Raw genomic sequence first — 57,671 nt, 5'->3', positions numbered from 1 at the left:
TTCTCAATTACATAGATCACCAGGTGTCTTCTTTGGACAATCTTTCCATGCAAATGGTACAAAATTATATTCAGCAAGGGTAATTCCTTTTAAAGGTTCTTGGATAGAGTTTGCTACCGATATCAATCAAGTTATGTATGCTTATATTGATAGAAAGAAAAAATTACCAGTAACAACATTATTCAGAGCCATTGGTTTTGAAAGAGATAAAGATATTTTAGAAATTTTTGATCTTGCAGAAGAGGTAAAAGTTTCTAAAGCTGGATTAAAAAAAGTATTAGGTCGCAAATTAGCTGCTAGAGTTTTAAAAACTTGGCATGAAGATTTTGTAGATGAAGATACAGGAGAAGTTGTATCGATCGAAAGAAATGAAATCATTTTCGATCGTGATACAATCTTAGATAAAGAACATATTGATGAAATAATAGAAGCTGGTGCTAAAACCGTTTTACTTCATAAAGAAGATAACGATATGGCAGATTATGCTATTATTCATAATACATTACAGAAAGATCCTACCAATTCTGAAAAAGAAGCAGTAGAGCATATCTATAGACAATTACGTAATGCAGAACCGCCAGATGAGGAGACTGCAAGAGGTATTATAGATAAGTTATTCTTTTCTGAACAAAGATATAATTTAGGTGAAGTTGGTCGTTTTAGAATGAATACTAAACTTCAGTTAAATGAACCTATTGATCAAAAGGTATTAACAAAATTAGATATTATAACGATTATAAAATATTTAATTGAGTTAATCAACTCTAAAGCAGAGGTTGATGATATTGATCACTTATCTAACAGACGTGTAAGAACTGTTGGTGAGCAATTAGCAGGTCAATTTGGTGTTGGTTTAGCTCGTATGGCTAGAACAATTCGTGAACGTATGAATGTGCGTGATAACGAGGTGTTTACGCCAATCGATTTGATTAATGCTAAAACATTATCATCTGTAATTAACTCATTTTTTGGTACCAACCAATTATCTCAGTTTATGGATCAAACAAATCCATTAGCAGAGATTACTCATAAGCGTAGATTATCTGCACTTGGACCTGGAGGTTTATCAAGAGAAAGAGCTGGTTTTGAGGTACGTGATGTTCACTATACTCATTATGGTCGTTTATGTCCAATTGAAACTCCTGAGGGACCAAATATTGGTTTAATTTCTTCACTTTCTGTTTTTGCAAAAGTGAATAATTTAGGATTCATTGAAACTCCTTATAGAAAGGTTGATAATGGTGTTGTTGCAACAAATGAGCCAATCTATTTAAGTGCTGAAGAAGAAGAAGGTATGAAAATTGCCCAATCTAATTTAGAGTTAAAAGAAGATGGAAGTATTGTTTTAGATAGAGTTATTGCAAGAGAAGAAGGAGATTTCCCTGTAGTTAGTCCAGATGCGATTAATTATATGGATGTTGCTCCAAATCAAATTGCTTCGATATCTGCATCTTTAATTCCTTTCTTAGAACATGATGATGCAAATAGAGCATTGATGGGATCTAACATGATGCGTCAAGCAGTTCCGTTATTAAGACCAGAATCTCCAATTGTAGGGACTGGTTTAGAACGTAGAGTTGCAAAAGATTCTCGTATTTTAATTAATGCAGAAGGAGCTGGTGAAGTTACTTATGTAGATGCAAATAAAATTACAATTAAGTACGATAGAAATGATGAAGAAAAACTTGTAAGTTTCGATTCTGATGAAGTTTCTTATAACTTAATTAAATTTAGAAAAACAAATCAAGGAACTAATATCAACCTTAAGCCAATTGTAGAAAGAGGTGATAGAGTTGAAGAAGGACAAGTTCTTTGTGAAGGTTATGCAACACAAAAAGGAGAATTAGCTTTAGGTAGAAATATGAAAGTAGCCTTTATGCCTTGGAAAGGGTATAACTTTGAGGATGCAATTGTAATTTCGGAAAAAGTTGTTCGTGAAGATATATTTACATCTATTCATATTGATGAGTATTCTTTAGATGTTAGAGATACAAAATTAGGAACTGAAGAGTTAACTAATGATATTCCTAACGTTTCTGAAGAAGCTACAAAAGACTTAGATGAAAATGGAATGATTAGAATTGGTGCAGAAGTGAACCCTGGTGATATCTTAATAGGTAAAATCACACCAAAAGGAGAATCTGATCCAACTCCAGAAGAAAAATTATTACGTGCCATTTTTGGTGATAAAGCAGGTGATGTAAAAGATGCATCTTTAAAAGCTTCTCCTTCATTAAGAGGTGTAGTAATTGATAAAAAATTATTTAGAAGAGCTGTAAAAGATAAGAACAAGAGATTAAGAGATAAAGAAGCGGTAGCTACTTTAGAAGCATCTTTTGTTGGTAAATTTGAAGGATTAAAAGATATTTTAATTGAGAAATTATTTACACTTATCAGTGGAAAAACATCACAAGGTGTATTTAATGATTTAGGTGAAGAAGTTTTACCAAAAGGTAAAAAGTATACACTAAAAATGTTAAACTCTGTAGATGATTATGTACATTTAACAGGTTCTTGGACAACTGATAAAGAATTAAATAATTTAGTAGGTGAGTTAGTTCACAACTACAAAATTAAAGTAAATGATTTACAAGGTTCTTTACGTCGTCAAAAATTTACAATCTCTGTAGGTGATGAATTACCAGCTGGAATTTTAAAATTAGCTAAGGTTTACATCGCTAAGAAACGTAAATTAAAAGTTGGTGATAAAATGGCAGGTCGTCATGGTAATAAAGGTATTGTTGCTCGTATTGTTAGAGCAGAAGATATGCCTTTCTTAGAAGACGGAACTCCAGTTGATATCGTGTTAAATCCATTAGGTGTACCTTCTCGTATGAATATTGGTCAGATTTATGAAACTGTTCTTGGTTGGGCAGGTCAAAAATTAGGAACTAAATATGCAACACCAATTTTTGATGGAGCATCTTTAGATCAGATTAATGGAATTACAGATGAAGCTGGTGTACCAAGATTTGGACATACTTATTTATATGATGGAGGAACAGGAAAACGTTTCGATCAACCAGCAACAGTTGGTATCATTTATATGATTAAGTTAGGACACATGATTGAAGATAAAATGCATGCGCGTTCTATTGGTCCTTATTCATTAATTACACAACAACCTTTAGGTGGTAAAGCACAATTTGGAGGACAACGTTTTGGAGAGATGGAAGTTTGGGCATTAGAAGCATATGGTGCATCAAGTATCTTAAGAGAAATCTTAACTGTAAAATCTGATGATGTAATGGGTAGAGCTAAAACATACGAAAGTATTGTGAAAGGTGAAGCTATGCCAGAACCAGGTTTACCAGAATCATTTAATGTATTAATGCATGAACTTAAAGGTTTAGGTTTAGACGTTAGATTAGAAGAATAACAAAATTGATACAAGAAGTAGGTTTTTAACTTACTTCTTGTAATCATTTATTTATAAGTCTCATTGAGGCCATTTTTACAATTTTAATTCGAATCCATCAACATGGCAAGAAAACAAGAAAAGTACACTGTAAAAAAGTTTAATAAAATCTCAATTGGTTTATCATCACCAGAAGCTATTTTAGAAATCTCTAAAGGTGAAGTTTTAAAACCAGAAACAATAAATTACCGTACGCATAAACCAGAAAGAGATGGTTTATTTTGTGAGCGTATTTTTGGTCCTGTAAAGGATTATGAATGTGCTTGTGGAAAGTACAAAAGAATTCGCTACAAAGGTATCGTTTGTGATAGATGTGGTGTAGAAGTAACAGAAAAGAAAGTACGTAGAGATAGAGTTGGTCACATTAATTTAGTGGTACCAGTTGCTCATATTTGGTATTTTAGATCATTACCTAACAAAATGGGATACCTTTTAGGTTTACCATCTAAGAAGTTAGATATGATTATTTACTACGAACGTTATGTAGTAATTCAACCAGGTATTGCAAAGAATGTTGAAGGAGAACCATTACAAAAAATGGATTTCTTAACTGAAGAAGAATATTTAGATATTGCTGACGAGTTACCACAAGACAATCAATACTTAGATGATTCTGACCCAAACAAGTTTATCGCTAAAATGGGAGCAGAGTGTTTAATTGATTTATTAGCTCGTATCGATTTAGATGCGTTATCTTTTGAATTAAGACATAAAGCAAACACAGAAACGTCTAAACAACGTAAAACTGAAGCATTAAAACGTTTAAATGTTGTTGAAGCATTTAGAGATTCTCAAAAGAATAGAGAGAATAATCCAGAATGGATGATCATGAAAGCAGTTCCGGTAATTCCACCAGAATTGAGACCATTAGTACCATTAGATGGAGGTCGTTTTGCAACTTCAGATTTAAATGATTTATATAGAAGAGTTATTATTAGAAATAACCGTTTAAAAAGGTTAGTTGAAATTAAAGCTCCAGAAGTTATTTTACGTAATGAAAAACGTATGTTACAAGAATCAGTAGATTCATTATTTGATAACACTCGTAAATCATCAGCAGTTAAAACTGAATCTAATAGACCTTTAAAATCTTTATCAGATTCATTAAAAGGTAAACAAGGACGTTTCCGTCAAAATTTATTAGGAAAACGTGTTGATTATTCAGCTCGTTCTGTAATTGTTGTTGGACCAGAATTAAAACTTTCAGAATGTGGTATCCCTAAGGATATGGCAGCTGAACTATACAAGCCTTTTGTAATTAGAAAATTAATTGAAAGAGGAATTGTAAAAACAGTTAAATCTGCAAAGAAAATAATAGATAGAAAAGAACCAGTTGTTTGGGATATTTTAGAAAATGTAATTAAAGGGCATCCAGTTTTATTAAACAGGGCTCCTACTTTACACAGACTAGGTATACAAGCTTTTCAACCAAAGTTAATTGAAGGAAAAGCGATTCAATTACATCCACTAGCATGTTCTGCATTTAATGCGGATTTTGATGGGGATCAAATGGCAGTTCACTTACCATTAGGACCAGAAGCTATTTTAGAAGCACAATTATTAATGTTGGCTTCTCATAATATCTTAAACCCTGCAAATGGTGCTCCAGTAACAGTTCCTTCTCAGGATATGGTACTTGGTTTATACTATATGACAAAAGAAAGAATCTCTACTCCAGAAGTACCAATTAAAGGAGAAGGATTAACTTTCTATTCACCAGAAGAAGTAACTATTGCTTTTAACGAAGAAATGGTAGACTTAAATGCTGGTATTAAAGTAAGAACTCAAGATATTGATGAGAATGGAGAGCAAGTAACTAAAATTATTAAAACTACTGTTGGTAGAGTTTTATTTAATGAAAAAGTTCCTGCTGCTGCTGGTTATATTAATGAAGTTTTAACTAAGAAAAATTTACGTGGAATTATTGGTGGTATTTTAAAAGCTACAGATATTCCTACTACAGGAGAATTCTTAGATCAGATTAAAAATATGGGATATAAATTTGCCTTCCAAGGTGGTTTATCATTCTCATTAGGTGATATCATTATTCCAAAAGAAAAACAAGGTATGATTGATGAAGCCAATAAAGAGGTGGATGTAATTGTATCTAATTATAACATGGGTATGTTAACGCAAAAAGAGCGTTACAATCAGGTAATTGATATTTGGGGTAGAACCAATAACGATTTAACTGAGTTATCTATGAAACGTTTACGTGAAGATCAACAAGGTTTCAACTCTGTATATATGATGCTTGATTCTGGTGCAAGGGGTTCTAAAGAACAAATTCGTCAGTTAACAGGTATGCGTGGATTAATGGCAAAACCTAAAAAATCTACAGCAGGTGGTGGAGAAATTATTGAGAATCCAATTCTTTCTAACTTTAAGGAAGGATTATCAATTCTTGAATACTTTATTTCTACTCACGGTGCGCGTAAAGGACTTGCAGATACCGCTTTAAAAACGGCAGATGCTGGTTACTTAACTCGTAGATTGGTAGATGTATCTCAAGATGTTATCATTAACGAAGAAGATTGTGGTACATTAAGAGGTTTAGAAGTTACTCCATTAAAGAAGAATGATGAGATTGTAGAATCTTTATCAGATAGAATTGAAGGACGAATTTCTTTACAGGATGTTTATCACCCATTAACTGATGAACTTATTATAGAAGCTAATCAACCAATTACTTCTCAATTAGCATTAGCTATAGAGAAATCTGGAATTGATGGTTTAGAAGTAAGATCTGCATTAACTTGTGAGTCTTCAAAAGGTATTTGTGCAAAATGTTACGGACAAAGTTTGTCTACACTTAATAAAGTACAAATAGGTGAAGCAGTTGGTGTAATTGCAGCACAATCTATTGGAGAGCCAGGTACACAGTTAACATTACGTACATTCCACGTTGGTGGGGTTGCAGGTAATATTTCTGAAGAAAATAAATTAATTGCTAAGTTTGATGGTAAAGTTACTATTGATGATTTACGTACAGTTGTTGGAAAAGACGCTGATGGTAATGAAGTTGATATTGTAATTTCTAGAACAGCAGAAATTAAGATTATAGATAAGAAAACAGGAATTACTCAGAGTACAAACATTATTCCTTACGGTTCTATCATTTTTGATAAAGAACGCAAATCAATTAAAAAAGGAGATGTAATTGTACAGTGGGATCCATTTAACGGTGTGATCGTTTCTGAATTTGCTGGAAAAGTGAAGTTTGATAATTTACAACAAGGTATTAATTACTCTGTCGAGATTGATGAGCAAACAGGTTTCCAAGAAAAAGTAATGATAGATTCTAAAAATAAGAAAATCATTGCTTCTCTAATCATAGAAGATGAAGACGGTAATGCTTTACGTTCTTATAGTTTACCAGTAGGTGCACACCTAATGATAAATGATGGAGATAAAGTTGAATCTGGTCATACTTTAGTTAAAATACCAAGAAAATCTGGTAAAGCAGGAGATATTACAGGAGGTTTACCACGTGTAACAGAGTTATTTGAAGCACGTAACCCTTCTAATCCATCTGTAGTATCAGAGATTGATGGTGTTGTTTCTTTCGGAAAAATTAAGCGTGGTAATAGAGAAATTATTGTTGAATCTAAAACAGGAGATATTAGAAAGTATTTAGTTAAACTTTCTAACCAAATCTTAGTTCAAGAAAATGACTTTATTAAAGCAGGTATGCCTTTATCAGATGGAGCAACAACTCCTTCAGATATTTTAAGAATTAAAGGACCTTCTGCAGTTCAAATGTACTTGGTGAATGAAATACAAGAAGTATATCGTTTACAAGGTGTAAAAATTAACGACAAACATTTCGAAGTTGTTGTTCGTCAAATGATGCGTAAAGTTAAAATTATTGATTCTGGAGATACTTTATTCTTAGAGAATCAATTAATTCATAAAATTGACTTTATCAAAGATAACGACGCTATCTACGGAATGAAAGTTGTTGAAAATGCTGGAGATTCAGAAAATTTAGTAGCAGGACAAATTATTTCTGCACGTCAATTAAGAGATGAAAATTCTTTATTAAGAAGAAATGATCAAAACTTAGTTGAAGCAAGAGATGCTAAACCAGCAACGGCAGAACAAGTATTACAAGGTATTACAAGAGCATCACTACAAACAAAATCGTTTATTTCTGCAGCTTCTTTCCAGGAAACTACAAAAGTATTAAACGAAGCTGCTGTAAGTGGTAAAGTAGATACATTAGAAGGCTTGAAAGAGAATGTAATTGTTGGTAAGAGAATTCCAGCAGGAACAGGTATGAGAGCTTATGACAAGATTCTAGTTGGTCCTAAAGACGAAATAGAACAAAGTTTCTAAATAAACGTTTAATCGTTAAAATTTTTAAAAGTTGAATTGTTTACTGTAACATAATTACATTATTCAATTCAACTTTTTTATTTTTTGTACATTTCAACAATTACCCAATTTAACAAGATAAATTATGGAAGAAAATCAAAAAAAAGACGGACAAATAAATATTGAATTAGATCAAGAAATTGCAGAAGGAACATATTCTAATTTGGCAATTATCAATCATTCTGTATCAGAGTTTATTGTAGATTTTATAAATATTATGCCAGGTGTTCCAAAGGCTAAAGTAAAGTCTAGAATTATTTTAACTCCCCAACATGCAAAAAGGTTAACACAAGCTTTAGCAGAAAATGTTAGAAAGTTTGAACAGCAACATGGAGAAATAAAAGATTATGAACAACCTCCAATTCCAATGAATTTTGGACCTACAGGTCAAGCATAAAAAAAAGCGAAACTTTTAAAGTTTCGCTTTTTTTGTTTTTATATAGTTCTTGTTTTGTTTAATAGCCAATAATCTGCTAATACTAAAGCAGTCATCGCTTCTACAATAGGTACAGCTCTTGGTACAACACAAGGATCATGCCTTCCTTTACCTGTAATCTCTGTAAGTTCATTTTCAGAGTTAATTGTTTGTTGAGAGCTCATAATCGTTGCAACGGGCTTAAAAGCGACTCTAAAGTAGATATCCATTCCATTACTAATTCCTCCTTGAATTCCTCCTGATAAATTAGATTGTGTTGAACCATCCGCATTAAATATGTCATTGTGTTCAGAACCTTTCATCTTTGCACCACAAAACCCACTTCCAAACTCAAAACCTTTTACAGCATTTATAGATAACATTGCGCTACCTAATTGAGCATGAAGCTTATGAAAAATTGGTTCACCCAAGCCTACAGGTACATTTTGTGCAACACAAGTAATTGTACCTCCAATTGTATCTCCAGCTTTTCTGATTTCTTGTATTTTAGTTATCATTTTTTCTGCGGAAGCTTCATCTGGACAACGTACAATATTGCTTTCAGTTTTAGAAAAATCTAAATCTTGATAAGGTTTGTCTAGAAAAATATCTCCTACAGAAGAGGTAAAAGCATTAATATTCATGCTAGAAATCAATTGTTTTGCTAAAGCACCAGCAACTACCCAATTGGCAGTTTCACGAGCAGAACTTCTTCCTCCGCCTCTATAATCTCTAGTTCCAAATTTCTTGTCATAGGTATAGTCTGCATGAGAAGGTCTGTATATATTTGTATTATGGTTATAATCCTTAGATTTTTGATTGGTATTTCTAATTATAAAACCAATAGAAGTTCCTGTAGTTTTACCTTCAAAAATACCTGAAAGAAATTCTACAGTATCTGGTTCTTTTCGTTGTGTAACAATTTTAGATTGTCCAGGTTTACGTCTATTTAACTCATTTTGTATCGCATCAAAGTCTAGCTCTAATCCTGCAGGAAAACCGTCAATAACGCCTCCAATAGCAGTTCCATGAGATTCTCCATACGTAGTTACTTTTAATAAATTTCCGAAAGTATTAAACGACATAATTATAAAATTAGAATAATGAAAGCAAATATAGTAAAGAAGTATACATGAAGTCTATATTTATAAGAGTTTGTAATGATTTCTAAAAACTAAATTATATCTATAATGTCTGATTATTAAGGAGATATGAATTGTTATGAATTATATTCAAAAAAAATGAAAAATAATGTCTTTTTTGTTTCAGAAAATGAAAAAGCTTTCTATATTTGCATCCGCATTCAGGGAATACCTGATAAGACACTTGGAGAAATGGCAGAGTGGTCGAATGCGGCAGTCTTGAAAACTGTTGACTGTAACAGGTCCGGGGGTTCGAATCCCTCTTTCTCCGCAATGTCAGCTGATAATCAGTTAATTATGAGTTTGACACCCAGTATTACACCCAATTCTATTAGAATTGGGTGTTTTTTTATTGATGATATCTATGATTTTTAAAAAATTAATTTATTTTAGCTTCTCTGGACTTATTGTAAACTGTGCAATGTAAGTTTCTATCAAATGTAGTATATGGAAGATATGATTTACTTTGTGTTTTGAGTGTAAATTTCTTTTTCTGCTAAAAGTAGTATTAAAAAATCTTTATTAGAAATAGTTTATTTAACATTAAAAAAATCACCTTTGGTAATTTCGAATCTTCATATACTCCATAATGTCGCTTGAATTTTTTTATTAACGAACCTCTCTGAGACATAATTAGAGTGATAATTTATGTCTAAATTTATTCCAACTATCTTCTATCATCTTTATTAATTCAAATGGTTATTTTCCTTTATCTATAGAGTTTACTTTAAAGTCTTTCAGTAATTTATAAAAATCTAGTTTTTTTTTTTTCATTCTCAACTATATACAAGTAATTAAAAAGAAAATTCCATAAATCAAAATCAGATAATAAAATTCGAACTCCCTTTGTTCTTTTTTGTAAAAATCCAAAAGTTTTTAAATCGGGTCTGTTAATTTTATATTAATACCAGGCCTAAATTGAATAAATATTTTTATTAGGTCTTTTTCCCAACCCTAATCTCCATTTGTTCAATAATTCATTTATATACTTACTTAAAATCAAGATTTGCATATTCTTCTGAAGAATAAATATTTCTTTCAGTAATTAACCTATTGTGAAATTCTAAGGATTGAATTGTACTGGGTTTCTTTATTTTATTGATAGGGTTGACCTTTTTTCATAAATTATTGAAAATTGAATAAAAAAAACCTAATTATTTCTAATTAGGTTCTACTATTTATTCAAAGGTATTCATTACCAAGTTGTCTTATTAAACCAATAACGATCTCCATAATTTGTTATATAATATAAGATATTGTAATTTTTAACTTCCTTAATGGTTTTTGATAAAACATATGGTACAACAGGATAATTATAATTAGGAATAGTAATTTTTGGTTTCAAAAAAGATATTTGGTTATCGAAAAAAAATGAATTAACCATTATTCCTCTGTATTTCGATTCTTTCTTGTTATAGTTTGAAAATATTCTTAAACCATCTTCTAAATATAAAGAGCTAAAAGAACCTTTTTCTTTCTCATTATTTTTATACTTTTTAGATTCAAATAAGTTTTTAAAGCTTTTTAATGTACCTTTTGTATCAATATTTACAAGTACACTAGATCCATAAGTATAGAAATAGTCAATTTCTGTAGTCATTGAATTCCCTCCTTTTTTGAACTCACTAGTTTCTAGTTGTTTTTCACCTAATAGGTATATATCATCATTAATAACGTTGACACTAATAACTTGAAGACTTTTAAGGTCTTTTGAATTTATAGTATTATTCCATTTATGAGCACCTAATAATTTTTTAGTATTTAAATCAAAAAGGAAAGCACCATCATTATCTACTCCTTCTGTTTGATTTGTTTTTATAATAACTGTTTTTCCGTCCCAGAAGAAACCTGTTAACATTGGGTTACCATTAACCTCTATTAATTTAGTTTGCATAGGCATAAAATCAGTAGAAGAAAAATCAACAATATCTACTGAGTTACTATTAAAAATTAATAGTTCAGATTTACGAGTTTTTTTATGTGAATTCGTTTTTTTGCTCATTATTACTTCTCCAGAGTTTTGAACAAACAGCTTTTCTTCATAAACTTTTTCGCTATTATATGTGAGTGTTTCTTTTTGCTCCCAAAGAAGATTTAATTGATTATCATAGACCCAAACTTTGACTGTTTCTTTCTTTTTCTTTTCGTATGGCATATTAGCTACTATAGCAATTTTACTTTTATCGGGAGAAATAGATATTTGATAAAAACCTGATCTTGAATATTTTTCTATTTCAAAAGATGCTAAAATTTTATTATCACTTACACTACTTTCTTTACTTAAGTATACTTGAGCATTTACTTGGTGTTTACCAAGTTTTTTATCCATAACTGTAGATAGAAAAATTAGCTGACTATCTAACTCTATTACCTCCTGTAAATCAGAAGCTCGTAGACCTAGTTTTGGCAAATTAAAAGATTTTGTATCAGTAGACTTCATCTCTTGATCATATTTAGTCAGTATCATCGATTTAGTATTGTCCATAAAAACATTTTCTAAATAATGAAGCTTAGTAAAACCATAAGGTGATGGTAGTACAATTTTGTAAATATCATTTTTATTTTCTTTATTAAAAGAAGAACTCATCCTGTTTTTAAACTGTTGTGAATAGCTTAAATTAAAAAAAGAGCAAAGAATAAATACAATAAGTATTTTTTTCATAATAAGTTATAGTTTATAAACTTGTTCTTCAAGTCTAGTAAATGTTGCTTTTTCTGTGTAGTTTAAATCTAAATCAATTCGCTTCTCTTGCATTAAAGCTAAAGTCTCTTCTGCTTGTTTTTTATCTTTTATGCTAATATCAACTCTCATTAAATTAAATAAAATAATTTTTGCTATTTCTTTATTCATCAATGCTTTTTTATTTTTGTAATCTACTTTAGAAAGTTCTGTTTTCCAAATCAATCTAACTGCTTCTAGTTCTTCTTTAACTCTTTCTCTCGTTTCTAATGAAGCATCTTTTTTTAATTTTCTGTAAGCAGAAATAACCTTAATTTTAGCATTTTCTAAAACATCATACTCTCGCTTTTTATTTTTAGGATACTGAATATATATAGAAGAAGAAACTGGGGTAAAACCAAATTCTTCATTCATATAATTTTCAATATTCCTAATATTTTTTTTAACGTTATTTTTCTCATGACGATCTAAATTAATTGAGTTAGAAGAAGTTGATGTTAAAAATTTAAATTTATCATCAAACTTTTTCTCATCTATTATATCTGCACCATAGATAACTTTTAAACTAGTTGGCTGATTATAATATGTTTGTCCTCCGTTATCTTGAAAAACCATTTTAGATATATTTATTATAAAAAGTATGTCTTCCCCTTTTTCATAGCCAAATAAATTTATTCCGTCTGCTAAAACATTATTATCAAATATAAGGTTATCATCTAAGTTTGGTTTTCTATATATCGGCTCTCTAGGTTCTACATACCTAGGCTTAGAAGGTACTTTTAATTTAGGCTCTTTACCTTGTTGGGTTAAGGCTAAACGTTCTATAAGTGATAATGCTTTAAAATCTTTCATCAATTTATCATAGCGTTCTTCTTGTTTTTTTACATCATCGTCATAACTAGCTAAACGCTTTTCAAATTCAGCTTTACTTGTTTCAAGTAGATTATCGTAATTTTCTTTTTCAACTTCAAATTCCTGTAAAGATTTTACATTAACTTCTTCAGCTGTTAATGTATATGGAGTTTCAACAATAACTTTATAACTTTTAATTGTTTTATCTAAAGGATTATTTGGTTTTCTAATATCAAAGTAATTCACTTTTTCAGATATTGCTCTTTGAGCGAAACTGCTGCTATAAATTGTAAATACGAATAGTACTGGTAAAAAATATTTTTTCATCTTAGAATATTAATTTTTTTTAATTTACATTTAGTCAATTTCTGTGCCACAATTGTTTAGCAAGAAATTATCTAAAATATTATTATTGAGAACAAAAAAAGCAAAATACTATAAGACTAATTAGAAATAAACTAACCTTATAATATCTTGGAATTAATTCACTTTTTCTATTAAATTTTAATTATCGTTAGAAATAGCTTTAAAACTACCGTTTGTAATTGTATATACTTCATTGTTTAAAGTTGCAGTACCACTAAAAGTACCTTCTATAATACCACCCGTATTACTAGTTACTATTAAGTTTCCAGAGTTTAGGCTTTGTATTGTTGTTCCATCTACAATTAAACGGCAATGATATAAGTCTGGTGTAAACACGTCTCCTGAGAAACTGTAAGTTCCAGGAGCTACATTTTTATTTGGAATAATTAGTGAAAGACGGATATAGTCTGGGTCATTTATTTGTAAACCATTATTACCATTTATAGATAAATACATAAAATTATCTCCACTAAACACAGAAATTACTTCAAAATCTCCAACTATCTTTGTTTCTTCATCATTTAAAGTAAAATTAAGAAACAGTTCGTTTTCAGACATTTCATTTAGTCCGTCATCATTAGAACTACAAGAATTCATAGATAAGCTTGCAATAATAACTGTTGCAATTAGTAAAATTGATTTGATCTTTTTCATATTATTTGTTTTAAACAATTTTAGCACAAAAGTAATTATTTAAGTTCAATTTTTTTGATTTAAAAACATAAATAAAGTAAAACCTTACTTTATTGTGCTATTTCAACTTATTTTCAGGTAAACCATCTCTTAAATATCGTTGGCATAAACCTTTTACCTTGTCTATTTCTTAATATTCTTTCTAGTTCTGAAAAAGCTCTATTTGTATCTTTTTCTTTTAAGGCTATATTTTTATCGATACAATATTTAATAAATGTATATTCTATTGAGAATATTAAATTTCGTTTTATTTGAATCATACCTTTTCAAAAGTAATTATTTCAAGTATAATTTGTATTTTTATTTTATGGATTTATTTTCTACAGAAACTATAAAAAATATTCTTCCTTTTGATGGAGTTACCAATTATCATGGATTAGTTCTTAATAAAAAACAATGTAAGTTTTATTATCAAAAATTGATGGAAACTATTCAATTTAAAAACGATGAAGCTATTATTTTTGGTAAAAAGATAATTACCAAAAGAAAAGTAGCTTGGTATGGAGAATCAGAATACTCTTACACCTATTCTAAAGTAACAAAAACAGCAAACATTTTCACAAAAGAGTTATTAGAGTTAAAAGAAATCATAGAAAAAGAAACTGGTGAAACTTTTAATTCTTGTTTATTGAATTTATATGATTCTGGTGCAGAAGGAATGGCGTATCATTCTGACGGAGAAAAAATGTTAAAGAAAGATGGTGCAATTGCTTCTTTGTCTTTAGGTGCAGAACGTAAATTTTCTTTTAAACATAAAGAAAACAAACAAAGAATAGATATTGTTTTAGAAAATGGTAGTTTATTGGTGATGAAAAAAGGCACTCAAACAAATTGGTTACACAGATTGCCACCAACTAAAAAAGTGAATTCTCCAAGAATTAATTTAACTTTTAGAACTATAGAATTGTAGTTTTAATTATTGATTTTACTAATAAATTCGTCTTTGTAATTTAAACCAATTGGTATCCATTTATCATCGATTATAATTCTATTTCTTTGTACCGAATAAATGTGTTTTAATGATACTATATAAGATTTATGGACTCTAATAAAATTTAATTTCCCTAATTTTTCTTCAAAGTTTTTAAGACTACTTAAAGTTAAAATAGGTTTCTCTTTATGGGTATAAATTTTAATGTAATCTTTTAAAGATTCGATATACTTTATGTCTCCTAAATTTATTTTTAAGTTCTCATATTCAGATTTTACAAAAATAAATTCTTGAGTATTTTCTTGATTTACAATAGGCGTTTCTTCTTCTTCAATTTTTAAATTTAATAAATTTTGAGCTCTAGTAGCTGCTTTTAAAAAACGATGAAAAGGAATAGGTTTTACTAAGTAATCTATGGCATTTAAATTAAAGCCTTCTACCGCATAATGAGAATATGCTGTTGTAAAAATAAACATTGGTTTATTGTCTAAAGATTTAATTAAATCTATTCCAGAAAAATCTGGCATTTCTATATCTGTAAAGATTAAATCTATTTTTTGTTCTTGTAAAATACTTGTTGCTTCAAAACCGTTAGAACAAGATGCAACCAATTCTAAAAAAGGAGTTTTAGAGATAAAATCTTCTAACAATTCTAATGCTAGTGGCTCGTCATCAATAATTATACATCTCATTTTTATTGTTTTTTAGTTTTAGTATTAAATTAACTGTGTAAGATTTTTTATCATCTATTATTTCTAAAGAATGTGTATTTGGATACAATAAATTCAATCTATTTTTTATGTTTTCTAAACCAATACCAGAGTTTTCTTTTTTTGTTTTTTGATGAGAAGCTGTGTTGTAAACATATAGGTTAAGCTCATCATTTTTTATGGTGATTTTAATTCTGATATCAGTTTTTCCTCTAAAATCTGTTCCGTATTTAAAGGCATTTTCGATAAAAGATATGAGTAATAGAGGTTCTATTTTATAATTTAGAATTCCATGTATATTTACTCTTACTCCACTAGAATCTTTAAGACGAAGTAATTGCAATGAAATATAATTTTTAAGATGTTCTATTTCTTTTTCTAAAGAAACCATGTTTTCATTGGCTTCATAAATTGAGTACCGCATTAATTCAGATAAGGTTACAATAGCTTCAGTTGTGTTGTCAGATTTTTTATTTGCCAATGCATAAATGCTATTTAAAGTGTTAAACAAAAAATGAGGATTTAATTGTGCTTTTAAAAAAGAGAGTTCAGAATTCACTTTTTGAGACTCTATAATTACTTTTTCTTTTTCAGTTTTATACCATTCAATCCCTAATTTTATACTTGTGCTTAATGTAAAAAATAACAAAAGCAATACCAACATTGGGAAAGATCTAAAAAAGAAAAATCCGTTTTCAGAACCTGGAGGAAAATCTCGTGGTATTCTATTTCCTGGGCCAAAATTTATGGGTTTAGGAATTACATACTCTATAATAAATACAAATAGTATGCTAAAAATTAATACTGTAACTATGTATAAAAGAAATTCTTTTTTAAGTAATAATTTGGGTACAAATATGTGGTAGTTTAAATAAAATGCAATAAAAAATAGACTGAATCTTAAATAAAAGTCATTAGGAATTACACCTATTTTCATATAAATTTGAGATGCACTAATAGCAAAAATAATTATCCATAGTAAAATATGAATAATTAATATTGATGATTTTTTTTTATAAATGTTCAATTCTATCATTGTTTAGAATGTTACAAAATTATAAGGTTGTATTCTTAAAAAACTCACAAAATACTGTTGTATTTTTCATAAAAAAGTAAAAAGTTAAAGACTAACGTACTTATTAGTTCGTTAGTCTTTAACAGATAAATATTATTTTAGATATAAATTAATCATCTTCGTTTTCTAATTCATCTGGTTTAAATTCCCAAACATCATCAAAATAGTAACTACCACTTCTTCCCATTAAAACAAAAGCTTTATCACTAAAAGTAAAAGCAGAAGCATTTTGTCTTGCAGAACCTTCAAATACAGGTACTTCTTCCCAAGTATCTGTTAAAGGATCATAAGACCAACTTTCTGTTGTGATAGCTCCAGAGATTCCTGTTGTTACATAACCTAAACCATTCATAGAAAATGCTGCACCACTACTTAATAAAACTTCGTAATCGTCATCATCATCATCATCATCGTCTAAATCTGTTAATCTTGTCCAATTAGAACCATCAAAAGAGTAGAAATCTTCTTCATAACTTCCATTATGAATTCCTAAACCAATGTAAGCAACATCATCAATAATAAAAACAGAGGCATCTTTACGTTTTTGTCCACCAAAACCAACAGATTGTTCCCAAGAATCTGTAGCAACATCATATTTCCAGAAATCTTTTTGTTCACTTCCATCATAACCAGTACCAATATATCCATCATTTCCAATAGCAAAACCTATGGCACCATATCTTGCTGTTCCACCAAAATCTGCTTTTTGTATCCAAGTATCTGATGTTGGGTCATATTCCCAAAAATCTTTTAATTCCTCGTCATCATCATTATAACCAGTACCTAAATACCCTTTTCCATTTATAGAAAAACCAACTGCTGCGCTTCTTGCTGCTCCTGGAAATGGTGCTTTTTCTACCCAATAATCTCCTTCAGAATTATATTCCCAAGTGTCTGATAAATAGTCATCTCCATCATAACCTGTTACTAAATATCCTTTTGTACCAATAGTGAAGCTTACAGAATTTGCTCTAGAATTTCCATCAAAAGTTGAACTTTCTACCCAGTTTCCATATTCATCATCATCGTCATCATCATCACTACAGCTTACAAATAATAGAGAAATTATTAGTGTTGCTAAAAAGAGAATTTTACTCTTTTGTATTAAATTTGTTTTTTTCATTAGATTTAATTTATTCATTTCTTTAATTATTCAGCAAACCTAAAAGCTATTTAATTCAAAATAGTACGAAATAGACAAACAGGGGTATTTTATAGATAAACATGTAAACCAAATGTTAATTTTCTTAAAAGGTGTTAATTCTAGGTTTTAAAGGTGTTTTTTATAGGTAAGTCTATAAAAAAGGGCAGTTCATATATTTTATGATTTCTTGTGATACATACCCTAATACTTTTGTTGAAAAAAAGTAAAATGAGGTATTTTATTATTGGTATTATAAGTCTTGTCTTTATAGCGTCTTGTGCTACAGATGATACTATTTATGAAGTTGGAAATGATTTTGTTGAAAACAATATTCAGGTTAGAGTTATAGATACATTTTCTATAAAAGCAGGAACTTCTAAATTAGATTCTATCATAACTTCTGGTACTAATAGAATTTTATTAGGAAATGTAAAAGACGAAAATTTAGGAGTTTTATCTTCAAAATCTTATTTGCAATTAATTACCTCTAGTTTTTCTATAGATGATGATGCAGTTTATGATTCTATAGGGATGATTTTAAATTATGATAATTACTATTATGGAGATACTACAAAAATACAAACCTATAAATTACATAGAATTACAGAAACGGTAGAACCAGAAGAAGGAGATAGTTTTTACAATACATCTTCTTTAGATTATGAGACTGCAATTTTAGGAGAAATTTCATTTATACCAAAGCCAAATAAGGCAACAGATTCTCTTTTTATTAAAATGGATGATGTTTTAGGTAAAGAAATTTTCGATAAAATTGTGGACAATAATATTAATAATACAGACGATTTTTTACAGTATTTTAAAGGGCTAGCGATTGTTCCTGATGTTACAAATGATAACCATGTTTTAGGATTTAATGCTCAAACAACAGAAAGTACAGTTGGTAATTCTAGCATGCGTTTGTATTATACTATTAATGACGATGACAGTGAAGACAACAATTATTATGTAGATTTTGTAATTTCTAGTGCTGCAAAACAGTTTAATGAAATTAATACAGATTCATCAACTACTATTCTAAATGATTTTGAAGACGGAGAAGAAGTTAAATTGAGTGATGAAACAGAAAATTTAATTTTTACCCAAGCAGGAACAGGTATTACAGCAAGAATAGAAATTCCATCAATAAAAAGACTCTCAGAACTCTCTGAAAACGCAACAGTATTAAGTGCAGCATTAACTTTTAATCCTTTAAAAGGAAGTTATGATGAAAATAATCCATTACCAGAAACATTAACTGTTTATGTAGTAGATCATAAAAACAGAATTATACAGCAGCTAACAGATTTAGATGGTAATGTTGCTGATGCTGTTTTAAGTCAAGGAGAAGATGAATTTAATGCAAACACTTACTATTCTATAGACTTAAGTGGTTTTGTAGAACAAATATTATTTTCTGACGAAGACTTAAATTATGCTTTAATGATTCAATATGCAGATTATACAAACCATGTAAATAACATGGTTATAGAAAATAATGCAGATACCAATAACGAAGTAAAATTATCAGTAAAATATTTAAACTATTAAGATGCAGAAGAAAATATTATTAATAGTACTTTTAGTTTCCACAAACTTTATTTTTAGTCAAAGTAATACAAATTCACCATATTCATTATTTGGTTTAGGAGTAGAAAATAAAACAGCAACAGGAGGTTTAACAGGTTTAGGAAATACAGGTATTGCGCAATCAAACCCATTTCAAATTAACATTTATAACCCAGCAAGTTTGGGTAATATTTTACAAAAATCATTTTTGTACGAGTTTGGTTTAAACGGAACTTATTCAACTTTAAAAACGAATACAACTAGCGAAACCAATAGTAATGGTAATATTTCTCATATAGCAATTGCATTTCCTATAAAACAAAATTTAGGAATGAGTATTGGTTTATTGCCTTATACAAAATCTGGTTATAATATAGATATAGAAAGCGCTATAGAAGGTTCTACAGATACATATATTACAAGAATTACAGGAGAAGGCGGATTAAATAAATTCTATATTTCTTCTGGTTATAAAGTGTTTAAAAACTTTTCTTTAGGTGTAGATATTTCTTTTCTTTTCGGGTCTATAAATCAAGAAAAACAAGTTTACACAGGTTCTTATGTTTCTATTAGTGATCAAAATCATTATTCTGGAGTAAAATTAAAAACAGGTTTTCAGTTCGATGTTTTAAACTTAGATAAATTTAAAACAACCATTGGAGGTACATTAGAACTGCCATCATCTTTAAGCGGAACACAAACAAGATCATCTTACAAAACAACCTCTAGTGGATCATCTTTAGCTATTGAAGATGAAATTGAAAATGAGTTAGATAATTTTGAACTTCCTTTTTCTTATGGGTTAGGAATAACATCAGTTATCAATAAAAAAATAACAACCAGTTTAGATTATAGAAAATTATTGTGGGGAGAAACCAATCAAAATCAAAATAACGAAAGTTATGCAAACCAATCTATTTATGCTTTTGGAATAGAATATACGTTTGCAAAAGACAAGTTTAAATATGCTTCAAATATAAAATACAGACTAGGGTTTAATTATAATACAGGTTTTCTTAAAATTTCTAATCAGCAAATAGATAGTTATTTTATCTCTTTTGGTTTAGGTTTACCAATGAAAAAATATAGTAATGACAATTTTAATATTTCTTATTCTTATGGTAGAGAAGGTACTGTAGATAGTAGATTAATTGAAGATAATTTTCATAAGATAACCTTAAACTTAAACTTTGTTGGTAAATGGTTTAATAAAAAGAAAATAGATTAATAAAATTATAATCTTATACTTACTTTTGTTCAAAATATTTTTCTTTGGATAAAAATAATCAACAATCTACAAACCTTAATAAGTACATAAGTTCTTCTGGTATTTGCTCACGTAGAGAGGCAGAAAGATTTATAAACGAAGGTAGAGTTACAATAAATGGTAAACCAACTCAATTAGGAAACAGAGTAGGTAAAAAAGATGTTGTAAAATTAGATGGTAGAATTGTAAAACCAAAAAATACAACCTTATATATTGCTCTAAATAAACCTGTAGGAATCGTTTCTACTACAGATGAAAGAGAACCAAACAATATTGTAAAACACGTTAATTATCCAGAAAGACTGTTTCCAATTGGACGTTTAGACAAACCATCAGAAGGGTTAATTTTTCTGACAAATGATGGAGATATTGTCAACAAAATCTTACGAGCAGGAAACAATCACGAAAAAGAATACTTTGTAACTGTAAATAAATCTATTACAGATGCTTTTATACAAAAAATGGGAAGCGGAATTCCTATTTTAGGTACAGTTACTAAAAACTGTTTGGTAGAAAAAGTAAGCGATAAAATCTTTAAAATTGTTTTAACACAAGGTTTAAACCGTCAAATTAGAAGAATGTGCGAATACTTAGATTACGAAGTAACTAAGTTAAAACGAACTCGAATAATGAATGTTGAGTTAGGTTATTTACAAGCAGGAGATTGGCGCGAACTCACAGAAGAAGAAATGAAAGAAATCAATAAAATGATTTCTACTTCCTCTAAAACCGAAGAAGCTTCTGTGGTTAAAGAAAAACCAAAAGCGCAAAAACCAAAGAGAAAACAAGCACCTACCAAAAACGATTTCAACAAAAAAAGTGCTTCTTTCAGAAAGTCATCACCAAAAAATAAAAAGAAAAAATCTGGTTTTTCATCAAAAAAGAAACGCTGGTAATTTTTTTTGGGCGTTACCTTTCAGGTCAGGCTTTCACTACTCGCTTTTTTGTAAAAACAAAAAGAGCTCAAACAAGTCGTTCAATCCTTAACGCACATTTTTACAAACAATTAGCATTCACAGACTACTTTTAAGAATCTTTTAATTTTTCAATCTTTAAATAGTATTATCTTTGACGACAATGAAATTCGACTTAAAAATTACCGACCCAAAATCTAAGGCAAGAGCAGGAGTTATAACTACTGATCATGGAGAAATAGAAACTCCAATATTTATGCCAGTGGGAACTGTTGGAACCGTAAAAGGAGTACATCAAACAGAATTAAAAAACGAAATAAATCCAGATATAATTTTAGGAAACACTTATCATTTATATTTACGTCCAGGTTTAGATATTTTAGAAAAAGCTGGTGGTTTACATAAGTTTATGAATTGGGATAGAAATATCTTAACAGATTCTGGTGGTTACCAAGTATATTCACTCTCTGGTAGAAGAAAAATTAACGAAGAAGGCGTAAAGTTTAAAAGTCATATAGATGGTTCTATGCACTTTTTTACACCAGAAAACGTAATGGAAACGCAGCGTACAATTGGTGCAGATATCATTATGGCTTTTGATGAATGTACACCTTATCCTTGCGATTATAATTACGCAAAACGATCTATGCATATGACACATAGATGGTTAGATAGATGTATAAATCATTTAGATAAATTGCCTTTTAAATACGGTTTTGAGCAAACATTTATGCCAATTGTTCAAGGAAGTACCTATAAAGATTTGCGTAGACAATCTGCAGAATATATTGCAAATTCTGGTCAGAAAGCAAATGCAATTGGAGGTCTTTCTGTAGGTGAACCAGCAGAAGAAATGTATGCAATGACAGAAGTTGTTACAGAAATTTTGCCAGAAGACAAACCAAGATATTTAATGGGAGTTGGTACACCAATTAACATTTTAGAAAACATTGCTTTAGGTATAGATATGTTCGATTGTGTAATGCCAACAAGAAATGCCAGAAATGGTATGTTGTTTACTGCACATGGTTCTATCAATATTAAAAATAAAAAATGGGCAGAAGATTTTTCTCCTATTGACGATATGGGAATTACATGGGTAGATACTATGTACTCTAAAGCCTATTTGCGTCACCTTTTTGCTGCTAAAGAAATGTTAGGAAAACAAATTGCTTCTATACATAATTTAGGTTTTTATGTTTGGCTAACTCGCGAAGCAAGAAAACATATTTTAGCAGGAGATTTTAGAGAATGGAAAGATAAAATGGTAAAACAAATGGATAATCGTTTGTAAAAATAAAATTCAGAGACTCTTTTGAAAATTATAGATTGGTACATATTAAAAAGATTTTTGGTAACATTTTTGTTTACCTTATTAATCTTAATACCTATTGCAATTGCAATAGATATATCTGAGAAAATAGATAATTTTCTAGAACATGCAGATTTAAGTTTTTACCAAATAGTAGACGAGTATTACAAGAATTTTATAATTTATTATGCCAATACTTTTATGCCTTTGGCATTATTTATTGCTGTAATTTTATTTACTTCTAAACTATCTAATAATACAGAAATCATTGCAATTACAAATGCAAAAGTTTCTTTTACACGTTTTTTATATCCTTATTTTATAGGTGCTACTTTAATAACTATTATTTCTCTAGCAATGAACCATTTTGTGGTTCCTAGTAGTAGTAAAGAAAGAAAAAAGTTTGAAAGAGAATACATTAATAGTGCAAGACAAAAAAACGAATTAAAATCTGTAAAAGAGTTTAGTTTGCAATTAACAGATAGTACATACATTTTTATACGAAGTTTTAATACGGAAAGGAATTCTGGATATGATTTTACTTCAGAAGTTTATGACGGAATAAAGTTGAAATCAAAATTAGTAGCAAACAGAATTAGTTACAATAAAAAAGATTCTACGTTTAAACTTTCTAATTGGAAATTGCGTAAAATTTATGCTGATAGAGATAGTATTTTTTCTGGCTCTAAGGTGGATACCGTTTTTAACTTTACACCTAAAGATTTAATTTATAAATCTGCATTGGCACAAGAAATGCCTTCTGGTGAATTACAAGAATTTATTAATATTTCTAAAAAGAGAGGTGTTAAAAATTTAAATGCATATTTAGTAGAATTTCATAAAAGAACAAGTTTACCAGTAGCGTCATATATATTAACAATTATTGCTGTTGCCTTAGCTTTTAGAAAAAGAAGAGGAGGTACAGGTGTTAATTTGGCAATTGGTATTGGTGTTATGTTTTTATATGTCTTCTTAATGAAAATTGCAGAAGTTTTAGGTGCTGTTGCAGGTGTAAATTCCCTTTTGTACGTTTGGATACCAAATATTGTTTTTGGGTGTTTGGCTATTTATTTATACTTAAATGCAAGAAAGTAAACTTAAAAATTATTTAATACTACATTTAATTGTTTTTATTTGGGGTTTTACTGCCATTCTAGGAGCATTAATTAGCTTAGATGCAATTCCGTTAGTTTGGTATAGAATGTCATTAGCAGTTATTTTTATAGCACTTTATTTTATTCTTAAAAAGAAGTCATTTAAGGTAGATTCAAAAGGAATTTTTAAGTTTTTTATTACAGGAGTTATCATCGCGTTGCATTGGGTTTTCTTTTTTAAAGCGATCAAAGTATCTAATGTTTCTGTTGCTTTGGTAACGATGAGTACTGGTGCTTTTTTTACATCATTACTAGAACCTATTTTTTTTAGAAGGAAAATAAATCCATTAGAAATTCTTTTAGGTTTAATTGTAGTTTTTGGTCTTTATATCATCTTTAGTTTTGAAAGTCAGTACAAATTAGGAATCATTTATGCATTAATTTCATCATTCTTAAGTGCATTATTTTCTGTATTTAATGGTCTTTTTATTAAAAAATATAATGGAGAAACAATATCTTTTTACCAGTTATTTTTTGGAGTATTTTCTATAACTGTATATCTTTTATTTACAAATGGTTTCTCAACGTCATTTTTTGAGGTTACAAATTCAGACTGGTTGTATCTTATAATTTTAAGCAGTATTTGTACAGCTTATGCATTTATAGTTTCCGTTAAAGTGATGAAATTTATATCGCCTTATACAGTAATGCTAACCATAAATTTAGAGCCTATTTATGCTATTATTTTGGCACTGTTTATTTTTGGTGATAAAGAAAAGATGAACCCAGAGTTTTATTTAGGAGCTTTTATTGTGTTATTCGTAGTTTTATTAAACGGAATTATAAAGAATAAAACAGTTATCAGAAATAAAATTAAAGAAAAAACTGTTAGAAAAAAGTAACTTCTTTTTTTAAAAAAGAAGTAATTTTATAGTATGTTTGTTTATCCAAACAACTAAAATCAAATAATTACAATATGGAATATTTAGATTTTGAAATGCCGATTAAAGAGCTTTTAGATCAACTAGATAAGTGCCAAATTATTGGTAAAGAAAGTGATGTTGATGTAAGCGCTACTTGTAAAAAAATCGAAAAGAAATTAGAAAAAGCCAGAAAAGATATTTATAAAAACTTAACGCCTTGGCAGAGAGTTCAATTATCTAGACATCCTAATAGACCTTATACGTTAGATTATATTAAAGCACTTTGTGGAGATACTTTTATGGAGCTTCATGGAGACAGAAATGTAAAAGATGATAAAGCTATGATTGGTGGTTTAGGTAAAATTGGCGATCAATCTTATATGTTTATCGGTCAACAAAAAGGGAATAACACCAAAACGCGTCAGTACAGAAATTTTGGTATGGCGAACCCTGAAGGTTATAGAAAAGCTTTGCGTTTAATGAAAATGGCAGAAAAATTCAGAATTCCTGTTGTAACTTTATTAGATACCCCAGGTGCATATCCAGGTTTAGAAGCAGAAGAGCGTGGACAAGGTGAAGCAATTGCTAGAAACATTTTAGAAATGACTCGTTTAAAAACACCAATTATTACTATTGTTATTGGTGAAGGAGCTTCTGGTGGTGCAGTTGGTATTGGAGTAGGAGATAGAGTATATATGATGGAAAATACTTGGTATACTGTTATTTCTCCAGAATCTTGTTCTTCTATTTTATGGAGAAGTTGGGAGTATAAAGAACAAGCTGCAGCTGCTTTAAAGTTAACAGGAACCGATATGAAAAGGTTAAAGTTAATTGATGGTATTATTCAAGAACCTGTAGGTGGAGCACATACTGATAGAGAAGGAGCTTTTAAAGCTGTTAAAGAGCAAATTGTTGCTGCGTTTGATGAATTAAAAGATTTAAATGATGCTGATCTTGTTTCTAAGAGAATGGGTAAATATGCAGAAATGGGAGTTTACAAAGAGTAAATTTCTGTTTTATATTAGATAAAAAAAAAGCGAAATCTAAATTTAGATTTCGCTTTTTTTATAATGCTACTTTTTATTAAATCTTCAAAGAATTGAATAAAGTCTTTAATCTTGGGTCAGAAGGTCTTGGTGCATTTGAATCTACAATATTTCCTTGAGGATCAATTAAAATAAATCTTGGAATTGAATTTATTTGATATGCTTGTTGAAAGCTGATATCTAGTCCACTCCATAATTGTACTCCAGTCATTTGTTTTGCCTTTACAAAATCTCTCCATTTTTTTTCTGCAGCTTCCCAAGAACCACCACTTCTTCTAGACTCATCTGTAGAAATACTTACAAACTCTATGTTTTTATTATGGTATTCTTTTTCTAATTTTTGCAAAGAAGGAATTTCTCTAATACATGGTCCACACCAAGTAGCCCAAACATCAATATAAACATATTTTCCTTTAAAAGAATCTAAAGATTTTTTTCCACCTTTAAAATCAGCATAATTTTCAAATTTGGGAGAAGCTTTACCTTTTCCCATTTTCTTATTAGAATCGTATGTTTTCTCAAAATAATCAAACATTTGCTTGTTTTGTTTAGTAGCCATATTCAATAAACTACTATCTAAATCATTATAAGAAAATAGAATGCTATCATATTCTTTTTTTAACACATTTATTTTAGCTGTAAAAGCTTCTTTATCCAAAGCTAAAATATCTGCAGGATTCCCTAAACTTTTACTTTTATCTAACTGAGCAATAATAAATTTTGAGTTAGAAGATCCAGCACCTGAATATTCAAAACTCGTCATAAATTTTTCTGCATCACCTTTAATAGAAATATCAAAACCATTTTTTAAATATAATGGAGCTCTTTTTGTTCTACTAGTTTGAAAAGTATACATATCTGCCTTTTCTACTTTTAAGGTATCTTTAAAAGAACCATCTTTATTAATAGAAATTGTTTTTATAGGACCTTTTCTGCCAGAAATAGTTATTATAGAATCTTTATTATTTTCTAGTTTACCAGATAAAGAAATAAATTCTTTAGAATGTTCTTTTGTACAAGAAGCGATTACTAATAGAGTAATAAGTGCAAGACTTAATTTTTTCATTTTGTGAATTCTTAAATTTGATTACAAAGATATAATTTTAACGTTTATAAAAATAGTAAAAATCACTTGCATATAAAGAACCGAATTCGCACTTTTGACTACCAATTAATCAAATATGAACGCATTGCATTATATAGATTCACTTCCTTTAGACTTATCTAAAATTAAAGAAATAATTTCTTTGGATAAAAAGTTAGCATTGTCTGATGCTGCAATTCAAAGAATTAAAAAATGCAGATCTTATTTAGATACTAAAACGAAATCGATTTCGAAGCCTATTTATGGGATTAATACTGGATTTGGAGCTTTATATAATGTAAAGATTAACGACAATAATTTACAGAAACTACAAGAAAATTTAGTAATGAGTCATGCTTGTGGTACAGGTGATGAAGTGCCAAATGAGATTGTAAAGTTGATGATTTTGTTTAAAATTAAATCGTTAAGTTATGGGCATTCTGGAGTGCAATTAGCAACTGTAAAAAGGTTGATTGAATTTTATAATAATGATATTATTCCTGTAATTTACACCCAAGGATCTTTAGGAGCTTCTGGAGATTTATCGCCTCTTGCACATATGTCTTTGCCTTTAATTGGGTTAGGAGAGGTGTATTATAAAGGTAATAAAATTGCAACTAAAGAATTATTAGAAATTTTTTCTTGGGATAAAATAAACCTACAATCTAAAGAAGGTTTGGCTTTATTAAATGGTACTCAATTTATGTCTGCTTATGGAATTCATTGTTTATTAAAGTCTCATAAATTGTCTTATTTGTCAGATGTAATTGGTACAATTTCTTTAGAAGGTTTTGATGGTAGAATAGAACCTTTTAATGAGTTAATTCATTTTGCAAGACCACATAATGGACAAATAAAAACAGCACAAAGAATTAAAGATTTATTAGAAGAGAGTGAACTGATTTCTCAAGAAAAACAGCATGTACAAGATCCTTATTCTTTTAGGTGTATGCCTCAAGTTCATGGAGCAAGTAAAGATGCCATTCGGTTTGTAACCAAAACATTTTTAACAGAAATAAATTCTGTTACAGACAATCCAAATATTTTTGTTGATGAAGATGAAATTATTTCTGGAGGAAATTTTCATGGTCAACCTTTGGCTTTAGGATTAGATTTTTTGGCAATAGCTTTATCAGAATTAGGAAATATATCAGAAAGAAGAACGTATCAATTGGTTTCTGGTCACAGACATTTACCACCTTTTTTAGTGGCAAACCCAGGCTTAAATTCTGGTTTTATGATTCCACAATATACAGCAGCAAGTATTGTAAGTCAAAATAAACAATATGCAACTCCTGCAAGTGTAGATTCCATTGAATCTAGTAATGGGCAAGAAGACCACGTTTCTATGGGAGCAAATGCTGCCACAAAATGTAAAAAAGTGGTAGATAACTTGCAAACTATTTTGGCTATAGAATTGTTTACAGGTTCACAAGCTTTGAGTTTTTCAAACGGAAAAAGCTCACCTTTTATAGAAAGTATTGTTAGTATGTATAGACAAGAAGTAACTATTGTAGAAGAAGACAGAGTAATGAGAAATGATATTGTAATTTCTTCAGAATTTATTACTTCCTTAGAGATTGATAGTTTTGAATTGTTTGGGTAAATAAACAGTTTGTTAATTAAAACTTGGTTAGGATTAGTTTTCTAATTTTCACTCCAATCCCAAAGTAAAATATTCCATTCATCAGTTTTGTCTTTAAAAGTATGAATTGTTGTAAAGCCATTTTTTTGATGTGCTAACATAGAAGGTTTGTTGCTCGATGATACTTCTGTAATACAATAATCATAAATGTTAGAATATGTTTCTTTGTGTTTTAAATATAGTTTTTTGAAAATTCCATTTCTTTTATAATTGTCTTTCACACAGATTTGTCCCATAACATAATAGTTTAAATCTATAAGTTTTTTTCCATTGAACTTTATTTTTTCAAAGGAGTTAAACATAGGTACAAGTACAGGAATTAAATTTTTAAATTCTTTTAGCATTACTAAAGCAAAAGCAACAAGTTTTTCATTATCCATAGCAATAATTTGAGGTGTTTTAGAATTCATTTCGCTTAACATTTTAAAGCTATGCAAAACAGTAACAAAACCTTTTTCTTTTTTTATATTTTCTGATAAAATACTAGCATGATTTTCTTTTTGAAGAGCTAGTATTTGAGATAGTTCATTTGTGTTTTCTGCAAGTTTAATTATCATTTTGTAGGTCTAGTATAAAGTTTTTAAAGTACTTATTTATTCTTTACAAAAATTAATTTATGTCTACTTTTAGAAGCTTCTCTTTGTTCTATGTCAAATTTACCAATAGATTTAATTAAAGGAGTTAATTTTTCAAAACCATAATTTCTAGAATCAAAATTAGGCTGTTTTTTTTGAAGTAAACTTCCTACATCTCCTAAAAATGCCCAACCATCTTCGTCTGATAAATCAGAAATTGTTGTAGAAATTAGTTTGATAACTTTTGGTGTAATTTTATCAACACTATCTTTTGCACTGTCTTTTTGATTTGTATTTTCTTTCTTTTCAGTTTGCTTTCTAATAATTTCGATATATATAAATTTATCACAAGCAACAATAAAAGGAGTTGGTGTTTTTTTCTCTCCAATACCAATAACTTGCTTGCCAGCTTCTCTTAATCTTGTTGCTAATTTTGTAAAATCACTATCGCTAGAAACTAAACAAAATCCATTTACTTTTTCTGAATACAAAATATCCATTGCATCAATAATCATAGCTGAATCTGTGGCGTTTTTACCTGTAGTGTAAGCATATTGCTGAATGGGAGTAATTGCATTTTGTAACAATAAGTTTTTCCATTTAGACATATGTGGACTCGTCCAATCTCCGTAAATTCTTTTAATGGTAGGATTCCCATATTTTGCAATTTCCTCCATCATTTCCTTAACGTGGGCAGAAGGAATATTATCTCCATCTATAAGTACTGCTAGGTTTATGTTATTATTCATATGTATTGTGAATTTATTTTTACCTGAATTTGATGTCATTTTTAATGCTGAAAATGGCACAGTATAAAAGATTTTTATCTTAAATTTTTGAAACAAAATTAGATAAGTAGCTAAGTTAGTTTTTTTGAGTTAGAAAATCAACATTGAAGAAACCTGTTTTTAGACTCAATTGTTACTCCTTAGCTCCATGACTTTTTGCAATTTCTATCCAATGTTCAGCAATTTCTTTTGGGTTTGCACCTAAACCTCTAGCTAAATGTAATGCGATTCCAATTATTAAAACAGAAGCTTCATGAAGTTCTTGAAGTGTTTGAACGCTTCCAAATTCTTCTTGGGCTTTTAATAATAATAAATCATTGTGTTTTTGAGCATATGCAATAGGGTTTTCAATATCATCTGTTATTTCAGGTATCATCAAACAGTCTATCCAAGTTTTACCTATTCTTTTTGCTAGTAATTCAGGAGCTTCTTTGCCTATTTCTCTCCATGTTGCTAATGTTTTTTTATCTCCAGAAGCTGCTAACCCAGAATCGAGCAATAACTCAAAAGCGATATCAGCTATGTTTTGCATCACATTTAAATATTCATCTTGTGCCTTTTCAAATAGATCTGCTTCTTGTCCTTTGAGATACTCACCTACACTAAGTTTTGGTAATTCTAAAACTTCTGCACAGTCAGTTAAACAAGGAAATTTATCACCTTCATAAATATATTGGGCTTTATCAAATTGTATTTGACGTCCTAAAGGATACAAACGACAGGCTAATGGACGACCTTGATGAACACTACATCCAAAATTATCTACATATTGGCTACATGCTTGTTGCCCTTTTTTATCTGTTTTTCCGTTAAATTGTAATTGTATACCACCAAAATTGCAATAAAGATCACGAAATTCTCTTGGAGTAATTTTCTTTTCTTTACTAAAACATAACAATTCCCAAGGATTCAACATAACAGCTTTACCAAAACAGCATGTTCCAGATCGAGAGCAAGTAAGTGGTAATATACTTTGAGTGCTAAGTTTAGTTGTTTGCATTGTTTAGATATAATTTATATTATAGTTTGGTTGTATTTAATAATGTTAGCACTTATTTGCAACATATTATTACTGAGTTAAGTTCAGCAGAAGTAGCTAAGTTAGTTTTTTTGAATTAATAATCAATAGGGAAGTCAACAGTTTTAGATCAAAAAAAATCCCAAACTTTAGTTTGGGATTTTTACTATTTAAGATTCTGTTTCTGTTCGTGTTTCAGGTTTTTTCTTACCTTTTTTAATTTTAATAGTGAGCTTGTTTTTTTTCTCATCTAAATCCATTTTTATGGTGTCACCTTCATAGAGTTTAGAATTTACAATTTCTTCTGCTAAAGCATCTTCTATGTATTTCTGTATTGCTCTTTTAAGTGGTCTTGCTCCATACTTTTTATCAAAACCTTTATCTGCTATGTAATCTTTAGCTTTTTCGCTTAAGTTTAAAGTATAGCCTAAATCTGAGATTCTTTGTAATAATTTGTCTAACTCAATATCTATAATTTTATGAATATCATCTCTTTCTAGAGCGTTAAACACAATTACATCATCTATTCTGTTTAAAAACTCAGGAGCAAAAGATTTCTTTAAAGCACCTTCAATTACAGATTTTGCATGTGCATCTGCTTGTTCTTTTTTAGAAGAAGTACCAAAACCAACACCACCACCAAAGTCTTTTAATTGACGCGCACCAATATTAGAAGTCATAATAATTATGGTATTTCTAAAATCAATTTTTCTACCTAAACTATCAGTAATATGTCCGTCATCTAAAATTTGTAATAACATATTAAACACATCTGGATGCGCTTTTTCAATTTCATCTAACAAGATTACAGAATAAGGTTTTCTTCTAACTTTTTCTGTTAATTGACCTCCTTCTTCATAACCAACATAACCTGGAGGTGCTCCAATTAATCTAGAAATAGCGAATTTCTCCATGTACTCACTCATATCAATTCTAATTAAAGAATCGTCAGAATCGAATAATTCACGTGCTAAAACTTTTGCTAATTGGGTTTTACCAACACCAGTTTGTCCTAAGAAAATAAAAGAACCAATTGGTTTATTAGGGTCTTTTAATCCAACTCTATTTCGCTGAATTGCTTTCACCACTTTAGTGACAGCTTCATCTTGCCCAATAACTTTTCCTTTAATTAGTTGAGGTAATTCGTGTAATTTATGACTTTCTGCTTCTGCAACTCTGTTTACAGGAATTCCTGTCATCATAGAAACAACTTCAGCAACATTATCTTCTGTTACAATTTCTCTATTCAATTTAGAATCTTCTTCCCATTGATTTTGAGCAGAATTTAACGCAGCTTCCATATTTTTTTCATCGTCACGTAATTTGGCAGCTTCTTCATATTTCTGTCCATTAACAGCTTTTGTTTTACGGTCTCTTATGATTTCTAATTGGGTTTCTAATTCCAATACTTGTTTAGGAACCACAATATTTGTGATATGAATTCTAGATCCAGCTTCGTCTAAAGCATCAATAGCTTTGTCTGGCAGATATCTATCAGTCATATATCTATTTGTTAATTTTACACAAGCTTCAATGGCATCATCTGTATAGTCTACATTATGATGTTCTTCATATTTACTTTTTATATTTTGTAAAATTTGTATTGTTTCTTCTACAGAAGTTGGGTCTATAATTACTTTTTGAAAACGACGTTCTAACGCGCCATCTTTTTCGATATTTGTTCTAAATTCATCCAACGTAGTTGCACCAATACATTGTATTTCTCCTCTTGCAAGAGCAGGTTTTAACATATTTGAAGCGTCTAAAGAACCCGTTGCACCTCCAGCACCAACAATTGTGTGAATTTCATCTATGAATAAAATGATATCATCATTTTTTTCAAGTTCATTCATTAAGGCTTTCATTCGTTCTTCAAATTGACCACGATATTTTGTACCAGCAACTAAACTAGCTAAGTCTAGAGAAACAATGCGTTTATCAAATAAAATTCTAGAAACTTTTCTTTCAATAATTCTTAAAGCTAAACCTTCTGCAATGGCAGATTTACCAACACCAGGTTCTCCAATTAACATTGGATTATTTTTCTTTCTACGGCTTAATATTTGAGAAACTCTTTCAATTTCTTTTTGTCTACCAACAACAGGATCTAATTTTCCTTTTTCTGCTAAATCAGTTAAATCTCTACCAAAATTGTCTAACACCGGAGTTTTAGATTTTTTTACAGTTTTACCTTTTTGAGGTTGATCAAAAGGGTTTGCTTTTTCTGAAGGAAAATCATCATCAGAAGGTGTTTCTGCAATAGGATTTATAGGTAAATCAGTATTAACATCATCAACATGTAATTGTTTGTATAATGCTTTAGCCTCATCATAATTCACATGATATTTATGAATTAGTTTTGTAGTTGGGTCATTCTCATTTCTTAAAATACACAGTAATAAGTGTGCAGTATCAATGGAATCACTTTGATATAACTTTGCTTCTAAAAAAGTTGTTTTTAATGCTTTTTCAGCTTGTCTTGTTAATCGTAAACTTGGTTTGTCTGTGCTTTCTATAAAAGTAGGATTTGCAGGATTTAATTGCTCTAATTTTTTACGCAATAAACCTAAATCAACATCAAAAGCTGTTAATATTTCTATTGCCTTTCCTTCTCCCTTTCTAATTAAGCCAAGTAAAAGATGTTCTGTTCCAATAAATTCGTGCCCTAAACGAAGTGCTTCTTCTTTACTGAATGTAATTACATCTCTAACTTTTGGTGAAAAATTATCGTCCATATTTCTATCTATCTATAATTGATGTGTTGTAAAATTAGTCCTTTTTTTTGTAGATAATTACAAAAAATATGCCAATACCAATTTAATGACAGTTTGACCATCATACTAAGGTAGAAAACTCTTGGAAATCAGGCAAATAAAATAGTGTTAAAAATTATCAAAAAATGTTGATAACTCTACTCAATTACAGCTGCTAAAACCTTTGTAAAAACAAGTAGAAATAGTATCTTGCCTTGTTTTTAAAAAATGAATTAATATTAATCAAAATATATATATGGCAGACGGAGAAAAGTTAATTCCGATTAACATTGAAGAGCAGATGAAAGCTGCATACATCGATTACTCGATGTCAGTGATTGTTTCAAGAGCATTACCAGATGTAAGAGATGGTTTAAAACCAGTTCATAGAAGGGTTTTGTTTGGTATGCACGAATTGGGAATTAAAGCAACTGGATCGTATAAAAAATCAGCAAGAATTGTTGGGGAAGTTTTAGGTAAGTATCACCCACATGGAGATACTTCTGTGTATGATTCTATGGTACGTATGGCACAAAACTGGAGTGTACGTTATATGATGGTTGATGGTCAAGGGAATTTTGGTTCTGTTGATGGGGATTCGCCAGCAGCAATGCGTTATACTGAGGTTAGAATGCAAAAAATATCAGAAGATATGTTAGCTGATATTGAAAAAGATACTGTAGATCATCGATTAAATTTTGATGATACTTTGCAAGAGCCAACTGTGTTACCAACTCGTATTCCTAATTTATTAGTAAACGGAGCTTCTGGTATAGCTGTAGGTATGGCAACAAATATGGCACCTCATAACTTAACAGAAGTTATTAATGGTACTATGGCTTACATCGATAATAGAGATATTGAAATAGATGAGTTAATGCAACACGTAACTGCACCAGATTTTCCTACAGGAGGAATTATTTATGGTTACGATGGGGTAAGAGATGCTTTTCATACAGGTCGTGGACGTATTGTAATGCGTGCTAAAGCTGTTATTGAAGAAGTAAAGGGACGTGAGTGCATAATTGTTACTGAAATTCCTTACCAAGTAAATAAAGCAGAAATGATTAAAAAAACTGCTGAACTTGTAAATGATAAGAAAATTGAAGGTATTTCTAATATTAGAGATGAATCTGATAGAAATGGTATGCGTATTGTATACATCTTAAAACGTGATGCAATACCTAATATCGTTTTAAATAAATTATTTAAATACACACAATTACAAACTTCTTTTAGTGTAAATAATATTGCATTGGTAAAAGGAAGACCAGAGCAATTAAACTTAAAGCAATTAATTCATTATTTTGTTGAGCACAGGCATGAAGTTGTAGTTCGTAGAACTGAATTCGAATTAAAGAAAGCGGAAGCTAGAGCTCATATTTTAGAAGGTTTAATTATTGCATCAGATAATATTGATGAAGTAATAAAAATTATTAGAGCTTCTAATAATGCAGATGAAGCTAGAGAAAGTTTAATTGAACGTTTTGAGTTAACAGAGATTCAGGCAAAAGCAATAGTAGAAATGCGTTTGCGTCAGTTAACAGGGTTAGAGCAAGATAAATTGCGTGCAGAGTTTGATGCAATCATGTTAACAATTACTGATTTGAAAGACATTCTTGCAAACGAACCAAGACGTTATGAAATTATAAAATCTGAATTACTTCATATTAAAGATAAATATGGTGATGAACGTAGATCTGTAATAGAATATGCAGGTGGAGATATGCGTATTGAAGATATGATTCCTAATACAAAAGTAGTGGTAACTATTTCTAATGCAGGATACCTTAAACGTACAAATCTTGAAGAGTATAAAGTTCAGAATAGAGGAGGAAGAGGTCAAAAAGGTGCAACTACAAGAAATGAAGATTTCTTAGAGCATTTATTTGTAGGTACAAACCACCAATATATGATGTTCTTTACTCAAAAAGGAAAAGTATTCTGGATGCGTGTTTATGAAATTCCTGAAGGGGGTAAAAACACAAAAGGTAGAGCAATGCAAAACTTAATCAATATTGAACAAGACGATAAAGTAAAAGCATTCTTAGTAACACAAGATTTAAAAGACGAAGATTATATTAATAGTCATTATGTAATTATGGCAACTAAGAAAGGTCAAGTTAAAAAGACTTCTTTAGAGCAATATTCTCGTCCAAGAACAAATGGTATTAATGCAATTACTATTAAAGAAGGAGATGAATTATTAGAAGCTAAATTAACAACTGGAGACAGTCAAGTTATGTTAGCATTAAAATCTGGTAAATCAATTCGTTTCGAAGAAGCAAAAACACGCCCAATGGGAAGAACTGCTTCTGGTGTAAGAGGAATTACTTTACAACATGAAAATGATGAGGTAATTGGTATGGTTGCTGTAAATGATATGGAAAGCAACATATTAGTAGTCTCTGAAAAAGGATATGGAAAACGTTCTAAATTAGAAGATTATAGAGTTACCAATAGAGGAGGTAAAGGAGTTAAGACTTTAAATATCTCTGAAAAAACTGGTGGTTTAGTAGCAATTAAAAATGTAGATGATTCTAACGATTTAATGATTATTAACAAATCTGGATTAACAATTAGAATGGCTGTTGAAGATTTAAGAGTTATGGGACGTGCAACACAAGGTGTTCGTTTAATTAATATTAAAGATTCTGATAGTATCGCTGCAGTTGCTAAGGTAATGCATGAAGAAGAAGTTGAAGATGAAGAAGAAGAAAATGTGAATGAAAATACTGAAGGAGAAACAGAGAATGGCACGGGAATTGATAATGAATCAAATGATAATCAAGAATAATAATAATTAATAATTAGTACAATGAGAAAACAAATATTAGCGCTTACTGTAGGTTTTTTATCTATAGCCTCTTTTGCGCAAAAGAACGAGCTAAAAGCTGCTGAAAAGGCAATAAAAAAAGGTCTATTTAAAGAAGCAAAAGCTGCATTATCTGTATTAGAAAGTACAGAGGATTCAATGGACCCAAAATATAAGGCAAAGTATTTATTTTTAAAAGGTTCTGCATATGGTAAATCTAATGTTTCTAAAGCATCAGATGCATATAATAAGTTATTTGCTTATGAAAAAGAATCTGGTAAACTTAAATACACAAAACTTGCTGAGCCTAAATTAAGTGAACTTGTTCAATTTGTTTCTAAAAAAGCAATTGATCAATATGGTAGTAAGGATTATAAGCAAGCAACTAATAATTTTTATTTGACTTATAAATTAAGCCCTACAGATACTTCATTTTTATATAATGCAGCAATAAGTTCTTCTTTAGGTAAAGATTATGATACTTCTTTAAAACTTTATAAAGAATTGCAAGAAATTAAATATACTGGTATTGTTACTCAATATTTAGCTGTGAATAAAGAAACTGGTAAAGAAGAAGATCTAGGTACAAAAACGAATAGAGACGCGATGGTGAAGTTTGGTAAATATATAAAACCAACAGAAAAAACTTCAGAGTCTAAACAAGCAGATATTATTAAAAATATTGGTTATATCTATGTAAACCAAGGAAAACCAGAATTAGCTATTGCAGCTTTAGAAGAAGCAAGAAAATCAAACCCAAAAGATATTAATTTATTATTAAATCAAGCTCAAATGTATATTAAGCTTGAAAGAATGGATAAATTTGGTGAGTTAATGGAAGAAGCTGTAAAAATAGATCCTACTAACCCAAATTTATTTTTTAACCTAGGTGTAGTGAATGCTGGTGAAGATAAAATTGAAGAGGCAATTGGTTTTTATAAAAAAGCGATAGAGTTAGATCCAAAATATGGAGATGCTTATTTAAACTTAGGTGTTACAATTTTAAATCAACGAATTGCAGTTATTGAAGAAATGAATGAAAATTTATCTAATGATAAAAAGTATACAGAATTAGAAGGTAAATTAAAAACCATTTGTAAAGATGCGCTTCCTTACATAATTCAAGCTGATCAGATTGAAAGAACTGAAGGAACAGTAAGTACACTTTTAAATATTTATGATACATTAGAAATGGAATCTGAAGCAGATGCTTTAAGACCTATTTTCAAAGAAATGAGAGGTCAATAAATAGAATATTTTAAGAATAAAAAATCCGAAACTTTTAGTTTCGGATTTTTTTTACCATTATTTTTTAATTACTAAATCATTTTTTTAATAATCCTTAATTTATGCGTATGTTTTTGAATATCTGCATTAAATATTCCACTGTGATCTAAAGTGTCAATTCTTACTTTACCATGAGCATGTATAATATGATAATCTTTTAAAATAATTCCTACATGTATAATTTCTCCTTCTTCATTATCAAAAAAGGCTAAATCACCAGCTTCACTTTCTTCAATAAAACTTAACACTTCACCTTGTGTAGCTTGTTCTTTTGCGTCCCTAAAAAGGTTATATCCACAAAGTTTATATACCATTTGTGTAAAGCCAGAACAATCAATGCCAAAAGGAGTTTTTCCTCCCCATAAAAAAGGAGCGTTTAAATAGGTGAAAGCAGTTTGAGCAATTTCATTTTTAGATTTTTTTTCTGATAATACTGACCCTTCATACAAATAAGTTTGTGTATTAATTTGTAATTTACAATTGTTGTAAAAAGGCAAATTAGAACCTAAAGGAATTGTAGTTAACTCATTTTTTTCATTGGTAATAAAATCAATTATTTCACCTGAAAAATATTGTTTTTCATTTTTTAATTTCGAAAAGAAATCTTCTGTAATTTTTGTGTATTGTTTGTTATCAATAAAACCTTCATAGTTATCAAAAGTCAAACGAATTTTACTCCATTCTTTTTCTCTTTCAAGAACTTCAAAAGTTTCACCAAACAAAACTTGACTTATCATTTCTGATGCGTCTGAAGTTGTTGCTCTAAGAGGAACAATGCTTAAATTACAAATGCCGTATAACAAATTATAAGTTTTAGGTTAATTTCTTTCTAAAACTAAAGCACTTGCACCACCACCTCCATTACAAATAGCTGCTGCCCCAATTTTAGCGTTGTTTTGTTTTAAGATTGATGTTAATGCAATTACAATTCTGGCTCCAGAAACACCTAAGGGATGTCCTAAAGAAACAGCACCACCATTAACGTTTACTTTATCATCAGTAATACCTAAAATTTTCATATTAGCTAAACCAACAATAGAAAACGCTTCATTTAGTTCAAAATAATCTACATCATCAATAGAAATATTTGCTTTTGCCAAAGCTTTAGGTAATGCTTTTGCTGGCGCAGTTGTAAACCATTTAGGTTCATGAGCAGCATCAGCAAAACTCCTTATTTTTGCAATAGGATTTATATTTAATTCTTTCGCTTTTTCCGAAGACATTAAAACTAAAGCTGCACCACCATCATTAATTGTAGAAGCATTTGCAGCAGTTACAGTTCCGTCTTTTGTGAATGCAGCTCTCAATGCCGGAATTTTCTCCATTTTTACATTTTTGTATTCTTCATCTTCAGAAAAAATAATTGGTTCTCCACGTCTTTGTGGAATCTCTACAGGTACAATTTCATCAGCATATTTTCCATCATTCCAAGCTTTTGCAGAGCGATTATAAGATTGAATTGCAAAACTATCTTGTTCTTCTCTAGAGAAGCTATATTCAGTAGCACAAGCATCAGCACAAACTCCCATTGGAACTTTGTCATAAGCATCTACTAAACCATCTTTTTGCATCCCATCTTCCATAGTTATTGGTCCAAATTTAGATCCTTTTCTAGCATTTTGATAGTGAGGAATAGAACTCATGTTTTCCATACCACCAGCAACAATAATATCAGCATCACCTAAAGCAATTGTTTGTGCAGCTAACATGATAGATTTCATACCAGAAGCACATACTTTATTTACAGTTGTACAAGGCACAGTATCAGGAATACCTGCAAATATAGCTGCTTGTCTTGCAGGTGCTTGCCCTAAACCAGCAGAAACAACATTTCCCATAAAAACTTCTTCTACTAAGTTGGGGGCTAAGTTTATTTTTTCTAAGGCTCCTTTTATGGCAATTGCGCCTAATTTTGGAGCAGGAATTGTAGATAAACTTCCCATAAAACTTCCTATTGGAGTCCTAGCTACAGATACAATTACGACTTCTTTCATAAATATTTAGAGTTTACTTTGTGTAAGATTTGTTATGCTAAATTAACTATTTTTAATCAATTTCAGTTTTATTATTCAATTTGAATTTTTGACGTTGAATTTTTTATGGTAAGTTTGTTGTAAGAAGATAAATTGTATGAGTAATATAGTTAATAAATTATACCAAAATAACACCATTATTTATAAGGTGATTTTGTTTTTAGTTACCACGGTTGCAATTGTTTATTTGTTTCCAAAGGGAAGTCATTTTAAATATGATTTTAGTAATGGTCAGCTATGGAAATATGATAACTTATATGCGCCTTTTGATTTTGCTATTCAAAAAACAGAAGAAGAAATTATTATAGAAAAAAAGGAAATTGAAGTTAATTCGAAATCCTATTTTATTGAAAATTTAACTGTAGGAAATAGCGTTAATGCAAATTATAAAAGAAAAATTTCTCTAATTAAAGAATCTGACTCATTGAGTGCAAAACAGATTCAAAACTTATCAGAAATAGGTGTAAAAGTTATCAATAAAGTCTATAACAAAGGTTTTTTAGAAGTAGTAAGTCAAGAAATAATTTCTAACAAAAACGAAATTATTGCTATTAGAAAAGGGAATGAAGTAGAAGATTTTGTTTTTAAAAACTTGTTAACTTCTAAAGAAGTATTAGAAATTATAAGAAGTAATTTAGAAAAAGAGGAAACACTTTTTGGTAAAAAAATAATGTTAGAGTTATTGACAGAAATTATAAAACCAAATATTTCTTTTGATAAAGATTATACAGAAAAGGTAATTGATAATCAAATTAACAGTATTTCCTATACCAAAGGTAAAGTAGAATCTGGTAAATTAATTATTTTAAAAGGAGATATTGTTGAAGGCAAAAAACTAGCAATATTAAATTCTTTAAAAAGTGAATCAGAATCTCAGGTTTGGACAGAATCCAATTATAATTGGATAATTCTAGGATATACAATTTTGGTGTCTTTAGCTTTATTGATGCTTTTATTGTTTTTAAAGAAATATAGAGTAGAAATATATGAGAATAATAACAAGGTTACTTTTATTTTCTTTAATGTATTTTCAATGATTTTTATTCAAACATTGGTTATTAAGTACAATTCAGATTATTTATATGTGGTTCCATTAAGTGTACTTCCAATAGTTTTAAAAGCTTTTTTTGATGCACGTTTAGGTTTGTTTGCTCATGTTTTAACTGTGTTACTCTTGGGGTATATTGTGCCAGATAGTTTTGAGTTTATTTATTTGCATATTATAGCAGGTATTGTAACGATTCTTACTGTTTCAGAATTATATAAAAGAGCAACTTTATTTATTTCGGTAGCTCAAATAACACTAATTTATATGTTAACATATTTTGCTTTCTCAATTATAAAGGAAGGAAATGCATCTCAAATAAATTGGACCTATTTTATGCTTTTTGCAGCAAATGGTTTACTATCCTTTTTATCGATAATAATTATTTATATGTATGAGAAAATTTTTGGTTTAGTTTCTGATGTAACTTTACTCGAGCTTTCTAATACAAATACAAAGCTTTTAAGAGAACTAAATGAGAAAGCTCCTGGAACATTTCAGCATTCGATGCAAGTAGCTAATTTAGCAGAAGCAGCAGCAAATGAAATTGGTGCTAATTCTATGTTAGTTAGAACTGGCGCTTTGTATCATGATATAGGTAAAATGTTGAATCCTATGTATTTTACAGAAAATCAATCTACCGGTGTAAACCCCCATAATGATTTATCACCAAGAGATAGTTCTAAGATAATTACAGATCATGTTATAAAAGGAGTAGAGTTAGCAAAAAAAAATAATTTACCAGATAGAATTATCGACTTTATTAGAACACATCATGGTACAAGTTTAACATACTATTTTTATATAAAAGAGAAAGAATTAAATCCAGGGACAGAGGTAGATATTAAGAAATTTCAATATCAAGGTCCAATTCCTTTTTCAAAAGAGACAGCAATTTTAATGATGTGTGATGCAGCAGAAGCAGCATCAAAAAGTTTGAAAAAACCAACAGCATTATCAATTAGTAATTTAATTGATAAAATAATGGATAAACAAATGGCTGATAATCAGTTTTTAAATTCAGATATTACTTTCCGAGAAATTGAAATTATAAAGAAAGTTATTAAGAAAAAACTAATGAATATTTATCATCTTAGAATAGAATATCCTGAGTAAAAAAAATAAGTAAAAAAAAGTTCAAAAAGTCTTGTTATATTGTAAATCTAGTCTTAAATTTGCACTCGCAATTTTTGTTTCAAGCATTTGTTTGAAGTCGAAAGGAGAGATGGCAGAGTGGTAATGCAGCAGATTGCTAATCTGTCGACCTTAGGGTCGCCAGGGTTCGAGTCCCTGTCTCTCCGCTAACAAAATTGCATTCGGGGTGTAGCGTAGCCCGGTCATCGCGCCTCGTTTGGGACGAGGAGGTCGCAGGTTCGAATCCTGCCACCCCGACACAGTTGTACGTAGCAACTTTAAAACTACGGGCTCTTAGCTCAGCTGGATAGAGCACCTCCCTTCTAAGGAGGCGGTCAAAGGTTCGAATCCTTTAGGGCTCACTTAAACCACACTATTTTTAGTGTGGTTTTTTGTTTTTAGAAACTTTTATTTTATACCAAATTTTGTAAATCTCACTTTTTGAGTAAAAAACATTCTAATAATTTAAAGGTTACATTAAAATATTTTAAATGTAAAACACTGTAAATAAATGCGTAATAAGGTTAGGTTCGAATCCTTTAGGGCTCACTTAAACCTTACTAGAAATAGTAAGGTTTTTTGTTGTTTAAAATGTAAATTAAGCACAAAAAAGTAGCGTAGGTTTTATCAATTTAAAACCTAAGCTACTTTTTATAATTTGCTTAAAGAATAAAGATTATTTACTATATATTTTATCGTATAAATCTTTATATATTTCTTTAATAACTTTCCGTTTCATTTTCATTGTTGGAGTTAAGTGTCCATCTTCTAAAGACCAAACATCTGGAGTAAGTTCAAAACGTTTTATTTGCTCCCATTTTCCAAAGTTTTTATTACACTTATCTACTTCTTCTTGAATACGATTTTTTACAATATCTGAAGCAATTATTTCTTTATTTGAAGTGCCAATATCTAAATGCTTATGATGAATCCATTCTTTCATAAATTCAAAATTTGGTTGAATAAATGCTGCAGGCATTTTTTCTCCTTCACCAATAACCATTACTTGTTCTATAAATAAAGATTGTTTTAATTCTCCTTCTAATAATGGTGGTACAACATATTTACCGCCAGAAGTTTTAAACATTTCTTTTGTTCTTCCAGTAATTTTTAAGAAACCTTCGTTGTCAAATTCTCCTTTATCTCCTGTATAAAAATAACCATCTTTTAAAACATTGGCAGTTCTTTCTGGATCTTTATAATAGCCTAACATTACATTAGGTCCTTTTACTATAATTTCTCCAGTTTCTATAATTTTTACTTCAACATCATCAATTACTTTACCAACAGTACCAATTTTAAAACCTTTTTCTCTTTGATCGTTTACTGAAATAACTGGGGATGTTTCTGTTAATCCATAACCCTCCATAATTGGCATTCCTGCAGCTGCAAAAACTCTAGTTAATCTAGGTTGTAACGCTGCACTACCAGAAACCATCAGTTTTAATTCTCCTCCCAAAGCAGCTTGCCATTTTGAGAAAATTAATTTTCTTGCTAAACCTAATTGTTTTTCATACCACCAGCCATTAGCTCCATTAGGTTCATATCTTAAGCCTAAATTTACTGCCCAAAAGAATAATCCTTTTTTAACACCAGTTAAAGTTTCACCTTTTAAAATAATTTTGTCATAAATTTTCTCGTACAAACGAGGTACAGCAGTCATTACTTGGGGTTTAATTTCTTGGGCATTTTCAGAAAGCTTTTCTATAGATTCTGCAAAGTATATAGAAACACCACAGTATTGATATAGATATAAAATCATGCGTTCAAAAATGTGACAAATAGGCAAAAAACTTAATCCTTTGGAGTTTCCATAATCTAAAGGAACACGTTTCTCAGAATTTAAAACATTTGTAACGATGTTTTTATGAGAAAGCATCACACCTTTTGGTCTTCCTGTTGTTCCAGAAGTATATATTAAGGTGGCTAAATCACCTTCTTTTACATTATTTTTTCTGTCTTCTACAATATTTTGAGTACTCTCGTCTTTTCCTAATTCTAAAATTTCTTTCCAGCTTTTTTCACCTTTAATATCATCAAAAGTAAAAACATCTTTTAATAGAGTATTCTTTTTTATAGCGTTAACTTTATCAAGAACTTCTTTATCTGAAACAATACAATAGATAGATTCTGAATGATTTAAAACATATTCATAATCTTCTGAAGAAATTGTAGGATAAATAGGAACATTTTGTGCTCCTGTTTGCAAAATTCCAATATCACAAATATTCCATTCTGTTCTGTTAGTAGAAGAAATGACAGCAATTTTATCATTCGGATTTATACCTAATTTAATTAAACCTCTACTAATTTGATTCGCCTGATTTATATATTCTTGAGTAGTAATTGATTGCCAAGTACCACTAGCTTTTGATATAAATGCTTTCTCTAAACTATAGTTTTCTAATTGATAATATGGAAAATCAAATAACCTAGTAATTTCTACTGCCATGTGTTTTTGTTTGAGGAAGGCAAAATAGGAATTTTACATTGATTTAACAAATACTTACTATAAGAGTTTTTTATTAAGAATAATTTAAATTTTATAGTGTATTATATATTTTATGATAAAGGTTTTGATATTTTTTTAAAATAATTTTTCTACGCATTTTCATTGTCGGAGTTAGGTGTCCATCGTCAATAGTCCATGCATCTGGAGTAATTTCAAACTTTTTTATTTGTTCCCATTTTCCGAACCTTTTATTGTAAAAATCAATTTCTTTTTGAATTCTATTTATTAGTCTTTTATCAGAAGTAATTTCAGGGATTTTATGTTGATGTCTTTTTGCCCATTCATAAACAAAATCAAAGTTTAACTGAATTAAGGCTGCAGGCATTTTTTCTCCTTCACCAATCACCATAATTTGTTCTATAAAACGAGATTGTTTAAATTCACTTTCTAAAGCTGCAGGTGCAATATATTTACCGCCAGAAGTTTTAAATATTTCTTTTTTTCTATCAGTAATTTTTAAAAAACCATTTGCATCAATTTCACCAATATCACCTGTATGTAAAAAACCATTGATGATTGTTTTGCCTGTCATTTCTGGGTTTTTATAATACCCTAACATAATATTGTCTCCTTTCATTAAAATTTCACCATCATTTGCAATCTTAATTTCTACACCTTTTACAGGTTTACCAACTGTACCAATTTTAAAATTATGATTTCTCATGTCATTAATAGTGCCAGAAGGAGAAGATTCTGTCATTCCATAACCTTCAAAAATTGGAATTTCGGCAGCTGTGAAAATTCGAATTAATCTTGTTTGCAAAGGAGCGCTTCCAGAAACCATGTATTGTAAATTACCACCTAAAGCATTTCTCCATTTAGAAAAAATAAGCTTATTGGCAATTTTTAGTTTAAAATGATACCAAAAGCCATTTTTTTGATAAGGCTCATATTTCTCTCCTAGTTGAATAGCCCAAAAGAAAAGAGATCTTTTTATTCCTTTTAAATTACTTCCTTTATCTACAATTTTATCAAATATTTTTTCTAATAATCTTGGAACTACTCCTAAGAAATGAGGTTTTACTTCTCTAATATTATCTCCGATTTTCTCTAAACTTTCTGCAAAATAAATTTCTGCACTATTATATTGATTGAAATAAGTAGATGCTCTTTCATAAATATGGCAAACAGGTAAATAACTAATTACTCGAATTGTTTTTTGACGAATTGGAGGTAATGATTCTTTGGCGCTAAATACAGCAGTAATTATATTTTTATGACTTAACATTACACCTTTTGGAGTACCTGTAGTTCCTGAAGTGTATATAATAGTTGCTAAATTTTCTGGTTTTATATTCTTTTTTAAGTCTTCAATTCTAGAATCAAAATTTTCATCTTCACCTAATCGTAAGAATTCATTCCAACCGTAATCAGTTTTTATTTCTTCCAAAGAAAAAATATTCTTTAGTTGTGTTTTTGAAGCAACAGATTTTACTTTATTATAGATTTCATTATTAGAGACAAAGCAGTATTTTGAGTCAGAATGATTTAAAATATATTCATAATCTTTTTCAGAAAGTGTAGCGTATAAAGGAATGTTTTGAGCGCCAATTTGTAAAATTCCAATATCTAAAATATGCCAATTAGGATTGTTGTTTTCTGTAATTACTGCGATTTTATCATTTGGTTTTACACCTAGTTGTAATAGAGAAGAACTAACTTTGTTAGAAGAATTAATATATTCTTGTGAAGAAATAGCATACCAAATATTATTTTTTTTAAAATTGAAACATTTTTCTTGAGCATTGTTTTCTAACTGATAATAAGGGAAATCAAAAAGTCGAGTTATTTGGTTTGACATATTTGTGAAATTATTTTACAATATAAGAATAAAGATTTTTGTATAAATTTAAAAAGGCTAGCATTTAAGCTAACCTTTTTCTAATAAGATCAATAGGATTGATCTGGGGAAATATTTTATGTTGTTGAGGGGGGAAAATGAAAGCTAGCTCCATTAATAAAGAAGCTAGCCAAGTTTGGTAATAGTTAGCCCCTAATCTAACTTTTCCAATATTGTTGCAAGTTATAATTTATTTGGGGTTTGAAAATAGGTGTTAATACCTATTTTTCATCAATTAAATACTTACTGAAACTTTTTCCGTTAATTTTAGTGTACTTAGAATCAATTTCATAGGCTACTTTCATGTTAGAAATATTAAAGTCTCCAGATACTTTCATGTATTTAATATTTAAGTCTTCTTCAAAGTTGGCGTTTTTAAAAGAAACACCTTCAGAAAAATTAGTATACTTAAATGTTGCAGTGTCTTTAAATGTTGCATTAGAGAAACTTACGTTATAATTAAATTTTGCATATTTAAAAGTAGCAATTTCATCAAAAGTTGTGTTTTCAAAATTGATGTTCTTATCAAATTTTGCATATTTAAAAGTGCTATCATCATCAAAAGAAGAACCAGAAAAATCAGAATTTCTTTCAAATCGAGAGTATTTAAACATTGCTTTTCGCTCAAAATTACAATCTTTAAAAATAGCAATATCTTCAAAACTTGCAGTAAATGTATATCCAGATGCCTCATCTGGGATATATGCTAAAACATCATCTTTAAAAGTACAGTTTGTAAAAGAAATAGATACGTCAATCATTTTCTTGATTTCGTTTGAAGAGTTACCAGAACTCCAATTAAACCAACCATTTTTTTTCCTTCTAGGAAGTTTCTCTAAAGCATCATCCATATAAGTAAAATCTAAAACACCAACAATTGTAGCGTTCTTAATAGAAATCGATTTACCTGCTTTTATATCTTTCATAATATTTGAAGCTTCAACTTTTTTTTGAGTAAAAGCAACAGTAGATATTAAAAATAAGCTGAAAGCTAATAGTGTAATTTTATTTTTCATTTTATAAGTTTTTAATTCGTTTACATAATAATGACATATCTATTTTTAAGTTGTGACACTTTACCTGTTTTTTGTATAAAATAGTTTCGGTATTTTGGTATAAAACGTTCATTTTATGACTTTTATCAGATTTAAATTCCAATTTAAATGTTATTTTTAGAGAGGCTTATTTTTAAGCAATATTTTTAAATTTTTAAATAAACATATTATGGAAGTATTACAAGAAGTAAAACCCCGTGTGTATAAATTTGGGGATAAAAAAGCTGATGGAAACAGCACAATGAAAAACTTGTTAGGAGGTAAAGGAGCTAATTTAGCAGAAATGAGTTCTATCGGAATTCCAGTTCCTCCAGGATTTACAATTACAACAGAAGTTTGTACAGAATATAACTCTTTAGGTAAAGAAACTGCAGTAAATCTAATCAAAAGAGAGGTAGAAGAATCTATCGAAAATATAGAAAATTTAATGGGAACAAAATTCGGAGATAAAGTAAATCCGCTTTTAGTTTCTGTACGTTCTGGAGCAAGAGTTTCTATGCCTGGAATGATGGATACAGTTTTAAATTTAGGAATGAATGATGAGGTAGTTCTTGGTTTAGCTAAGAAAACGAATAATGATCAATTTGCTTGGGATTCTTATCGTCGTTTTATTCAAATGTATGGTGGTGTAGTTTTAGGTATGAAACCAGCTTCAAAAGAAGATATAGATCCTTTTGAAGAAATAATGGAGAACTTAAAAGAAAAAAGAGGAATTGAATTAGATACAGAATTTACCATTCAAGATTTAAAAGATTTAGTATTCGATTTTAAAGATGCAGTTAAGAAAAGAACTGGTCACGATTTTCCTACAAACCCTTGGGATCAACTTTGGGGAGCAATTATTGCTGTTTTTAATAGTTGGAATGGTGATAGAGCAGTTTATTATAGAAACATGCATGGTTATCCTGCAGACTGGGGAACAGCAGTAAATGTACAAGCAATGGTGTATGGTAACATGGGAGACAATTCTGGAACAGGGGTTTGTTTTACACGTGATGCAGGTACAGGAGAAAATGTTTTTAATGGAGAATATTTAATTAATGCACAAGGAGAAGATGTAGTTGCTGGTGTAAGAACTCCACAACAAATTACAAAATTGGGTTCTGAACGTTGGGCAGAATTAGCAAAAGTAGAAGAAGAAGATAGAATAGAAAATTATCCTTCTTTAGAAGAGTTAATGCCATCAATTTTTAATAAATTAAATACTTATCAAAATAAATTAGAAAAGCATTATAGAGATATGCAAGATATGGAGTTTACCATGCAAGATGGAAAACTTTGGATTTTACAAACCAGAAATGGTAAGCGTACTGGTGCTGCAATGGTAAAAATTGCAATGGATTTATTAAAAGAAGGCATGATTGATGAAAAAGAAGCCTTATTATTAGTAGAGCCAAATAAATTAGATGAATTATTACATCCAATATTTGATTCTAAAGCATTAAAAAAAGCAAATGTTATTGCACAAGGTTTACCAGCTTCTCCTGGTGCTGCTACAGGTAAAATTGTATTTTTTGCTGATGAAGCAAATAAATATAAGAGCAGTATTTTAGTAAGAATAGAAACTTCTCCAGAAGATTTAGAAGGAATGAATATTGCTAAAGGTATTTTAACTGCAAGAGGAGGAATGACATCTCATGCTGCAGTTGTTGCACGTGGAATGGGAAAATGTTGTATTTCTGGTGCTGGAGCTTTAAAAATAAACTATAAAACAAGAACATTAAAGGTTGATGGTAATGAATATCATGAAGGAGATTGGATTTCTTTAAACGGTTCTACAGGTAATATTATTGAAGGAAAAGTTGCTACAATGGAACCAGAATTAAGTGGTGAATTTGCAGAGTTGATGAAGCTTTCAGATAAATACGCTGTAATGAAAGTTAGAACAAATGCAGATAGTCCTAAAGATGCAAAAATTGCACGAAGTTTTGGTGCACAAGGAATTGGATTAACAAGAACAGAGCATATGTTTTTTGAATTAGACAGAATTAAAGCAATGCGTGAAATGATTCTTGCTGAAACTGTAAAAGGTAGAAAACAAGCTTTAAAAGATTTATTACCAATGCAACGTGAAGATTTTGAAGGGATTTTTGAAGCAATGGAAGGCTTTGCAGTAACAATTCGTTTACTAGATCCGCCTTTACATGAGTTTGTTCCTCATCAATTAGCTACACAAAAAGATTTGGCAGAAGAAATGCATATTTCTTTACAAGCTGTTAAAAATAAAGTAGCTGAATTAGAAGAGTTCAATCCTATGTTAGGTCATAGAGGTTGTAGATTAGGTAATACCTATCCAGAAATTACAGAAATGCAAACGCACGCAATTATAGAAGCAGCATTAAACTTAAAGGCTAGAGGTATTGTTTGTAAACCAGAAATTATGGTTCCATTAATTGGTACTGTAAAAGAATTTGAGTTTCAAGAAAAAATCATTAGAACAACAGCTGCAGCTATTTTTGAAGAAAGAAATGACACTGTAGAGTATTTAGTTGGTACAATGATAGAAATTCCTAGAGCAGCTTTAATGGCAGATAAAATAGCAGAAAAAGCAGATTTCTTCTCTTTTGGTACAAACGATTTAACTCAAATGACATTTGGATATTCTAGAGATGACGCAGGTAAATTTTTACCAACTTACTTAGAAAAAGGAATTTTAAAAGTTGATCCTTTTGAAGTATTAGATCAAGAAGGAGTAGGGCAATTAATAGTTATAGGTACAGAAAGAGGTAGAAGTACCAAACCAAATTTAAAAGTTGGAATCTGTGGCGAACACGGAGGTGAACCAAGTTCTGTAGAATTTTGTTACGGTGTAGGTATGGATTATGTAAGTTGTTCTCCTTACAGAGTGCCAATTGCAAGATTAGTTTCTGCACAAGCAACCATTAAATCAATTAAGTAAAACTTCCATAATTTACTTTGATTAAAACCCAGAAGTGTAATGCTTCTGGGTTTTGTTTTTTGGGCGTTCCCAAAGGTCGGGCTTTACATTACAATCTTTTTTATTTGTTCTTCATACAAATTTATTCATTCTTCATAAATTCACTCGAACTTACATAAAAAAGGATTTCCATTTCAATCCCTAACGCAAATCAGCTTTTAGCTTTTTAAAAGCAGCAGTTATTTTATCAAAAATTAAATTTTATTTAATGAAAACTTAAGAAATAAAAGTAAGTGAAAAAGTTGTTTTTTCTTTTGTAGAATTAAACTGAATATTTCCATTATGAGCTTCCATAATACTTTTAGAAAGTGTTAAACCAATACCAGAACCATCTTTACGAGTAGTAAAATAGGGTATAAAAATATTGTCTTTAATTTCATCAGAAATACCAATCCCGTTGTCTAAAATAGTTAAATGTGTTCGATTCTTATCCGAATAAATATTAATATTAATTACTGGCTTTTCAATTCCTTCAAAAGCATATAAACAATTAGAAATTAGATTAATAATTACTTGTTCTATTTGTTGTTTATCTGCGTTAATTACATAAGAATCATTAATTTTAAAATCAATTTTAATGTTTTTTTGATGAAATTCTTGTTCAAAAAGGAGTAATGTATTTTTAACAATTGTTGTTAAATTGATTTCTTCTTTTTGTGGTAAAGGTAATTCTGCTAACTTTCTATACGTATCTACAAATGAAGTTAAATGATGAGAACGACGTTTAATAATTTTTAATCCTTGAGACAATTCATCAATAGTATCTTCGTCTGTATTTTCTTCTTGTAAAAGCGAATCTAAATTTTCGGCTAAACTGCTAATAGGCGTAATTGTATTAATAATTTCGTGAGACATTACATTCATCAATTTAAACCAAGCCTCTTTTTCTTTTTTATCAATTAATTGTTGAATGGTTTCTAAACTAACAATTAAATAACCATATTCATTAGTTTGTGTAAGCGATGTTTTTAAGAAAAATTCTTCTTTTTCTTCATTAATTGTTAAAGAAATGGTGAGTTTGTTTTCTTTCCATTGATTGATATAATCTGTTAAGCTTCCAATTTTTTTGTTTAATAAATTCCAGTTGTAAAATTTTGGAATTTTTAAAAACTCAGTAAAAGCCTTATTTATTTGAAAAACTTCAATTTTACCTTCTGTATCTTTTCTTAAAATAAGTATACCAATACTTAAACTCTCAATAATATTGGTAAAAATTAATTGTTCAGATGTTTTTTGAAGACTTTGTTTTCTATGCTTTTCTAACAATAAAGCAGTCTTATTATGTAATGGATTTTTTCTTTTTTCTTTGGATATTGTATTAGAATAATCGTCATACAATAAACAATCTATCGATTTTTCGATGTCATTAAATAACTTTTTTAAGTAATCAATCAATAAAAATAATTGAAAAATAACCAGTAGAAAAAAACCAATTGTATTAATAATGAAAGAATTTGTAAAACTATAATAAACAATAATTCCATTTATCAGAATTAATAAAACTCTAACAATTATTTGTATGTATTGAGGTTTTCCCATTTATAATTGATGTTTTTCTAAACGTCTGTATAGAGCTGCTCTAGTTAAGCCTAAATCTTTAGCTGCTCTAGAAATATTACCTTGGTGTTTTTCTATTGCTTGTTCAATTAATAACTTTTCAGTTTCCTCTAAATTTAAGTTATTTTCTAAATTTAAAGTTGCTTTTTTTGCTGAAAAATGTAAGTCTTCAGGGATAATTTTTTCATTATCAGTAATAATTACAGCTCGCTCAACAATGTGTTCTATCTCTCTAATATTTCCTGGCCAACTATAGTTTTTTAATGAATTGATAGCTTCTTTACTAAAACCATCAATCTTTTTTCGGTATTTAAGATTCAGTTTTTTTAAGAAATGATTTGCCAATAACTCAATGTCTTCTATTCTTTTACGAAGTGGAGGCAAGTTCAATTCAATCGTATTAATTCTAAACAATAAATCTTGCCTAAAAGTTTGTTCATCAACCATTTCATGAATTGGAGCGTTTGTAGCACAAATAATACGAACATCTAATTCTCTTTCTTTTCCTTCACCTAAACGTGTAACTTTTCTATTCTGAATTACAGTCAATAATTTAGATTGTAGGTGGAGTGGAAGATTACCAATTTCATCTAGAAATATGGTTCCGCCTTTAGCAAGTTCAAACCTTCCTAAAGTATCTTTTTGGGCATCTGTAAAAGCGCCTTTTGCATAACCAAATAACTCACTTTCAAATAAATTTTCATTTAAAGAACCTAAATCTACATGAATAAATGGATGATTTCTGCGTTCTGATTGTAAATGTATTTCTTTAGCAAATACATATTTTCCTGTTCCGTTTTCTCCTAAAATTAAAATGTTAGCATCTGTCGGAGCTACTTTTTTAACCAGCTTTCCTGCAGATTGCATTGCCGGAGAATTACCAATAATATGCTCTGTTTGTTGATGAAAATCTTTGTCTTGTTGTTTTTGAACGGTTTCTAGCTGCGTATTTTTTCTTTTAGAACGCGCCAATTCTAAACCAGCATTTACAACTCCATAGAGTTTTTCTGTGTTCCAAGGTTTTAAAATGAAATCTGTGGCACCTTTTTTAATTGCTTCTACAGCTAAATTTACACTACCAAAAGCTGTCATTAAAATAACCGTTGTTTCTGGACTAATTTCTTTAATGTGTTTTAGCCAATATAAACCTTCTTTTCCATCTTCAAAACCAATGCGATAATTCATATCTAACAAAACAACATCTACCGTTGAAGTTGTTAAATGATTGCTTATTTTCTTTGGATTGTTGGCTGTAACTATTTCAGAAAAATATTTTTTTAAACTAATTCTTGCAGAAAATAAAATATCATCATCATCATCAACAATTAAAATGGTAGCGTCTTTTTTTCTCATACTACATAATTAGTGATTTGTTTGAATATGAACAAAGAAATGTTCGTTTTTGAACACTTTAAAATTACTTAAAATAATTAACTTATTATAAATCAATTATTTAATTACTTATTTAGTAGTGGCATATTTATGGCTTTAACTATGCCAAACGAATAGAAAACAATGGATAAGCAAATAAAAGCAAAAAATAAAACCACAAAGAAAATGTTACTATGGGGAATTCCGACTTTAATATTGGCAAGTATTATTTTGATGAATTTAACACGAAAAAAACAAGTCAATTTAAAAAGAGATACCATAAGTATTCGTGAAGTTTTTAAAGGAGATTTTGAAGATGTTGTGTTGTTTAATAGTACAGTTGAGCCAAAAACATCTGTTTTAGTTAATGTAATTCAAGGAGGATCTGTTTCAGAAATTTTTGTAGAAAGTGGCCAAATGATAAAAAAGGGAACTCCACTTTTAAAAGTATATAACCCTAATGCAGAATTAAATTATTTAACTCAAGAAACTGCCATTGTAGAACAAATAAATAATTTAAGAAATATTAGAGTAAATATTAAAAATCAACAATTAAGTTTAGATCAACAGTTATTGAGTATTGATAATGATTTTAGAAATGCAAAACGTCAATATAAATTAGATTCTACTTTATACAAAAAAGAAGTAGTAGCAAGAAATGATTATCAGAAATCTGCTCAAGAATATACGTTTCAAAAAGGAAGAAGTGGTGTTATTAAAAAAAGTGTATCCGAAGAAAAAAAGAGTAGAGATGTACAATTATCTAGAATTGATATTTCTATTTCTAACATGCAGAAAAGTCTAGAATTGTTGCGTAAGAATAAAGAGAATTTTACAGTTAAAGCACCCGTTGAAGGACTTTTATCATCATTTAATCCAATTTTAGGAGAAAGCTATAATCAAGGTCAACCAATTGGAAAAATGGATGTTTTAGATGGTTATAAATTGGTAGCAAGTGTAGATGAATACTACATTTCTAAACTAAAAGAAGGAATAAGTGGGCGAGTTGCTGTGAACACTAAAAATTATGATATCGTTTTATCAAAAGTATTATCAGAAGTTGTAAGTGGACAATTTCAGGTGGAACTTCTTTTTAAAACCGATTCACTTCCTAAAAGTATAAAAAGAGGAATGTCTCTAAAAACAAAAGCATTTTTATCTAATGATAGCAAAGCTTTATTAGTTTCTAAAGGTCAGTTTTATCAAAGCGCTAACGGAAAATGGGTTTTTGTGTTAAATTCTGATAATAAAGCAGTAAAACGTAGTGTTAAAATTGGAAGAGAAAACCCTTTTTATTATGAGGTTTTAGAAGGATTAAAAGAAGGTGATAAAATAATTACATCTAGTTATGATGATTATAAAAAAGTAGAAGAAATAAATATTGAGTAAGATTTAGTTGACAATATTTAGTCACAGTTTCCTGTAACATCAGTTCGAGTGATATTTCTGACACAGGTATAAAAATTGTATCGAGAATTAATTAAAAATAAATAAAAATTAAAAATATATAAAGATGATAAAAATAACAGATTTAGTAAAGGTTTATAGAACAGAAGAAGTAGAAACAACAGCTTTAAACAAATTAAGTTTAGAAGTAAAAGAAGGAGAATTTGTATCCATAATGGGCGCTTCTGGTTGTGGTAAATCTACACTTTTAAATATTATTGGTTTGTTAGATGCACCAAATAATGGTAGTTATCTTTTTGATGAAACAGAAGTTGCAAAATTTAACGAAAAACAAAGAGCAGGTTTACGTAAAGCAAATATTGGTTTTGTGTTTCAAAACTTTAATTTAATTGATGAATTAACAGTTTATGAAAATGTTGAATTGCCATTAATTTACAATAAAGTAAAATCATCAGAAAGAAAACAGCGTGTTACAGAAATTTTAGAAAGAATTGGTATTGCACATAGAGCAAAACATTTTCCTTTACAATTGTCTGGTGGTCAGCAGCAAAGAGTTGCTGTTGCAAGAGCTTTAATTACAAATCCTAAATTAATTTTAGCAGATGAGCCAACAGGAAATTTAGATAGTAAAAGTGGTAATGATGTTATGGAATTACTAACAGAATTGCATGCTACAGGAGCTACCATTATTATGGTTACGCACTCATCTTATGATGCGCAATTTTCTTCAAGAACTATCACTTTAAAAGATGGAGAAGTTATATCAGAAAAAACAAACGAACATAAAGTTGATGTTTTAGTCAAATAAATAATAATTTTTTAAAACTAGAACAGATGTTACGAACGTGGTTTAAAATATTTTTTAGAAATCAGCAAAAAAACTGGTTAAATACATTAATTAATATTAGTGGGTTAACGCTAGGTTTAGCAGGCTTGTTAATTGTTTTACTATATGTAAAGGAAGAAAAAAGCTACAATCAATGGAATCCTAATAAAGAGGATGTTTATAGAGTAAATATGAAGCAGGCAAAAACTGGAGAAATTTGGTTTGTTGCAAATGCAGGGATGTATATTACTTATCCAAAAGAAATACCAGAAGTTACAGAAGCTTTAATGGTAAAACCATTTTATAGAAGTAGAGTTATACAATTTAATGATGTATTTGAGTTTACTGATAAAATGATATCTACAGATCCACAATTTTTCAATTTTTTTCCTTTTGAAATTATAGAGGGATCTTCTCAGAAATTTGAAGAAACGAGAAATCATATTGCATTATCAAAAGAATATGCAGAGCGTATTTTTAAAAGAGAAAGTGCTGTTGGTAATTTAGTAAAAATTGATGATAAAAATTATATTGTAGCTTGTGTATATAAAATACCAAAGAATTCGCATCAAGAACCAGATTTATTACTTCAGTTTGATAAAGATTTTAAAGTGCATTGGGGAAATCATAACAACGAATTATTTTGTAGGGTTATTAAAGGAACAGATTTAACTGTTTTGAAGCAAAAAATGGATCAAATTATCATTGAAAAAGCCTATAAAAAAAAGGTAGAAAAACATGGACTTACAATAGAAGAATTTGACAAACGTTATGGTATACCAACAGTTGTTTTAGATAAACTAGATACAATGTATTTGCATAATACAGCAAAAAGAGCGGGCCCAAGTGGAACCGGAAACTATCAATTATTAATGGTTTTATTAGGATTGTCAATTTTATTAATAGTAATATCTTATGTAAACTTCATTAATTTATCTGTAGCATCTGCAAGTCAAAGAGCAAAAGAAGTTGGTGTTAAGAAAACTCTTGGATTATCAAAAAAACAATTACTATTTCAATATGTATTTGAAATTGTTTTTCAAGGATTAATTTCATTCGTTTTAGCATTGGTAATTGTAGAATTAGCATTGCCTTTTTTTAATGATTTTGTAGGTAAAGAGATTTCAATATTGCATGCTGATTCGTTAATAACATTATTTATATCAGCAATTTTAATTTCTTTTTTTGTGGGGAGTATTCCTGCAATTTATTTATCTAATTTTAAGGCGATAGCAGTTTTAAAAGGAAGTGTTTCCAAAAGTAAGAAAGGAAATTTAGCAAGAAATATAATGTTAGGACTTCAGTTTTTAATTTCTGGATTTTTCATTATTAGCATGTTAATTGTTGGTAACCAAATTAATTATATGATGCAAAAAGAGTTAGGTTTTGACAAAGAACAAGTACTTTCTGTGGATTTATACAATATTGGAGATAGATATAAAAAGGTTAAATTAACAAAAGAAGTTTTATCAAAAAATGAAAACATTATTGATGTTTCTTCAAGCATGTTTGTACCTGGTGATGGTTTTGTAAACGGAACAGATTTAAGACATAAAATAAATGATATAAGTTTTAATTCAGCATCTAATTTAGTAGATTATAACTACATTGATTTTGCAAAAATTAAAGTTTTAAAAGGGCGGAATTTTTCTAAAGAAATAGCTTCAGACACCATTAATAAGATTATACTAAACGAAACTGCAGCTAAAGAATTAGGGATTTATAAGAATCCAATTGGGGAAGTACTTGATTTAGGTTGGATTGGAGATGATGAACCTGGTTTCGAAGTGATTGGAATGGTAAAAGATTATCATTTTGATGGGTTTGATTTAAAAATAGCTCCAATGTTTTTAGTGCATTGGAATAGTTTTGGTTTTATGAAAAAATGGATGCCAGCCATACAAATTAAAGTGAAACCAGAAAATATAGATCAAACGATTTCTGAGATAGAAGAGTTTTGGAGGTTAAATGTAGATGTTAAATATCCGTTTTCTTATGAGTTTTTAGATCAAAAATTTGCTAAAACATATGATAAGTATAAAAAACAGCAAATGATATTTTTA

Annotated in this window: 38 protein-coding genes and 4 tRNA genes (2 of these 42 cut by a window edge); 23 read left to right on the top strand and 19 right to left on the bottom strand. The window is 29.3% G+C overall.

All coding sequences use genetic code 11. The features are described from left to right. The 3 genes from rpoB to PHEL85_RS05640 all read left to right on the top strand — a co-directional run. Window positions 1–3,379, top strand: the 3' portion of a protein-coding gene (rpoB, locus tag PHEL85_RS05650; RefSeq protein ID WP_036822175.1) for a DNA-directed RNA polymerase subunit beta. 431 nt of this gene lie to the left of the window's left edge; the window shows 3,379 of its 3,810 coding nt (coding positions 432–3,810); the start codon falls outside the window, past its left edge; its stop codon occupies window positions 3,377–3,379. A 102-nt stretch (window positions 3,380–3,481) separates the two neighbouring features. Beyond that, the gene (gene rpoC / locus PHEL85_RS05645) at window positions 3,482–7,756 is read left to right on the top strand and encodes a DNA-directed RNA polymerase subunit beta' (protein WP_036822173.1); all 4,275 of its coding nucleotides are present in this window, start codon (window positions 3,482–3,484) and stop codon (window positions 7,754–7,756) included. A 124-nt stretch (window positions 7,757–7,880) separates the two neighbouring features. Continuing rightward, window positions 7,881–8,192 carry a DUF3467 domain-containing protein gene (locus PHEL85_RS05640; RefSeq protein ID WP_036822170.1) on the top strand — a complete coding sequence of 104 codons (312 nt, stop codon included), beginning with the start codon at window positions 7,881–7,883 and terminating at the stop codon, window positions 8,190–8,192. Window positions 8,193–8,230: 38 nt separating this feature from the next. On the opposite strand, the gene aroC is transcribed toward PHEL85_RS05640, so the two are convergent. Further along, complete coding sequence (gene aroC / locus PHEL85_RS05635) at window positions 8,231–9,295, bottom strand: chorismate synthase (protein WP_036822167.1); 1,065 nt, start codon at window positions 9,293–9,295, stop codon at window positions 8,231–8,233. Window positions 9,296–9,538: 243 nt separating this feature from the next. Between aroC and PHEL85_RS05630 the strand changes: the two genes are divergently transcribed. Next, window positions 9,539–9,623 (top strand) — tRNA-Ser (locus PHEL85_RS05630). Window positions 9,624–10,547: 924 nt separating this feature from the next. Here PHEL85_RS05630 and PHEL85_RS05625 read toward each other — a convergent pair. From PHEL85_RS05625 to PHEL85_RS05615, 3 genes are all read right to left on the bottom strand, one after another. Continuing rightward, window positions 10,548–12,014, bottom strand: coding sequence for a hypothetical protein (locus PHEL85_RS05625; RefSeq protein WP_156109111.1), 1,467 nt, complete (start codon window positions 12,012–12,014; stop codon window positions 10,548–10,550). A 6-nt stretch (window positions 12,015–12,020) separates the two neighbouring features. After that, entirely contained in the window at window positions 12,021–13,211 is a 1,191-nt protein-coding gene (locus PHEL85_RS05620) for a hypothetical protein (protein WP_036822163.1), read from the bottom strand. Window positions 13,212–13,388: 177 nt separating this feature from the next. After that, window positions 13,389–13,904, bottom strand: coding sequence for a hypothetical protein (locus PHEL85_RS05615; RefSeq protein WP_036822160.1), 516 nt, complete (start codon window positions 13,902–13,904; stop codon window positions 13,389–13,391). 346 nt (window positions 13,905–14,250) lie between these two features. On the opposite strand from PHEL85_RS05615, the gene PHEL85_RS05605 reads away from it, so the two are divergent. After that, window positions 14,251–14,853, top strand: a complete 603-nt coding sequence (locus tag PHEL85_RS05605) for an alpha-ketoglutarate-dependent dioxygenase AlkB family protein (protein ID WP_036822153.1) — start codon at window positions 14,251–14,253, stop codon at window positions 14,851–14,853. A 2-nt stretch (window positions 14,854–14,855) separates the two neighbouring features. On the opposite strand, the gene PHEL85_RS05600 is transcribed toward PHEL85_RS05605, so the two are convergent. The 3 genes from PHEL85_RS05600 to PHEL85_RS05590 form a co-directional block, all read right to left on the bottom strand. Then, complete coding sequence (locus PHEL85_RS05600) at window positions 14,856–15,566, bottom strand: LytR/AlgR family response regulator transcription factor (RefSeq protein WP_036822151.1); 711 nt, start codon at window positions 15,564–15,566, stop codon at window positions 14,856–14,858. Further along, window positions 15,547–16,620 carry a sensor histidine kinase gene (locus tag PHEL85_RS05595; RefSeq protein WP_036822149.1) on the bottom strand — a complete coding sequence of 358 codons (1,074 nt, stop codon included), beginning with the start codon at window positions 16,618–16,620 and terminating at the stop codon, window positions 15,547–15,549. Before PHEL85_RS05595 ends, PHEL85_RS05600 begins: the two co-directional genes overlap by 20 nt. 148 nt (window positions 16,621–16,768) lie before the next feature. Next, complete coding sequence (locus tag PHEL85_RS05590; RefSeq protein WP_036822146.1) at window positions 16,769–17,782, bottom strand: Kelch repeat-containing protein; 1,014 nt, start codon at window positions 17,780–17,782, stop codon at window positions 16,769–16,771. A 249-nt stretch (window positions 17,783–18,031) separates the two neighbouring features. Between PHEL85_RS05590 and PHEL85_RS05585 the strand changes: the two genes are divergently transcribed. From PHEL85_RS05585 to PHEL85_RS05555, 7 genes are all read left to right on the top strand, one after another. Next, window positions 18,032–19,351, top strand: coding sequence for a DUF4270 family protein (locus tag PHEL85_RS05585; protein ID WP_036822143.1), 1,320 nt, complete (start codon window positions 18,032–18,034; stop codon window positions 19,349–19,351). A gap of 1 nt (window position 19,352) precedes the next feature. Beyond that, window positions 19,353–20,597 carry a hypothetical protein gene (locus PHEL85_RS05580; RefSeq protein WP_036822140.1) on the top strand — a complete coding sequence of 415 codons (1,245 nt, stop codon included), beginning with the start codon at window positions 19,353–19,355 and terminating at the stop codon, window positions 20,595–20,597. 44 nt (window positions 20,598–20,641) lie between these two features. After that, window positions 20,642–21,532, top strand: coding sequence for a 23S rRNA pseudouridine(2604) synthase RluF (rluF, locus tag PHEL85_RS05575; RefSeq protein WP_036822138.1), 891 nt, complete (start codon window positions 20,642–20,644; stop codon window positions 21,530–21,532). A gap of 181 nt (window positions 21,533–21,713) precedes the next feature. After that, a complete protein-coding gene (gene tgt, locus PHEL85_RS05570) occupies window positions 21,714–22,844 on the top strand; it encodes a tRNA guanosine(34) transglycosylase Tgt (protein ID WP_036822136.1) in 1,131 nt (376 codons plus the stop codon). A 21-nt stretch (window positions 22,845–22,865) separates the two neighbouring features. Beyond that, a complete protein-coding gene (locus PHEL85_RS05565; RefSeq protein ID WP_200882315.1) occupies window positions 22,866–23,957 on the top strand; it encodes an LptF/LptG family permease in 1,092 nt (363 codons plus the stop codon). After that, complete coding sequence (locus tag PHEL85_RS05560; protein WP_036822133.1) at window positions 23,944–24,858, top strand: DMT family transporter; 915 nt, start codon at window positions 23,944–23,946, stop codon at window positions 24,856–24,858. Before PHEL85_RS05565 ends, PHEL85_RS05560 begins: the two co-directional genes overlap by 14 nt. A 74-nt stretch (window positions 24,859–24,932) precedes the next feature. Then, window positions 24,933–25,886 (top strand): acetyl-CoA carboxylase carboxyltransferase subunit alpha, encoded by a 954-nt coding sequence (locus PHEL85_RS05555; protein ID WP_036822130.1) that lies wholly within the window; start codon window positions 24,933–24,935, stop codon window positions 25,884–25,886. 76 nt (window positions 25,887–25,962) lie between these two features. Here PHEL85_RS05555 and PHEL85_RS05550 read toward each other — a convergent pair whose 3' ends face one another. Next, a complete protein-coding gene (locus tag PHEL85_RS05550) occupies window positions 25,963–26,991 on the bottom strand; it encodes a TlpA family protein disulfide reductase (RefSeq protein ID WP_036822128.1) in 1,029 nt (342 codons plus the stop codon). A 115-nt stretch (window positions 26,992–27,106) separates the two neighbouring features. Between PHEL85_RS05550 and hutH the strand changes: the two genes are divergently transcribed. Beyond that, complete coding sequence (hutH, locus tag PHEL85_RS05545; RefSeq protein ID WP_036822125.1) at window positions 27,107–28,615, top strand: histidine ammonia-lyase; 1,509 nt, start codon at window positions 27,107–27,109, stop codon at window positions 28,613–28,615. Between the two features lie 41 nt (window positions 28,616–28,656). On the opposite strand, the gene PHEL85_RS05540 is transcribed toward hutH, so the two are convergent. The 4 genes from PHEL85_RS05540 to PHEL85_RS05525 all read right to left on the bottom strand — a co-directional run bounded on the left by PHEL85_RS05540 (window position 28,657) and on the right by PHEL85_RS05525 (window position 33,770). Further along, on the bottom strand, window positions 28,657–29,211 hold the full coding sequence (locus PHEL85_RS05540) for an N-acetyltransferase (RefSeq protein ID WP_036822122.1): 555 nt from the start codon (window positions 29,209–29,211) through the stop codon (window positions 28,657–28,659). Window positions 29,212–29,243: 32 nt separating this feature from the next. Beyond that, window positions 29,244–30,017, bottom strand: coding sequence for an NYN domain-containing protein (locus PHEL85_RS05535; protein ID WP_235318234.1), 774 nt, complete (start codon window positions 30,015–30,017; stop codon window positions 29,244–29,246). Between the two features lie 133 nt (window positions 30,018–30,150). Further along, window positions 30,151–31,017, bottom strand: coding sequence for a YkgJ family cysteine cluster protein (locus PHEL85_RS05530; protein WP_036822120.1), 867 nt, complete (start codon window positions 31,015–31,017; stop codon window positions 30,151–30,153). Between the two features lie 188 nt (window positions 31,018–31,205). Then, entirely contained in the window at window positions 31,206–33,770 is a 2,565-nt protein-coding gene (locus tag PHEL85_RS05525) for an ATP-dependent Clp protease ATP-binding subunit (RefSeq protein WP_036822119.1), read from the bottom strand. A 274-nt stretch (window positions 33,771–34,044) separates the two neighbouring features. Between PHEL85_RS05525 and gyrA the strand changes: the two genes are divergently transcribed. Together gyrA and PHEL85_RS05515 are read left to right on the top strand one after the other, a co-directional pair. Then, window positions 34,045–36,585, top strand: a complete 2,541-nt coding sequence (gene gyrA, locus PHEL85_RS05520) for a DNA gyrase subunit A (RefSeq protein WP_036822117.1) — start codon at window positions 34,045–34,047, stop codon at window positions 36,583–36,585. A 21-nt stretch (window positions 36,586–36,606) separates the two neighbouring features. Next, a complete protein-coding gene (locus PHEL85_RS05515; protein ID WP_036822114.1) occupies window positions 36,607–37,851 on the top strand; it encodes a tetratricopeptide repeat protein in 1,245 nt (414 codons plus the stop codon). A gap of 71 nt (window positions 37,852–37,922) precedes the next feature. Here the strand turns inward: PHEL85_RS05515 and PHEL85_RS05510 are convergent, their stop codons facing one another. Both PHEL85_RS05510 and PHEL85_RS05505 read right to left on the bottom strand, forming a co-directional pair. Further along, a complete protein-coding gene (locus PHEL85_RS05510; RefSeq protein WP_036822111.1) occupies window positions 37,923–38,693 on the bottom strand; it encodes a C40 family peptidase in 771 nt (256 codons plus the stop codon). Window positions 38,694–38,708: 15 nt separating this feature from the next. Further along, window positions 38,709–39,884: an acetyl-CoA C-acyltransferase gene (locus tag PHEL85_RS05505; protein ID WP_036822109.1), complete on the bottom strand. Its 1,176-nt coding sequence runs from the start codon at window positions 39,882–39,884 to the stop codon at window positions 38,709–38,711. Window positions 39,885–40,020: 136 nt separating this feature from the next. Between PHEL85_RS05505 and PHEL85_RS05500 the strand changes: the two genes are divergently transcribed. The 4 genes from PHEL85_RS05500 to PHEL85_RS05485 all read left to right on the top strand — a co-directional run bounded on the left by PHEL85_RS05500 (window position 40,021) and on the right by PHEL85_RS05485 (window position 42,464). After that, window positions 40,021–42,084 (top strand): HD family phosphohydrolase, encoded by a 2,064-nt coding sequence (locus PHEL85_RS05500; RefSeq protein ID WP_036822107.1) that lies wholly within the window; start codon window positions 40,021–40,023, stop codon window positions 42,082–42,084. Between the two features lie 103 nt (window positions 42,085–42,187). Next, window positions 42,188–42,269 (top strand) — tRNA-Ser (locus tag PHEL85_RS05495). A 16-nt stretch (window positions 42,270–42,285) separates the two neighbouring features. Next, window positions 42,286–42,360: transfer RNA gene (locus tag PHEL85_RS05490), tRNA-Pro, on the top strand. 30 nt (window positions 42,361–42,390) lie between these two features. Further along, window positions 42,391–42,464: transfer RNA gene (locus PHEL85_RS05485), tRNA-Arg, on the top strand. Window positions 42,465–42,778: 314 nt separating this feature from the next. Here PHEL85_RS05485 and PHEL85_RS05480 read toward each other — a convergent pair. The 3 genes from PHEL85_RS05480 to PHEL85_RS05470 all read right to left on the bottom strand — a co-directional run bounded on the left by PHEL85_RS05480 (window position 42,779) and on the right by PHEL85_RS05470 (window position 47,470). Continuing rightward, the gene (locus PHEL85_RS05480; protein WP_036822105.1) at window positions 42,779–44,554 is read right to left on the bottom strand and encodes an AMP-dependent synthetase/ligase; all 1,776 of its coding nucleotides are present in this window, start codon (window positions 44,552–44,554) and stop codon (window positions 42,779–42,781) included. 91 nt (window positions 44,555–44,645) lie between these two features. Then, window positions 44,646–46,415 carry an AMP-dependent synthetase/ligase gene (locus PHEL85_RS05475; protein ID WP_036822102.1) on the bottom strand — a complete coding sequence of 590 codons (1,770 nt, stop codon included), beginning with the start codon at window positions 46,413–46,415 and terminating at the stop codon, window positions 44,646–44,648. Window positions 46,416–46,675: 260 nt separating this feature from the next. Then, window positions 46,676–47,470, bottom strand: a complete 795-nt coding sequence (locus tag PHEL85_RS05470) for a pentapeptide repeat-containing protein (protein ID WP_036822100.1) — start codon at window positions 47,468–47,470, stop codon at window positions 46,676–46,678. A gap of 208 nt (window positions 47,471–47,678) precedes the next feature. Between PHEL85_RS05470 and ppdK the strand changes: the two genes are divergently transcribed. Beyond that, window positions 47,679–50,408: a pyruvate, phosphate dikinase gene (ppdK, locus tag PHEL85_RS05465; protein WP_036822096.1), complete on the top strand. Its 2,730-nt coding sequence runs from the start codon at window positions 47,679–47,681 to the stop codon at window positions 50,406–50,408. Window positions 50,409–50,663: 255 nt separating this feature from the next. Here the strand turns inward: ppdK and PHEL85_RS05460 are convergent, their stop codons facing one another. Together PHEL85_RS05460 and PHEL85_RS05455 are read right to left on the bottom strand one after the other, a co-directional pair. Next, window positions 50,664–51,986: a sensor histidine kinase gene (locus PHEL85_RS05460; RefSeq protein WP_036822093.1), complete on the bottom strand. Its 1,323-nt coding sequence runs from the start codon at window positions 51,984–51,986 to the stop codon at window positions 50,664–50,666. Then, on the bottom strand, window positions 51,987–53,357 hold the full coding sequence (locus PHEL85_RS05455; RefSeq protein ID WP_036822091.1) for a sigma-54-dependent transcriptional regulator: 1,371 nt from the start codon (window positions 53,355–53,357) through the stop codon (window positions 51,987–51,989). A 162-nt stretch (window positions 53,358–53,519) separates the two neighbouring features. Between PHEL85_RS05455 and PHEL85_RS05450 the strand changes: the two genes are divergently transcribed. From PHEL85_RS05450 to PHEL85_RS05440, 3 genes are all read left to right on the top strand, one after another. Next, window positions 53,520–54,764 carry an efflux RND transporter periplasmic adaptor subunit gene (locus tag PHEL85_RS05450; protein WP_036822088.1) on the top strand — a complete coding sequence of 415 codons (1,245 nt, stop codon included), beginning with the start codon at window positions 53,520–53,522 and terminating at the stop codon, window positions 54,762–54,764. Between the two features lie 124 nt (window positions 54,765–54,888). Then, window positions 54,889–55,590 (top strand): ABC transporter ATP-binding protein, encoded by a 702-nt coding sequence (locus PHEL85_RS05445; RefSeq protein ID WP_036822085.1) that lies wholly within the window; start codon window positions 54,889–54,891, stop codon window positions 55,588–55,590. 26 nt (window positions 55,591–55,616) lie between these two features. Further along, window positions 55,617–57,671 carry the 5' portion of an ABC transporter permease gene (locus tag PHEL85_RS05440; protein ID WP_036822084.1) on the top strand. 366 nt of this gene lie beyond the right edge of the window, so the window shows 2,055 of its 2,421 coding nt (coding positions 1–2,055); it begins with the start codon at window positions 55,617–55,619; its stop codon lies beyond the right edge, outside the window.

It is taken from the genome of Polaribacter sp. Hel1_85 (genome assembly GCF_000766795.1).
In the GTDB taxonomy this organism is placed as follows: Bacteria; Bacteroidota; Bacteroidia; order Flavobacteriales; family Flavobacteriaceae; genus Polaribacter.
The sequence above is the reverse complement of the archived record's forward strand: the minus strand, read 5'-3'. Positions and strand labels throughout refer to the sequence as shown.

Excerpts from the sequence above, each read along its gene's own strand:
- PHEL85_RS05530 (WP_036822120.1), bottom strand. The coding sequence starts at position 31,017 with ATGCAAACAACTAAACTTAGCACTCAAAGTATATTACCACTTACTTGC.
- PHEL85_RS05590 (WP_036822146.1), bottom strand. The coding sequence starts at position 17,782 with ATGAAAAAAACAAATTTAATACAAAAGAGTAAAATTCTCTTTTTAGCA.
- PHEL85_RS05540 (WP_036822122.1), bottom strand. The coding sequence starts at position 29,211 with ATGATAATTAAACTTGCAGAAAACACAAATGAACTATCTCAAATACTA.
- PHEL85_RS05620 (WP_036822163.1), bottom strand. The coding sequence starts at position 13,211 with ATGAAAAAATATTTTTTACCAGTACTATTCGTATTTACAATTTATAGC.
- PHEL85_RS05515 (WP_036822114.1), top strand. The coding sequence starts at position 36,607 with ATGAGAAAACAAATATTAGCGCTTACTGTAGGTTTTTTATCTATAGCC.
- PHEL85_RS05460 (WP_036822093.1), bottom strand. The coding sequence starts at position 51,986 with ATGGGAAAACCTCAATACATACAAATAATTGTTAGAGTTTTATTAATT.
- PHEL85_RS05475 (WP_036822102.1), bottom strand. The coding sequence starts at position 46,415 with ATGTCAAACCAAATAACTCGACTTTTTGATTTCCCTTATTATCAGTTA.
- PHEL85_RS05625 (WP_156109111.1), bottom strand. The coding sequence starts at position 12,014 with ATGAAAAAAATACTTATTGTATTTATTCTTTGCTCTTTTTTTAATTTA.
- PHEL85_RS05450 (WP_036822088.1), top strand. The coding sequence starts at position 53,520 with ATGGATAAGCAAATAAAAGCAAAAAATAAAACCACAAAGAAAATGTTA.
- PHEL85_RS05615 (WP_036822160.1), bottom strand. The coding sequence starts at position 13,904 with ATGAAAAAGATCAAATCAATTTTACTAATTGCAACAGTTATTATTGCA.
- PHEL85_RS05470 (WP_036822100.1), bottom strand. The coding sequence starts at position 47,470 with ATGAAAAATAAAATTACACTATTAGCTTTCAGCTTATTTTTAATATCT.
- PHEL85_RS05640 (WP_036822170.1), top strand. The coding sequence starts at position 7,881 with ATGGAAGAAAATCAAAAAAAAGACGGACAAATAAATATTGAATTAGAT.
- PHEL85_RS05500 (WP_036822107.1), top strand. The coding sequence starts at position 40,021 with ATGAGTAATATAGTTAATAAATTATACCAAAATAACACCATTATTTAT.
- PHEL85_RS05480 (WP_036822105.1), bottom strand. The coding sequence starts at position 44,554 with ATGGCAGTAGAAATTACTAGGTTATTTGATTTTCCATATTATCAATTA.
- PHEL85_RS05580 (WP_036822140.1), top strand. The coding sequence starts at position 19,353 with ATGCAGAAGAAAATATTATTAATAGTACTTTTAGTTTCCACAAACTTT.
- PHEL85_RS05560 (WP_036822133.1), top strand. The coding sequence starts at position 23,944 with ATGCAAGAAAGTAAACTTAAAAATTATTTAATACTACATTTAATTGTT.
- PHEL85_RS05455 (WP_036822091.1), bottom strand. The coding sequence starts at position 53,357 with ATGAGAAAAAAAGACGCTACCATTTTAATTGTTGATGATGATGATGAT.
- PHEL85_RS05555 (WP_036822130.1), top strand. The coding sequence starts at position 24,933 with ATGGAATATTTAGATTTTGAAATGCCGATTAAAGAGCTTTTAGATCAA.
- PHEL85_RS05585 (WP_036822143.1), top strand. The coding sequence starts at position 18,032 with ATGAGGTATTTTATTATTGGTATTATAAGTCTTGTCTTTATAGCGTCT.
- PHEL85_RS05505 (WP_036822109.1), bottom strand. The coding sequence starts at position 39,884 with ATGAAAGAAGTCGTAATTGTATCTGTAGCTAGGACTCCAATAGGAAGT.
- gyrA (WP_036822117.1), top strand. The coding sequence starts at position 34,045 with ATGGCAGACGGAGAAAAGTTAATTCCGATTAACATTGAAGAGCAGATG.
- PHEL85_RS05550 (WP_036822128.1), bottom strand. The coding sequence starts at position 26,991 with ATGAAAAAATTAAGTCTTGCACTTATTACTCTATTAGTAATCGCTTCT.
- tgt (WP_036822136.1), top strand. The coding sequence starts at position 21,714 with ATGAAATTCGACTTAAAAATTACCGACCCAAAATCTAAGGCAAGAGCA.
- hutH (WP_036822125.1), top strand. The coding sequence starts at position 27,107 with ATGAACGCATTGCATTATATAGATTCACTTCCTTTAGACTTATCTAAA.
- PHEL85_RS05445 (WP_036822085.1), top strand. The coding sequence starts at position 54,889 with ATGATAAAAATAACAGATTTAGTAAAGGTTTATAGAACAGAAGAAGTA.
- aroC (WP_036822167.1), bottom strand. The coding sequence starts at position 9,295 with ATGTCGTTTAATACTTTCGGAAATTTATTAAAAGTAACTACGTATGGA.
- PHEL85_RS05535 (WP_235318234.1), bottom strand. The coding sequence starts at position 30,017 with ATGACATCAAATTCAGGTAAAAATAAATTCACAATACATATGAATAAT.
- PHEL85_RS05605 (WP_036822153.1), top strand. The coding sequence starts at position 14,251 with ATGGATTTATTTTCTACAGAAACTATAAAAAATATTCTTCCTTTTGAT.
- PHEL85_RS05525 (WP_036822119.1), bottom strand. The coding sequence starts at position 33,770 with ATGGACGATAATTTTTCACCAAAAGTTAGAGATGTAATTACATTCAGT.
- PHEL85_RS05595 (WP_036822149.1), bottom strand. The coding sequence starts at position 16,620 with ATGATAGAATTGAACATTTATAAAAAAAAATCATCAATATTAATTATT.
- rpoC (WP_036822173.1), top strand. The coding sequence starts at position 3,482 with ATGGCAAGAAAACAAGAAAAGTACACTGTAAAAAAGTTTAATAAAATC.
- PHEL85_RS05600 (WP_036822151.1), bottom strand. The coding sequence starts at position 15,566 with ATGAGATGTATAATTATTGATGACGAGCCACTAGCATTAGAATTGTTA.
- ppdK (WP_036822096.1), top strand. The coding sequence starts at position 47,679 with ATGGAAGTATTACAAGAAGTAAAACCCCGTGTGTATAAATTTGGGGAT.